This window comes from Ruegeria sp. CDSA193 (assembly GCF_059611885.1).
The window spans coordinates 112,031-166,834 of record NZ_JBXWPN010000007.1 but is presented as its reverse complement, the minus strand read 5'-3'; the positions used below and the strand labels follow the sequence as shown (position 1 = coordinate 166,834).

Below are 54,804 nucleotides of genomic sequence, written 5' to 3'. Positions count from 1 at the left end.
CCGCAGGCGAATGGTCTGACCGCTTGTGATCCCTGCGGGTATCTTGACTTCGATCCGGTCCCCATCCGGCAGGGTCAGCTTCTGGCTGGCGCCGAATACCGCATCCAGAAAGCTGATCTGAAGCGTGAAGTTCAGATTGTGGCCGGGCGCGTGAAACTCAGGCCGCCCCTGCCCACCAAATCCGCCGCGACCCCGCATGAACTCGGCAAAGATGTCCGACATGTCGTCCGGGTCCGTCGCCTGTCCGCGATAGGGGTTTCCGGCGGCTTCGGCATAATCGCGATAATATTGCTGCTGCGGGCGTTCCTGTCCCGAGGCATCAATCTCACCATTGTCATAGCGTTTGCGCGTCTCAGGATCTTTCAACAGATCATAGGCCGCGGCGGCGGCCTTGAACTTGGCTTCGGCCACGGCGTCCCCGGGTTTCAAGTCCGGGTGGCATTCCTTGGCAATACGCCGATACGCTTTTTTGATTTCAGCGTCGCTGGCATCTTTGGCCACGCCAAGTGCGGCATAGGGATCGTCGCTCATCTCACCTCTCATGGATGGGGGAAGGGCTGATCATGATGAAGGTATTTTATCACGTGATTTCAACAGGTCAAAAAGAACCGGTGGCTAAATCGGTTCGCAAGTTTCGTAATCTCTGATACTATCAGGCTGTTTCATATTATTCATTGACGGAGATCAGCCGATGACGCGCAGACTTAAATCGGTTCTGGCCTTGCTGGCGGGCAATGCCATTGGGTTAATGTTGGCCGCTTTGCTACTGACCGGTTTTGCAATCAAGCCGATTTCATTCATCGTTGTGGTGATCGTCTTCACGCTGGTGCAGGTGGTGGCCGAACCGCTGATCCTGAAGTTGGGTGAGAAAAGGGCGCCTTCGTTGAAAGGCGGGATCGCGTTGATCGTGACCTTTGTCGGCCTGCTTGTGACCGATCTGGTGACCAATGGGCTGACGGTTGGCGGAATTTCCAACCTGCTGGCTGCGACACTGCTGGTCTGGCTGGGCGCGCTGATCGCCAGCGTAGTGCTGCCGATCTACGTGTTCACCGAGCTGCGCACGCCCAAAAAGTAATTACAGTGCGTTCAGGCTGGCATCGATTGCCTGCCAAAGCTCAACCACCGGCTCGCATCCCACGGACAGACGGACAAAAGCGGGGTCAACGTCGTCGCCCCAACGGGCGCGGCGCTCGGCCGAGCTATGGACGCCGCCAAAAGACGTCGCAGGGCGCAGCATTGGACAGGTGTTGATGAAGGTTTCGGCCTTGGCCTGGGTTTCCAACGTGATCGAAAGAAGGAATCCGAACCGCGTGGTCTGAGCCTGTGCCAAGGTGTAGGATGGGTCACCTGGCAGGCCGGGATAGCGGATGTCTTTCACAGACGGATGCGCCGCCAACCGTTCTGCCAACATCTGGGCCGAGCTGCACATCCGGTCAAACCGAACATCCAGTGTTTCCAGCCCACGATGCAGCAACCAAGCCTCGTGCGGACCGGGGATCGCGCCAGAGACACGCCGCCATTCCTCGACCCGCTCCATGACATCTGTATTGCGGCTGGCCACATGGCCCATCAGCAGATCGGAATGCCCACCCATGGCCTTGGTGTCCGAGGACACGACGATATCTACGCCCATATCCAAAGGACGCTGGCCCAGTGGTGTCATGGTTGTGTTGTCAGCAATGGTGATCCCACCAGCTGCGCGCACGGACGACGCGATGGCTGGCAGGTCCATCATATCCAGACCAGGGTTCGAGGGGCTTTCGACAAAGACCACATCGATGCCGTCGAACCCGCCTTCGGAAAAGGCGGTTGTCGGGCGTTCTGTCACGATGACACCCAGACCAGACAGAAATCGGTCGGCCAGCACGCGAGTGACGTAATAGCCATCCGACGGGATCAGGATGCGCGACCGGGCTTTGACCGTGGCAAACAACGCGGCCGAGATCGCCGCCATGCCCGACGGGAAAGCCAGGCAGGGGGCGTCTTCAAGATGGGCGAGAACCTGTTCCAGATGTTCCCAGGTTGGGTTGTTGACGCGACCGTAGAAATCATGCCCGTCCGGTGCGCCGGGCAGGTGGAACATACTGCTTTGGGTCAGGGGCAGGGCCACGGGCTCGCCCTTGGTCAGTGCGTTGCCCCGCAGATGCAGCATCTCGCCGGTCTTGCGCCCCATCGTTTAGCGCCCCGGTATTTCGTCACGGGGCGGGGTGGGTTCCCATTTATCGATTATGTCGACCGCCTCTTGCGCGGTATCGACGAACCGGAACAGGTCTAGATCCTCGTCCGAGATGGTGCCGGCGTCGGCCAGCGCCTCCCAGTTGATGACCTTTTCCCAGAACGCGCGACCGAATAGCAGGAAGGGCACACGCTCCATACGGCCGGTTTGAATCAGGGTCAGGGACTCGAACAGCTCATCCATGGTGCCAAAGCCGCCGGGGAAGATGGTGATGGCGCGGGCGCGCATCAGGAAATGCATCTTGCGGATGGCGAAATAGTGGAAGTTAAAGCTGAGCTCGGGCGTAACGTACAGGTTCGGTGCCTGTTCATGCGGCAGCACAATGTTCAGGCCGATGGAACAGCCGTTCGCATCCTGCGCGCCGCGGTTGCCAGCCTCCATCACGCCGGGGCCACCGCCGGTGACGATTACATTCTCTCGCCCGCCGGTTTCGTTCGACTTCTCGGTCATCAACCGGGCAAACTCGCGCGCTTCGTCGTAATACTCCGACAGCCCGGCCAGCGTTTCCGTCCGCGCGGTGTGTTTCTGTGATGGCTCAGGGATACGCGCGCCGCCGAACATGACGATGGTCGAGGTGATCTCACGCTCGGTCATGATCATCTCGGGCTTGAGCAGTTCCAGCTGCAAGCGCACCGGGCGCAGCTCATCCCGGCACAGGAAATCCTCATCGGCAAAGGCAAGGCGATAGGCGGGTGAGCGCGTTTGCGGGGTGTCGGGTACCTCGCTTGCGGTCGAACGGTCGGTCTGCGCGTCGCGAAACGGGCTGAGGCGGTATTCTCTCATGGGGTAACGATCCCTGCTTGCGTGTTTTCCAAACAGCTATAGGGTTCGGGCGCAGAGTGCCAGTCACGGAAAGATGAGAATGAATTGGAAGAGCGAAATACTGGCGGCACAGCACCGCATAACCGGCTATGCACAAGTGACGCCAGTCACGGAAAGCCGTGCCCTGGGGCTGGATTTTCCGGTGGAAATGAAGCTGGAGCATATGCAGCACACCGGCAGTTTCAAAGCGCGCGGGGCGTTTAACACTCTGATCAGTTCGGATGTGCCCGAGGCCGGGGTTGTGGCCGCATCGGGTGGCAATCACGGCGCAGCGGCCGCCTTTGCCGCGCAGGCGCTGGGCTATCCGGCCAAGATTTTCGTGCCCGAACTGGCGGGGCCATCCAAGATCGCGCTGATCGAACAGACCGGCGCGGATTTGAGCGTGATGCCGGGTGAATATGCCAACGCCTTGACAGCCGCGCGGGCGCATGAGGAGGCCACGGGCGCGATGCAGATTCACGCCTATGACGCCCCCGCTACGGTCGCCGGGCAGGGAACCTGCTTTGCCGAATGGGAGGCACAGGGCCTGAAAGCGGATACCGTATTGATCGCGGTGGGCGGTGGCGGTCTGATCGCCGGGGCGCTGGCCTGGCTGCAAGGCACGCGCAAGGTCGTGGCGGTTGAGCCGGAAACCTCCTGCGCGCTGAATGCAGCCCTGCAGGCGGGAGAACCGGTGGATGTGTCCGTCTCGGGCATTGCGGCAAATGCGCTGGGCGCGCGGCGGATCGGCTCGATTTGTTTCGATCTGGCACAGGGCGTGCAATCAGTTCTGGTCAGTGATGAGGCCATCGCGCAGGCGCAGAAGGTCCTGTGGCGGGCGCATCGGATTCTGGTGGAACCGGCAGGCGCAACCGCCTTGGCTGCGCTGCTTTCGGGGGCTTACACGCCAGAGCCGGGCGAACGGGTGGCGGTGTTGATCTGTGGTGGAAACATCTCACCGGACCCTCTGAACGGCTGAAACCGGAACAAACAGCCGCAAAGCGCGCGCTCAGCGTCGCATTGCAGCCAGTCCGTCGCTTGCGTATAGGCAACACAAGCGTGAACAGAATCTGCAGGGAGCCGCCAAATGTCCAACGCGCAACTGGAAGCCGCCATCGAAGCCGCCTGGGAGGCGCGAGATGCCATCACCCCCGCCACCACCGGCGAGACACGCGAAGCGATCGAAGATACGCTGAATGCGCTGGACAGCGGGTCGCTGCGGGTCGCGGAAAAGCAAGACAGCGGCGACTGGCATGTGAACCAGTGGGCGAAAAAAGCGGTTCTGCTGGGCTTTCGCATCAAGGATATGGAAATCCAGACCGGCGGCGCTCAGGACGGCGGCTGGTGGGACAAGGTGGACAGCAAGTTCGCGGGTTGGGGTGAAAACCAATGGCGGGCCGCTGGCTTTCGCGCGGTGCCGAATTGCGTCGTTCGCAAATCCGCCTTTATTGCGCCCGGCGTGGTTCTGATGCCGTCATTTGTGAACCTGGGTGCCTATGTGGACGAGGGCACAATGGTTGATACTTGGGCCACCGTCGGTTCATGCGCGCAGATCGGCAAGAACGTCCATCTGTCGGGCGGTGTTGGGATCGGCGGCGTTCTGGAACCGATGCAGGCGGGTCCGACCATCATCGAAGACAACTGCTTTATCGGCGCCCGGTCCGAAGTGGTCGAAGGCTGCATCGTGCGCGAAGGCTCGGTTCTGGGCATGGGCGTGTTCATCGGCAAATCGACCAAGATCGTCGACCGCGAAACCGGCGAGGTCACCTATGGTGAAGTTCCGCCCTATTCGGTGGTTGTTGCGGGCTCGATGCCGTCCAAGAACAACATCAACCTCTACTGCGCCGTGATCGTGAAACGGGTGGATGAAAAGACCCGCTCGAAAACCGGGATCAACGAGCTGCTGCGCGACTAATACTGGGCGCGGATCAAACAAGGGGGCTGCAGCGCGATCCGCCGCGGCCCTTTTTTGTTATCGCTTACCCTTTGACCGGATAGCGGTCCGGTTCTTCGAACACATCAATGACGCGCGACCCGGCTTTGATCTTGCCGCCATGCTCCACTCCTGCGGGGATCGAATAGCTGTCACCGGGGCCATAGCTCTTGGTTTCATCGCCAATGGTCAGCTCAATCTCACCTTCGACCACAGTTCCCCATTGTGCCAGATGGGAATGAAGGGGCAGTTCGAAATCCTGAAGAAAGGTAAAAAACGCCACCAGCCCCGCGTCTGATCTGATCACGGCCGTTTGCACCACATCTTCGGGGAAGGGCACGTCGAGGCTTGGGAATCCTGTGATGAAATCCGGATAAGTCATGGCAACGTCCTTTTGTGAACTGTGTCAGGTTACTGCGGGCACTATGGCGGCACAGGCGATCCACTGCAATTCCCCGGCTGCTTGACCGCAGGCAGGTGCGCGGCTATGGCCCCTTGCATGGAAAAGCAAAAGAAACCTTCGCGTCAGCAGGTCTATACCCTGCTTGTGCAGATCGGTCGCAAGGATGGCGATGGCCTGCCCGACGGCGCAACCGGGGCGGCATTGATGTGTTTTGCCAGCGGCGTCGACGAGGCCGAGGCCGTGCGCGAAACGGTGGCGATCCTGAAACAGGCAGATACCGCGCCTTTGGATGTCACAGGCTATGGCACTTTGGCCGAACGTGAGGCGCAAGGTCACGAGATCGACCCGGATGAACGGGCCCTAATGCAGCGTGCGCTGGATGAAAATGCAGTGATCGTGGCGCAGATGACCCCGTTTTTCGGGGATGAAGAGACGGCTTAGTTCCGCGCCCCAAACCACTTGCGATAAATCTCGTCATAGGTGCCGTCTTCGCGCAGCGCCAGCAGCGCCTGGTTGACGTCTTCGACCAGGGGGGACCCGGTGGGGAAGGCAATACCGTAATTCTCGCGCAGGAATATACCGCCTGTCATCGAGGCAATCCGGCGGCCTTCATGGGCGGCGAAATAGGACAGGATCGGCGCGTCGAACACTATGGCGTCCAGTTCCTCGTTGCGAAAGGCTTCAAGCATGGGGTTGAGCCCATCATAGTTGGTAAACTCGATCTCGCGGCGGTTTAGAAAGTTAGCAGCGGTTGAATTCGAGATTGTTCCGACCTCTTTGCCGTAAAGGTCATTTATCGAATTCACGCTGCCACTGATTGCATCCACTGTCATGACCGAGGTGATCCGCGCAGTGAAGACCGAGACGATAAACAGCGAAGATACAACCAGCACTACACCCAGAATTCGACCAAATGGCGTTCGCGGCATTCGTTCCTCAAACCCGCCATTGACCACCAGATTCAAGGCCCACCAGAATGAGGGGAACCAGGCCTCGTCTAGCTTGCGGTCGAAATAGGGCTGCGAGCGGCGCTCGAACACCCACATCAGCATGCCGCCGCCAAGAAGGATAGCAAAGGCAAGCCCGATAGCAATGAACAATTCGCGCGACAGTAACGCATGTAGCAGTGACGGGCGGCGCACCGCGTCCGATGGCACCATGATCTGCAAACCAGCCTCGAAAATCGGCTGGCTGAAGTCCATCTGCGTTTCTCGCGAGGCAGTGATCGAGATATTGGCTATGGCCAGATCGGCGGATCTGCCCTGCACTGCGCCCAGCATGTCACCAAAGGCGTCGGAACGTTGGATGGAATAGTCCCAATTCAGGGATTCAGCCAACGCCTCAAGCAGGTCCATCGAGAATCCGGTTTGGGCTCCATCTTCGACAAAAGAAAACGGAGGCCGTGTCACGGTCGAAACCGTCAGCGTCTGGGCCTGGCTTTGCTGGCCGAGAACGGCGAAAGTCAGGCAGATCAATGCGAAAAGAGCACGTGTCATCGTAAAATCACCTGTTTCGCGGCCCTCTAGCGCATATTCGAACCGGCAGACAAGGCAATCGCAGCGTAAGGCCCCATGTTTTCCGGGGGTGTCAGTTCGATACAAGGTGGAAAAAGCCCGCGGTTTCTGGCCTGTTGGGGTTGGCAATCGGGCCAATTCGTTGAATCTGTGCACGAACCTGAAAGAAATTTTATGGAAAGGGCCCACCATGACAGATCCGATTGCGTTGACGGCCGACCTGATCCGTTGCCCATCGGTCACACCTGAAGAAGGTGGTGCCCTTGTCCTGCTGCAGGATGTCCTGTCACAGGCGGGGTTTGATTGTACCCGTGTTGATCGCGCCGGCATCAGCAATCTGTTTGCGCGATGGGGTGCAAAAGGTCACGCCCGAAGCTTTGGTTTCAACGGTCACACCGATGTTGTTCCAGTGGGCGACGAGGCCGCTTGGACCACACCGCCTTTCGGGGCAGAAATCCGGGAAGGGTTCATGTATGGGCGCGGGACCACTGACATGAAATCGGGTGTGGCGGCCTTTGCAGCGGCGGCAGTGGATTTTGTACGCGACACGCCACCCGACGGGGCCATCATCCTGACGATCACGGGTGACGAAGAGGCTGATGCGCTGCATGGCACCACCGCCCTGCTTGACCATATGGATCAATGCGGCGAGCGGATGAGCGTCTGCCTGGTCGGTGAACCCACCTGCCCGAACAGGATGGGTGAAATGATGAAGATTGGCCGTCGCGGCTCGATGACCGCCTGGTTTACCGTAACAGGTGTGCAGGGCCATTCGGCCTATCCGCACCGGGCAAAGAACCCACTACCCGCCATGGCCCGGCTGATGGACAGGCTGGCCAGTCACGAGTTGGACCAGGGCACCGACCATTTCGATGCCTCGACGCTGGCGGTTGTGGCGATCGACACCGGCAATTCCGCCACAAACGTCATCCCGGCACAGTGCAGCGGGGCGGTGAACATCCGGTACAACGACCTGCATTCCGGCGCCAGCCTCAGCGATTGGCTGCAAGCGCAGGCGCGCGATGTGGCCACCGCGTTTGGTGTCGAAATTGACGTGCGTATCAAGATATCGGGCGAAAGCTTTCTGACCCCTCCTGGCCCTCTGTCGGAATTGGTGGCCAAAGCGGTTGCGGCTGAAACCGGGGTCACGCCCGAGATGTCGACAACCGGGGGTACTTCGGACGCGCGTTTCGTCAAGGATCATTGTCCGGTTGTCGAATTTGGTTTGGTCGGCAAAACCATGCATCAGGTGGATGAATGCGTTGAGGTGGCGCAGATTGAACAGCTCAAGGCGGTCTATACCCGTATCCTGACCGGCTATTTTTCCTGATTCATGCAGCGCACCCTGGTGATCATGGTGAAAGAACCGCGCCCGGGCCGTGTCAAGACCCGGTTGGGGCGCGATATCGGTATAGTCGGCGCGGCGTGGTGGTTTCGCCATCAGATCCGGTCGCTGATCCGGCGTCTGCGCGATCCGCGTTGGCAGATCGTGCTGGCGGTCTCGCCGGACCGCGAAGGGCTGAACAGCCGCATCTGGCCCGCTGATCTGCCACGTGCGCCACAGGGGCCTGGGAATCTGGGCGATCGTATGGGGCGGATGCTGCGGGAAATGCCAACAGGGCCAGTCTGTCTGATCGGTGCAGATATTCCGGGGATCACACGGGGCCATATCGCGCGTGCGTTCACGGCATTGGGGCGCAATCAGATGGTGTTTGGCCCGGCTCCGGATGGCGGCTATTGGCTGGTCGGGGCGCAACGCATTGGTGCCCTGCCGCACGGCCTGTTCCAAAACGTGCGCTGGTCGACGGAACATGCGCTGGCCGACACGCTGGCCTCGATCCCCGGATGCCGGGTGGCGATGCTGGATCAGCTGCGCGATGTCGATACGGTTGCCGATCTGCGAGGCTGACCCTTTTTGGTCATGACGCCGCCGCATCTCCGTGATAGGCCGAAATCATGACTCGCATCCCTACCAAGCAAGAGGTCCTCGATTGGATCTCGGCGAACCCCACCCTGACCTCGAAACGCGACATTGCTAAAGCCTTTGGCATCAAGGGCGCGGATCGGATCGACCTGAAACGGATCCTCAAGGAACTTGAGGCCGAAGGGCATCTTGAAAAGCGCAATCGCAGCTATCGTGACCCGGATCGTTTGCCGCCTGTCAGCGTGTTGCAGGTAAAGGCGCCGAATGCCGATGGTGATCTGTTCGCGCGCCCGCTAGAATGGCATGGCGAAGGGGTCGAGCCGGTTGTTCTGATGATCACCCGCGCCAGTGACCCGGCGCTGGGTGAAGGCGACCGCATTCTGGCCCGTCTGACCGTGGTGCATGAGGAAGACCATAATTACGAGGCCCGCCTGATCCGCCGGATCGGAACCAACCCGCGCAAGATCGTCGGTATCTTCCGCAAAGGGACCGAGGGCGGACGGATCGTGCCCATCGACAAGGCCGGACAGAACGAGTGGCTGGTCAATGAAGGTGCCGTATTGGGTGCAAAAGACGGTGAGTTGGTCGAGGCCGAACAGGCCGGACCCAAAACCCGCATGGGCCTGCCACGTGCCCGCATTGTCGAACGGCTGGGCGACCCGTCGGCCCCCAAGGCCGTGTCGCTGATCGCCATTCATCAGCATGGCATTCCCGATGACTTCCCCGACACAGTGATTGCAGAGGCCGACAAGGCCAAACCCGCTGGTCTGAAAGGGCGCGAAGACCTGCGCGATATGCCGCTGCTGACCATCGACCCCTCGGATGCGCGCGATCATGATGACGCCTGTTATGCGCATGCGGATGAGGATCCGAAGAATCCCGGTGGACATGTCATCTGGGTCGCTATCGCCGATGTTGCCGCCTATGTGCAGCCCGGTACGGCGCTAGATCGCGAGGCGCGCAAGCGGGGCAACTCCAGCTACTTCCCCGACCGCGTGGTTCCGATGCTGCCGGATCGGCTGTCCGGTGATTTGTGTTCGTTGCACGAAGGCGTCCCGCGCGCGTGTATCGCCGTGCGGATGCAGATCGACGCCGAGGGCTACAAGATCGGCCACCGATTCGTGCGAGGGCTTATGCGCTCCGCCGCCTCGCTGCATTATGCCGAGGTGCAGGAGGCCATCGATGGCGCCCCCAATGACCGCACCGGGCCTCTGTTAGAGACCGTATTGAAGCCGCTCTATGCTGCTTATGCTGCACTGAAAAAGGCGCGGGGTGTGCGGCAACCGCTGGAACTGGACCTGCCGGAACGCAAGATTATCCTGAGCGATACGGGCGATGTTCAAAGCGTGGCGTTCCGCGACCGTCTGGACGCGCATAAGCTGATCGAAGAGTTCATGATCCTCGCCAATGTCGCTGCGGCTGAAACCCTGATCGCCAAGCGCCGCCCGCTGCTGTTCCGTGTCCACGAAGAACCAGCACCCGAGAAGCTGGAAAGCCTGCGGGAAACGGCTCAGGCGGCGGGGTTGAATTTGGCCAAGGGGCAGGTGTTGCAGACCCGCCACCTGAACGCACTGCTGAATGCGGCTGCGGGCACCGAGGATGCAGAGTTGATCAACCTGACCACCCTGCGGTCGATGGCGCAGGCCTATTACAACGCTGAAAATTTCGGCCATTTCGGGCTGGCGCTGCGGAATTACGCGCATTTCACCTCGCCCATCCGGCGCTATGCCGACCTGATCGTGCACCGCGCGCTGATCTCGGCCCATGGCTGGGGTGCCGATGGGCTGACCGAGGATGAGATCGCCCGGCTGGACGAAACTGCCACTCATATCTCGGATACCGAACGCCGCTCGATGATGGCGGAACGGGATACGACCGACCGGTATCTGGCGGCTTATCTGAGCGAGCGTGTTGGGACTGAGTTCTCGGGTCGGATCAGTGGTATCGCCCGGTTTGGGGCTTTCGTGAAAATGGACGAGACCGGCGCGGACGGTCTGGTACCGGTGCGATCCTTGGGGCGCGAGTTCTTCCATTTCGACCGCGAGGCCGGAACCCTGATGGGGTCGGACACCGGGCTGATCATAGCCATCGGCCAACGCGTCACCGTGCGTCTGACCGAGGCGACACCTGTGACGGGCGGGCTGGAGTTGGAGCTGTTGTCGATCGACGATCAGGCCCTGCCGACGGGGCGCGGAGGGGCATCCAAGCGCCCAACGCGACGCAAGGCAGTCAGCACCAAGCGCAAGAAGGACAAGATCAAACGCAAGGTGGAACGCAAACGCCGTCAGAAGTGAATTCGCATCTCGGGAACAAGGCGCATGTAAGTCAGCCTTTTGCGGGAAGGTGATAGGTCAACGCGCGGGCTATAAGCCAGCCATGGCGGGTGGCGTCGATCTGATCCGGATCATCAAACAGAACAGCCCGGTTGCCGTCTATCCGATCTTCGCCCGGAAAGGCCGAGGTGAAATCGCCCATCAACCGGCTTTGGCAATGCACGAACAGGGCAAAGCGGGCCGCTTTGTGCCCGCCCAATCGGATCGTGGATCCCTTGGGCGCCAGATAGGCGGGCTGCCCCCAGCGCAATGCCTCTTGCAACGGCTGCGCGCGGGGCAACGAAGTGGCGGTTTCCAGGATCAACTGACGCAGTGCAAGCGCCCCGGCACGTGTGCCTTCGGGCAGGGCTTGATAGGCCGCTGCCACTGCGGGATCGTCAAATTGTGTCATGACAGCGGTATCGCCTGCTCCATCCGGTCTATGTAGTCGCTCAACAGCTTATCCTGTTTGATCCGCCGGGTCAGTGGTGTATCGGCCGGCGTCGCGCGCATCGCGGCAAGCATGGGGGCCACGCTCATATCCACTGAGGTCGGGGTTTCTCCCATCAAATAGGTCGACTGCCATAGATAGGCCGAGATCGCCTCAAGATCGCGTTCCAGCCTGTCCTGACGTTCCGCATCTGAGAATCGAGAGACGCCCTGAAACCCCAATCCTTTAACAACGTTCTTGCGGACGGAATTGGCAACTGGTTTGCGGATCAGGGCGGGGATGCCAGTGAAAAAGGTCTTATACAGAATCGGCCAGACTTCGTCATTCGCCCAACGGTCCTGGACGATCTGAAAATACAGATGCTCTTCGGCCAAACGGATCAATGCGCGCGATTGAGCTTTTTGCAGATCGCTCAGCCCGTGATCAAAATCACTACCTTGCGTCTCAAGCCAGTCGCGGATCAGGTCGCTGTCGGGGATCAGACGCTGCGGCGTGCGCAGAACCGGCAGCTTCTGATGCGGCATCTTGCGCGGATCAAGGAGGTCAGATCGCTGCCAGCGTTGGCCCGATGTTTGCAGCATTAGTGCCGTCTTCACGCAAAACGGGCTGGCGCTGAACAGGCCAAAGGCAGAGGGGTAGGTCAAAAGGGTCAGCATCTTGGGCTCCATCATGGGTATAGGTGATGGGTATGCCGAGCTAATGACAATTTCTGTCATTAGAGATAAAGTAACCTGCATTATGACCCGCACCGCCCGTTTGTTCCAATTAATGCAATCCTTGCGCTCTGGCCCGTCGCCAAGAACGTCGATTGAGCTGGCTCAGGATCTGGGCGTTTCGCCGCGCACGATTCACCGAGACATCGATTCATTGCGCAGCCTCGGCGCCGTGATCGACGGAGAGGCGGGGTTCGGGTTCACCCTGATCGAGGACGCCACCCTGCCACCGCTTGGCTTCACCGATGATGAGCTTGAGGCCCTGGTGCTTGGCCTGCGCGAGGTACAATCCATTGGTGATCCCGGCCTCTCAGAGGCTGCCAGCGAAGTCCTACGCAAGCTGCAGGGTCGTTTGCCACCGCGCCAGTCTCAGCGCCTCAGCCATGCGGTGCTGACCGCCACACGGTTTGACCGGCCGGCGAAACCAACGGTGGATGTCGCTGAACTGCGGCGGGCCACCTGGGACGAACAGACGATCGAATTTTCCTATTGGGATGCCAAAGGCGACGAGACCCATCGCTGCGTAAATCCGTTGAGCATCGTTTACATGGACCGCGCCAGCGTGCTGATCAGCTGGTGCCTGTTGCGGCAGGATTTCCGCGTGTTTCGGTTGGATCGCATGCAAGAGATGCAGATTACCGGGGCCTCGTTCCGGCCCAATCGGGTCCCCCTGCTGCGCGAAGCTCTGAACCGGCTGCGGTCCGAGCGAGAGGCGAGAGACCGCGGCTCGGAAAGCTGAGCGCTTTGAGATTTGCCGTTTTTGCGCTATCCTGTGGTTGAGCAGTTATCAGGAAATTCGGAATGCGTAGATGCGTAAGCGGCGTTATGACCGCAGCATTATGGGCATCCATCGTACAGGCGGAGTCCATCAAAAGCCCGGAAGGGCCACAGCCGATACAATTGGCGTCGGCTGATCTTACAGTCTCAATCCGACCGGTCGTCCGACCATCGGAGGAGATGTATCGCGTGTCAGAAGAAAGAAGCGCCCGGTTTCAGGCGTGGCTTGGCGATTTTCGGACGCGGGCACAGGCCCAGGGTATCTTGCCCGGCACTCTGGATCACGCGCTCGCAGGGCTGGCCTATGACAAGGATATCATCAAGCGCGATCGCAATCAGGCAGAGTTCACCAAGCCGATCTGGGACTATCTGGATGCGGCCGTTTCTGATCGGCGCGTCGCAGACGGACGCGCGGGGTTGGAACGCTATGCCGCGGTGCTGACCCGGATTGAGGCGCAATATGGCGTCGAAAAAGAGGTCGTGACCGCGATTTGGGGGCTCGAGACGTCTTTCGGCACATTTCGGGGGTCAGATCAGACGATCCGTTCGCTTGCGACGCTGGCCTTTGATGCACGAAGGGCAGCGTTCTTTGAAACGCAACTGATTGCTGCCTTGCGGATCATTCAGGCAGGCGATGTCAGCCCCGCAACGATGGTCGGAAGTTGGGCCGGAGCAATGGGGCATACGCAATTCATGCCGACCTCGTTTCTGGATCATGCGGTGGATTTCGATGGTGACGGGCGTCGGGATATATGGACGGATGACCCGACCGATGCGCTGGCCTCGGCTGCGGCTTATCTGGCAGGGCACGGCTGGACCAAAGGACAGCCGTGGGGCGTTGAAGTACAGCTGCCCGCCGGGTTCGATTTCGCAACAGCCAGACGGGACTACACGCTGCGCCCGTCTGAATGGGCGGCGCTGGGCGTGGTTGCGTGGGATGGACAGCCCGTTGCTGATCATGGTCAGGCAGCGATCTTGTTGCCAGCGGGTGGTGAAGGCGTTGCATTGATGGTCTTCGATAATTTCCGCGTGATCGAGCAATACAACGGTGCAGATGCCTATGTGATCGGCATTGGGCATTTGTCCGACCGTCTGGCGGGCCGCGCGGCGTTTCAGGCCGAGTGGCCTCGGGGTGATCGGGTGTTGAGCTTTGCTGAGAAGAAGGAATTGCAGCTCCGGCTGACCGAAGCCGGGTTCGATACACAGGGGATCGACGGGCGCACCGGCCCGAACACCACCGAGGCGGTTCGGGCCTATCAACTGGCGCAGGGGCTTTTGCCGGACGGCTATGCCTCCGCGCCGCTGTTAGAGCGGTTGAGGTAGGGGAGGGGGCTCTGCCCCCGTCGCCTGACGGCGCCTCCCCCGAGGTATTTTCAGCCAGATGAAGCTGCGCGGGTCAGGAAGCCGCTTTCATCAGGCCCTGTGCGATGATCTCGACCTGTGCCTCGTCCAGCGATTTGAGGATGCGTACGAGCATCTCATCAATTTCCGCGGGTGTCAGAACCAGCGGAGGAGAGATGATCATCCGATCGCCCACATGGCGCATCACCAGGTTGTTGGCAAAGCACCGATCGCGACAGATATAGCCGACAGTGCCCGGATCGGACGCGAATTTGGCACGGCTGGCCTTGTCCGGTGTCAATGCGATTGACGCCATCATGCCGACAATTTTGGCTTCGCCCACTAGCGGGTGATCGGCCAGCGCCTCCCATTTTTTCTTCAGATAGGGGGCGGCTACGTCGCGGACATGCTCGACGATCTTTTCTTCTTCAAGGATGCGCAGGTTTTCCAGTGCCACGGCTGCAGCAACCGGATGGCCGGAATAGGTGTAGCCGTGATTGAACTCGGTTCCGCCAATGACCTCGGCAATCTCGTCACTCACGATGGACCCGCCAATAGGCGCATAGCCCGAGCTGAGCCCCTTTGCGATGGTCATGATATCGGGGCGAATGCCGACGGTTTGAGACCCAAACCAGTTGCCTGTGCGACCAAAACCGCAGATGACCTCATCCGCAATCAGCAGGATATCGTATTTGTCACAGATGCGCTGAATTTCAGGCCAGTAGGTATCCGGTGCAACAATCACGCCACCTGCGCCCTGTACGGGTTCGGCGATAAAGGCTGCGACGCGGTTTTCGCCAAGTTCCTCAATCGCCTCTTCCAATTCACGCGCGCGGGCCAGGCCGAATTCTTCGGGAGACATGCTACCACCTTCAGCCCACCAGTTTGGTTGGTTGATATGGTGGATATTCGGGATCGGGATTCCACCCTGCGCGTGCATCCCTGCCATGCCGCCCAACGACGCCGAGCCGACCGAAGAGCCATGATAGGCGTTATGTCGGCTGATGATGATGTTCTTGTCGGGCTGGCCTTTTTCGGCCCAATAGGTTCGAACCAGACGGATGTTTGTGTCATTCGCCTCAGACCCGCCGGCTGCAAAGAACACATGGTTCAGATCGCCTGGCGCAAGTTCCGCGATCTTCGCGGCCAGCGCGATGGCAGGGACGTGGGTCGTTTTGAAAAAGGTATTGTAATACGGCAGTTCGCGCATCTGTCGGGCTGCGACCTCGGCCAGTTCATCGCGACCATAGCCGATATTGACACACCACAGGCCCGCCATTGCATCGAGTATTTCTTCACCCTCGCTGTCCGTAAGGTAGACGCCCTTCGCACGGGTGATCACACGCGCGCCTTCTTTCCCTAGGGCGCCATTGGCCGAAAAAGGGTGCATGTGGTGGGCGGCGTCCAAGGCCTGCAGCTGGGCCGTGGGCAAATGGTTTGTGATGGTCGACATCGAAAAATCTCCTGCAAGAGCGATTGGCAGCTACAATATGATCAAATTTTTTCCTGTCAATCGAATCGGACAGATCTAAGCGTTGACTAAGGCGTCTGCCATCAGCTCCATGCCCTGTTCGATATCTTGTGCGGTTGCTTTTGCTGCCATATCCGCGTCCTGATTGCGCAACGCCGAAATGATATCCTTGTGGCGGTCCGGCAGGCTCTGAGTGCCGAATCTACCGCATACAACGCGCAAAGACGGCCCGAATCTAAGCCACAGGCGCTCGGCCAGATCATTGAGAATCGGGGCATTTGCATGGCCGTAAAGCGTTTCGTGAAACCGGTGGTTGAGGCGCAGATAGCCGCTAACGTCTCCGTCGCTGATAGTGCGATCCAGACGTTGGTCGATCTGCTCAAGATGATCAATGTCCTGAGGTGTCATATTCGCAGTTGCACGCCTCGAAAGCTCTGATTCTATTTTGATTCTTGAATAAATCATCTGTTCGACGTCGCCGTCGGTCAGAAGAGGAACACTCACTCGGCGATTGCCCTGAAACACCAGAGCACCATCGGATATCAGGCGTCTGATAGCCTCCCGCACAGGGGTCATTCCAACACCCAGCGAATCAGTGAGACCCTGGATCGTGACGGGCTGCCCCGGCACCAATTCGCCGTACATGATTTGTGATCTGAGGGTATTATAGACCTGTTCATGCGCAGGTCGTTTTTCACGCGCACCGTCAGTGCTGGATGCCTTATTTTTGATCAAATCCAAGTGGTTTGCCCTGTTTCCCGCTATGTTGACTTGTCAGGTTTCTGACCTCGTGAAACCATACGACGGATCGTGCGAAAACGCAAAACTTGATCAAATCCAAAAAAACGGGAAAATAGCGCGTACACTTGCAGGGAGAATAATATGACAATCAAAACGCTGACCATGACAGCGGTCATCGCATTGGGGACTTCGGCGGCCTTCGCTGAAGAGGTGCGTGTTTACAACTGGTCCGACTATATCGACGAAGAGCTTCTGACAAAGTTCGAGGAAGATACCGGTCTGACTCTGATTTATGATGTTTTTGACAGCAACGAGGTATTGGAGACCAAGATGCTGGCCGGTGGATCAGGCTATGACGTGGTGGTGCCTTCGGGTACTTTCCTTCAGCGTCAGATCCAGGCTGGAGCCTTTCAGGCGCTTGACGCTGCACAGCTGTCGAATTCAGGCAATCTGTGGGATGTGATTCAGGAACGTACTGCCGGGTATGACCCGGACAACGCCTATTCTATCAACTACATGTGGGGCACAACCGGGCTTGGTGTAAATGTTGGAAAAGTGCAGGAAGCGTTGGGCGAGGATGTTGCGCTGAACAGCATGGATCTGGTTCTGAAACCCGAGAATATGGAGAAACTTGCATCCTGCGGCGTTCATTTCCTGGATGCTCCGGCAGAAATCATTCCGATGGTTCTGCAATATCTGGGTGAAGACCCGGACAGCCACGACAAAGATGTTATTGGCAAGGCCGAGGCGGTTTTGACCAGCGTTCGACCACACATTCAGAAGTTCCACAGTTCGGAATATATCAACGCATTGGCCAATGGCGACATCTGTGTTGCCGTGGGATGGTCGGGTGATATCCTGCAGGCCCGCGATCGTGCGGCCGAAGCCGATAATGGTGTTGAAATTGAGTACCATCCCTTTGCTGAAGGGTCGTTGATGTGGTTCGACCAGATGGCGATTCCGGCTGATGCTCCGAACCCGGAGGGTGCGCATAAATTCCTGAATTTCATTCTGGATGCCAACAATATGGCTGCGGCCTCGAACTATGTTTACTACGCCAATGGCAACAAGGCTTCGCAAGAATTTCTTGAGGAAGACGTGATCGGTGATCCGGCCATCTATCCGGATGATGCGACCATGCAAAACCTCTATATCACGACGCCTTACCCGTCGAAGATACAGCGGGTCGTGACCCGTTTGTGGACCAAGATCAAATCGGGCACCTGATCCGGCTTGTTTCAGCAGGGCGGACCAACCGCCCTGCCATTCTTTTCAGATTGCCGAACGGGGGCCGTTTTGAATTCTACTGTTTTTGTGCCGTGGGAAGACCCACAGGCGAAACCTCTGATCCAGTTCCAGAATGTCACCAAACGGTTTGGTGAGTTCACGGCCATCGACAATCTGTCCTTGGATATATTTGAGAAAGAATTCTTTGCTCTGCTAGGGCCCTCGGGCTGCGGCAAGACCACGATGATGCGAATGTTGGCCGGGTTTGAAAAACCGACCGAAGGGCATATTCTGCTGGGCGGGCAGGATATAGATCCCATTCCGCCGAACAAACGGGCGGTGAACATGATGTTCCAATCCTACGCGCTGTTTCCGCATCTATCTATCTGGGAAAATATCGCCTTTGGTCTGCGTCGGGACAATATGCCAAAGCATGATCTTATGGATCGTGTCGAAGAGATGTTGCGCCTGACCCGGCTTGAACAATTCGCCCGTCGCAAACCGCACCAGATCTCGGGTGGTCAGCGTCAGCGCGTGGCGCTTGCACGATCCCTGGCAAAAGCGCCGAAGCTGCTGTTGCTAGACGAACCTTTGGGGGCGCTGGATAAGAAACTGCGACAGGATACGCAATTCGAGTTGATGGATATTCAGGAAAAGACCGGCACCACCTTTGTGATCGTGACCCATGATCAGGAAGAGGCGATGACCGTGGCCAGCCGGGTTGCGGTAATGGATCAGGGTAATCTGATACAAGTGGCGACACCCGACCGGATTTATGAGAATCCCAGTTCGGTCTATGTGGCCGATTTCATTGGCGACGTGAACATCATCCAGGGCCGAGCCACGGCAAGCGCTGATGAGACCTATCAGATTGACTGGGCTGAAGGTCAGGCACCTTTGACTGCGTCCTCGACCACAGAGTTTTCGAACGGCCAGCTATGTCATCTGGCGATCCGCCCCGAGAAGGTGACGATCTCGGTTGATCGTCCTGCGGATGCAATCAACGCAGTGCAGGGCAAGGTGCTTGACATTGCCTATCTGGGCAATCTGTCCACTTATCACGTCGAACTGAATAACGGCACGATTATCAAGGCGCAGACGGCAAATACCCGTCGCATTTCGCGTCGTTCCTTTACATGGGAAGACCCGGTCTGGCTGTCCTGGACAGCCACCGCCGCGGTTCTGTTGGCGGATTGATGCGCCGCGCCCTTCTGATCGCCGTCCCGTATGTCTGGCTTTTGGCGCTGTTTCTGGTGCCATTTTTCATCGTTCTGAAAATCTCGCTTTCGGACACGGAACTGGCCATCCCGCCTTACACGCCGACACTGGATTTATCTCAGGGCTGGGCCGGGCTCAGGGATTTCTTCAGCCAGCTGGATTTTGAGAATTTCGTCTGGCTAACAGAAGATGACCTGTATTGGAAAGCTTACCTGTCCAGCGTCAAAATCGCGTTGATTTCTACCATACTGACTTTGCTGGTGGGGTATCCTATCGCGTATGGCATGGCCCGCGCACCGGCTGAGTGGCGCCCGACGTTGATGATGCTGGTAATCCTGCCGTTCTGGACGTCGTTCCTGATCCGGGTCTATGCTTGGATGGGTATTCTCAGCAACGAAGGTTACCTGAACCAACTGCTGCTGTGGACGGGCATCATCTCGACCCCGCTGACCATTCTGAACACCAACACAGCTGTCTATATCGGTATCGTCTATACCTATCTGCCCTTCATGATTCTGCCGATCTATTCCGCGCTTGAACGAATGGACGAGTCGCTGATCGAGGCCGCAGAGGATTTGGGCTGTTCGCGTATTCAGGCCTTCTGGCTGATAACGATCCCCTTGTCACGCCCGGGTATCATCGCGGGTTGTTTCCTGGTGATGATTCCGGTGATCGGCGAATTTGTGATCCCATCATTGCTCGGAGGATCCGGGACATTGATGATCGGCAAAGTATTGTGGGAGGAGTTCTTCTCGAACCGCGACTGGCCGGTGGCCGGTGCCGTGGCAGTTGTGCTGTTGCTGATCCTTGTGATTCCCATCGTGCTGTTCCAGCGCAACCAGCAGAAACAGACGGAGGCTGAGCAATGAACAGGTTAAGCTGGTTCAACGTCGTCTCGTTGACGCTTGGTTTCGCGTTTCTCTATATCCCGATGCTCATTTTGATCATCTTCTCTTTTAACGAAAGCAAACTGGTCACGGTTTGGGCTGGATTTTCGACCAAATGGTATGGTGAGTTGGTCCAGAACGAAGCGTTTCTTGATGCTGCCTGGGTCACCTTGCGGGTTGCAGTATTCTCGTCGACCCTGGCTACCATTCTGGGTACGGCGGCGGCCTATGTGCTGGTACGCGGTGGGCGGTTCTTTGGCCGGACTCTGTTTTCGGGCATGATCTATGCGCCTCTTGTGATGCCCGAAGTGATCACTGGCCTGTCGCTTTTGCTGCTGTTCATCGGAATTGGACTGGACCGGGGTATTTTGACCATCGTGCTGGCACATACGACCTTTTCAATGTGCTTCGTGTCGGTTGTTGTATCCTCACGTCTGGTCACGTTTGATCAGTCTCTGGAAGAGGCAGCGTTGGATCTTGGGTGCTCACCCGCACAAGCCTTCCGTCTTGTCACCCTGCCGATCATCGCCCCGGCGGTGATTTCAGGCTGGCTATTGGCTTTTACGCTGTCGCTGGATGATCTGGTGATCGCATCATTCACATCGGGCCCGTCAGCCACGACTCTGCCGATCAAGATTTTCTCAGCTGTGCGGTTGGGCGTCAGCCCAGAAATCAATGCGCTATCCACGATCATGATTGCGGTCGTGACGGTCGGTGTCATAGCAGCATCTTTGGTCACCAAGCGCGCGATGGTCCGGCAGAAACAGGATGAGATGGCGGCAGTGCGTGCGGAATGAAACGCCTGTTCCCTGAGTTCACCTATGGATCTGGACCGCGATCAGGGTGCTGGTGGGATGAAACTATCGCAGCACCGGACTGGCCGGTGTTGCAGGATGATCTGAGCGTGGATGTCGCCATCATCGGCGGCGGGTTCACAGGTGTTACAGCCGCGCTTTTCCTGGGGCAGGCAGGCCTATCCGTCGCAGTTCTCGAGGCGGAGACGCCGGGGTGGGGTGCCTCGGGTCGCAATGGTGGGTTTTGCTGCCGAGGTGGGTCAAAGCTGAGCGATCGTGGCATGGCTCGGCGATATGGGGTCGAGGGGGCCGAAAGATTTGCCCAGGCCGAAGTGGATGCGGTCAATCTTGTCGCCGACCTGCTTGAGGCGCATCAGATCGAAGCGGACGTTCATTCCAAGGGCGAGACCGCCCTGGCCCACACCGCCCGCGCCATGGAGAAATTGCGACGCTCGGCGGATGACGGGGGCTGCTTGCATGAGGCGGCCGACCTGCCCGGGCTCGGGTTGGGTGGGGATTTTTTCGGGGGCTATAGCGTGCCGGTCGGATTTGGTCTGAACCCCCGGAAATACCTGTTCGGCATTGCAAATGCGGCCGCTTCCGTTGGGGTCCGATTTTTTCAGAAAACCATGGCCAGAGACATCACCAAAACCAGCGCGAGCTTTGATGTTCGAACCGCGTCAGGACGGATCAAAGCGTCGAATGTACTGATATGCACCAACGGATATTCCAGTGAAAACATGCCTGAATGGCTGTCTGGGCGCTATATGCCAGCGCAATCAACCGTTCTGGTGACCCGCCCATTGACCGAGGCTGAGGTGTCGGCGCAGGGCTGGACCTCGGATCAGATGTCTTACGATACACGAAATCTTCTGCACTATTTTCGTCTTATGCCGGATCGACGGTTTCTGTTTGGGATGCGCGGTGGCCTGCGCTCATCACCTAAGGCCGAGGCTGCGATCCGGCAAAAGGTGCAGCGTGATTTCAAGGCCATGTTTCCGACATGGGCCGATGTGGACGTGACCAATATGTGGTCAGGGATGGTGTGCCTTACCCAGGATCTGACGCCGTTCGCAGGGCCCGTTCCGGGTCAGAATGGGATGTTTGCCGGGCTGGCCTATCATGGAAACGGTGTCGCGATGGGTACCTATTGTGGGCGGGCGCTTAGTCGCATGGTGCTTGGACAGGATGCGGAATTGCCTGAGCCAATGGCCCGACCCCCGCGGCGTTTTCCACTTGGGTCCTGGCGGCGGGCGCTGATGCCGCCAGCCTATGCGTTAATGGCACTGGCCGACCTCTGACACTCACAAAGCGGCCAGTTCCAGCTCGAGCCCTTGTTCATAATCCGGTGCCCCATGTTCTGCGCGCCATAGGCAGTAGGCCGCCATCCTCCACCCGTACCAGCGGCGCAAAGACCGGTAGCGGTTTACGGTTTCCTGCCGGTCATAGGCCGAAAGAAAGGACTGTTGCTCGTCGACGGTCAAAACCGCACCTCTGTAAAGATATTGCATGGCGGGTGACAGGAACAGCGCAAGGTCCTCGCAAGGATCACCAACGGCTGGGCATTGCCAGTCAATCAGCGTCAGACCAGAGGATGCGACGAGGATGTTTCCCGCCACCGGGTCGCCGTGAATCAGGCAAGTGTGATCCGACCGCAAAATATGATGCTGTGGTTGCATCTTTTTCAGCTGAGCCCGTCGATCCGATGTGCACATCGCCAGAATGCTTTGACCATGTTCGGCCAGATCTGCGCTACCGTTTTTACCGGTGGGTGCGTTCTCTATGTTTAGGTTGAGCGAATGCAGGCGGTGCAGCAACCGGGCCACTGGGGCCGGGTCAGACCGCCAGGGGGTGCCCTGTGCGTGGTCGTAGAACACCCAATATCCGTTGTCATGTTGTCCCGTTGCCCGCAATCGCGGCACAACCCCAGAAGAAGCCAGTGCCCGCAGACAGGCGGCTTCCAATGCGGGATCGTTGCGAAACAATGGGTTTTCCAGGTCCGAGCGGTACAGTTTCAATACCTGATCACTGTCGTCGCCCAGCACCTTCCACACCCGGTTTGTCCTGCCACCATACAGAGTTTCGAACTGTGCCCCAGCGCTGGCAAATCCGAGCCTGACAAGTTGAGCAACAAGGTCGCGCGGTGGGGACGGTATTTGAGGCAGGGAGATCACCAATCAGTCAACGAGTCGGGCATTGCCTTGGTTTCGCCTGTCGTTAACCGTAGATCAAGCTCCTGTTCGCACCGCAGTGACTATTCCTGCTGGCACCACCTCTCCGCCAGCGAGCGTCAGCAACACTGCATCAGTGCCGACCTGCGCCTCCAGAACCTGATTATACGCTGAGGCGATGCGTTCAGACAGCAGTTCATCGCCGTCATAACTTTCCATTGTTGCGGTATAATTTCCTGCCGGTAACGGGGCGGCATCGTCATCGGTTCCGGCCCAGACAAACTCGGATTCCGTCGTAGAAACAGCGATGCGTTCAACGACCTCGTCCGAGTCGTTGCGGATCACCATAAAGGCGCTGTCCGCCCCGGGGTCGGCCTGCGCATACAGCGTTTCTGGTGAACCGTCGAAATGAAAGGCCGAGGCGGTTCGCACATCCATCCCGACCCAGCTGGCAAGCTCTTCAAGGTTGACGCTACCAAGTGAATAGGCAAGCGCAGTAAGCAGATCGTTGGTTTGAACCTGCTGTTCGACCATCGAGAATTGAGCAAGCTGTGAGGCGTATTCCGATGAGTCCAGCGGCTCCAGCGGGTCTTGGTTGCGGGCCTGGGCGGTCAGCATCAGAAGGAAGGTTTCAAAATCCGAGGCCAGGCCGGATGTTCCAGATTTCGCCGAAGACTGTGCCTGCGCGGCGGTAGAGCTTGTATTCTGTGCGGGTGTGATCATGCTCAAAGCCTCATATCAACGCGGCCACTATGGCCGATCCGGGTTAAGACCGGCTCGCTGGCCTGATCTATTTCGGTCTGGGTTGTATTCAGACCGGAATCTGCGTGTCTATCCGCGCTTTCGGACTGGCCGTCTGACGAACCACCCAGATTGAAAGACAGATCGCCAAGCCCGAGGTTTTTGAACTCAGCCTCAAGAACCGAAAGATGTCGCCTCATCATTTCCAGAGTTTCCGGCCGCTCGGCTGCGATCGTCATCTGCAACCCGTCATCCCGGCCATTCATGACGATTGAGATCTTGCCCAGCTCTTCCGGATTTAAGGTCAGTTCAATCGTGCCGGATTGTGGTCTTGCATGTATCGCAGCGGCCATCTGCCCCGCGATTGCCCGCGCCGTTTCTGCCCGTGCTGAGGTTAAAAAGTGCTGATGGCTTGCCGACGTATCCCGTGCCGTTGAAAATGGCTGGCTTTCGCGCGCGGGCAGAATCCCCTCGGCGTCGGGGTCTGATACCAAATCAACGTCCTGCACCTTGGCAGACGCCATCAGTTGCATTTGAACAAATGTCGGAACGGATTGTGTTGTCGGCGGTGAACCGGTGGCTTTGGGAGCCTGAGCCGCATCTGGTGTATCTCGCGAAACCAGCTTTGGTTCTGGCACTTCGGGTTTTCCGGGCGCAGAATCCGAGGGTATCGACGCCTTGGTCCGATAGCCCTTTGCAATAGTGGTTTGCGGCAGATTGTGTTCCGGTTTTTGCTGTGCGGTTTTCGCCTGCAACAAAGCCGAAACCTCAGATCGGGCGTGCTGCGCCGCGTTTCCAAGCGCATCCCCCCGAGGATCGGGGGTCGCATTGTTTGGCGCTGCGAGTATTACGGCCTTGTCAGGTTCGGGCAGCGATGCCGGCGTTTCCTCAGGTGCCATCTCTTCGTCCTGCGCCGGCGCGCGGGTGGGCGGGTCAGTTACAGGTTTTCCCGACAGGCTGGTGGCAAGATCAACAGAGTCTTCTTCGACCACATCCTCTTCAACCTGCACCTCGGCATTATTGGTCAGTTCGGGCACGTTCTCATTCAAGCTGTCACCTTCGGAACGCTGCAATTCCTGCTCCATTACCTCAGCAAAGGTGTCAGCCCCTTCCGAGATTGGGTGTCCCTTGGCGGCAGTTTCAGATTTTGCGGCGCTGGCGGTCGAGGGTGTGGACAATATAAGAGGGTTGGGCATTTTGCTCCGGCTCCGGTTTGCGTAACCAGGAATTTGCCCGCAGGAAGTTACGTTTATTTTAACCGCTTTCATCTTTGATCCAGAAAGTTCGATGCAATTTTTGGAGAAAGCTATGAAGCTATCTGGTATTCCAGCGGCGCCGCAGCCCTTGTCTGTTGAGCAAAAGCTGAAAGATGCTGCGGTAGAGCTTGAGGCGGCGTTCCTGTCTGAAATGCTTAAGTCCGCAGGCCTGGGCGAATCCCGAGATTCGTTCGGCGGCGGTGCGGGTGAAGACCAGTTTTCATCGTTTCTTGTTCAGCAGCAGGCACTGCAGCTTGCCAGGTCCGGCGGTGTTGGCCTGTCCGAAATCCTGTTTCAGTCCATGATGGAGAATACCAATGCCTAACAAGTCTGAACATGACCTGATCAAATCTCTTGAAGAAATTCTGGACCTTGAACGCAACGCCTTGGTGACCGGGGATCTGGATCGGTTGAATCACATGGCCCCGGAAAAGGAAAATCTGATCGGTGCGATCAATGATCTTGAGGTGATTGATAGTGATGAACTGATTGGGGTTCAAAAGAAAGTCGACCGGAATCAGGCTCTGCTGAACAGCGCGGCCGAAGGGATTCGGGCGGTTGCCGGGCGCATGGCTGAACTGCGCCGAGTGCGTCAGGAATTCAGTACTTATGGAGCGGATGGGCAACGCAGCGATTTTGCCGTTCGCAGTCACGCAAAGCTGGAAAAGCGGGCCTAGCACGAGGATTGAATCAAATCCGAACTTTCGGATTTTCGAGTCTTAGCACTCCGTTAGGAGATCGGCGTCAAAGGTGATCCTGCATCTGGAAAACTCAGGTGGCGCGAACAGCCCGTCGGCGGGTCGCAGTGATCAGAAAGACGTCAAAGCCCGCACATGTTGCGGGGTAAGCAAGGGCGAAAAAGCCCGAACGGAAAAGGAAGAAAGCTATGTCTAGCATTCTGACCAACAATGGCGCCATGGTTGCGCTGCAAACCCTGAAATCGGTCAACAAGAACCTGGCGCAGACCCAGAACGCGATTTCAACTGGTAAGGACGTTGCCACAGCCAAGGACAATTCAGCCGTCTGGGCGATTTCCAAAGTCATGGAGTCGGACGTTAAGGGGTTCAACGCCATCAAAGACAGTTTGGCACTGGGTGAATCGACCGTTGCGGTGGCCCGGAATGCGTCTGAGACAGTCACTGACTTGCTGTCCCAGATGAAAGAGAAGATCGTTGCGGCACAGGAAGACAACGTTGACCGCGGCAAAATCAATGACGACGTGACTGCTCTTAAAGATCAGATCGCATCGGTGGTTGGAGCGGCGCAGTTTAACGGGCTTAACCTGGTTGACGGTTCGGCGGGTACAGCCTCGATCCTGTCGTCTCTGGATCGTGACTCCAGTGGCAACGTAACCGCATCTTCGATTTCGGTGGCCTCGCAGAACCTGTCCACAGGTGGGTATGCCAGCAAAGGTGTTCTGGCCGGCTCGGACAACGTCACAACCGACAATGACGCCGCGGGCTTCACGATGGACAAAGCTGGTGGAACCGGCGACATCGTGGTGGACAGTTCAACGGACAACTTTGCTGCTGGTGACAAGATCTCGATCACTATAGGTGACAAGGTTGCGTCCTACACGGTGCAAGCTGCTGATCTGGACCCATCTGGAACATATGACGCCGCTTATACGGATGCCATTGTTGCCGTTGGCCTGAAAAATCAGATCGATTCCCTGGGGATCACGGGTGTCGCAATCGACTATGACTCAGCCAACCCGGGCACTTTGACATTTGTAACCGGTGCTGCGACGGCTGGTGCCGACGCTGATCGGGACGTTACTGTCTCGGCGCAGTTCACCAATGCCAATGCAGGTGGCCTGGGGGCGTTGGCTTCGATTGATGTTTCGACAGATGCTGGTGCTCAGGCGGCGCTGGGTACTATCGAGACCTTGATCGACACGTCCATTGATGCATCTGCGGCGTTCGGTTCGTCTCAGGGCCGGATCGAAACGCAGAAAGAATTCATCTCGAATCTTTCTGACTCGTTCAAGTCCGGTATCGGAGCGCTGGTTGACGCCGATATGGAAGAAACCTCGGCCCGTCTGCAGGCCCTGCAGGTACAGCAGCAACTGGCAACGCAGTCGTTGTCGATTGCCAACCAGGCGCCGCAGTCGATCCTGTCGCTGTTCCGCTAAGTTCAGGACCCTGGCCGGGGCGTGGAAACGCGCCCCGGCTTTGACCGCCGTAAGACGGCCTTTTGGAAGGATTTCAAGTGACACCGCAAACTCTTGCACAACGCGCCTATGCGCAGACCGCTGCTCCGACGCGCACACCGCGTGATACGGAATATGAGGCGATTTCCAAGATCACGCATCGGTTGAAGGCTGCGGCCGCGCGGCACAAAACCGACTTTGGAGCGTTTGTTCAGGCTTTGCATGAAAACCGGAGGCTTTGGTCTGTGTTGGCAAACGGGGTCGCCGATTCCGATAACGCCTTGCCGAATGACCTTCGCGCCCGGATTTTCTATCTTGCTGAGTTCACCGAACAGCACAGCAGCCAGATACTCAGCAATAAGGCTTCGGTAGAGCCCCTTCTGGAAATAAACATGGCCGTTCTTAAAGGCCTTCGGCAAATGGGTGCGAACTGATGGCGGGTTTGGTATTGAAGCTTGCCCCAAAAGAACGGGTGCTGATTAATGGTGTAGTTGTGGAAAACGGCGATCGTAGAAGTCGGTTTTCAATCATGACACCACAGGCAAATGTCCTGCGTTTGCGCGATGCGATACATCCTGACGAGGTGAACACACCCGTTCGCAGAGTGTGCTATGCGACGCAACTGGTTCTGTCTGGAGACATGGAAGCTGAAAGCGCCCGCCAACAACTGCTGCGTCGGGTGGAAGAGTTGAGCCAAGTGTTTACGGATGCGGACAGCCGCAGAGTTTTGGCCGAGGCAACCGAAGCCTTGTTGGCCGAGCAGTATTACAAATGCCTTAAATCCCTGCGTGCTCTGCTACCGCGAGAAGAGCGCCTCATGGCCTACCAGCAATGACCTTTCAGCCGGTCATACCCTCAGGTGGCATTGTTGGCTGGCGGTTCCTTCAACGCACCTACGAAGGCCAGTTGAACAGCTTTTCCTCTTCGTCGGTCAATGAGCGTGAGGCGACGTATTTCCGGGAAAACATCGGCAAGGTTCAGACGGCTGAAGATCTGGTTTCTGACCGCCGGTTGCTACAGGTTGCCTTGGGCGCATTTGGTCTGGAGGGCGACATTGACAACCGCTATTTCATCCAGAAAATCCTGTCAGATGGAACAAGCGCAGATGATGCATTGTCCAATCGCCTATCTGATAAAAGATACCGTGAATTCTCTGAGGCATTTGGACTGGGCCCTGGCGAAATTCGAAGAACCATTCTTTCGACATTTATGGAGGATATTGCCCGGGACAACGTGACCTCACGCTTTGAGGTCGCCGTGGGTGAACAGGACGAGACAATGCGCATATCCCTCTATGCAAAACATGCGCTGGCTGAGTTGGCATCGCAAGACAGCAGTGGTGACACGAAATGGTTCGACTTGATGGGCCTTCCGCCGTTGCGAAAGATGATGGAGATGGCACTTGGGTTGCCTTCAAGCTTTGGTCAGTTGGACATCGACAAGCAGCTTGAGGTGTTCAAGGACAGGTTGTCGAACCTGACTGGATCTGACGATTTAGCGCAGTTCGCGGATGAAGAGGCGATCGGGGATTTGACCGACAGATACCTTGCGCGCAGTCAGATCTCGCAGCTTCAAAGCACAATTTCCCCGGCCCAAACCGCGTTGCTTCTGCTGGGCGGATAGTGCTGTCCCTATCGCAAGATGCGTGAGTATCAAACGCAACTTCGCGCGACTAGCCGTTCAGAATCGCGTCCGCCGAGGTTTTGAGCGCGTATGAGCACACGGGTTGTGACACGTTGTGCAGCTTGACCTCTCCAAGTGGCAAAGCGTCTGTACAGGCCGGCACGATGTCTTTGGTAACAACGATCCTGTGATTCACGATCTTGCTGTATTCCCCAAGCCGTGCGGCGACGTTTGCCGCTTGTCCGATGACGGTGAAGTCTAACCGTTCGCGCGACCCGATATTGCCGTAAGTTACGCGCCCATAAGCGACACCAATCGAACAGTCGCAATGCATGTCCGACCCGGACTTGCGCAGCTCTCCAAGCCTTTCAACGATTCCAACTGCTGATCGCTGCGCGTTTTCGCGGGCTAAGGTAGAATCTTCGCCTGCCGGGAATACAGCAAGAACAGCATCCCCGATGAATTTTAGAACTTCACCACCGTTTTCGTCGACGATGCCCGAGACCGTTTCAAAGAAGTCATTCAGCAGGTTGATATAGGCGGCGCGGCCCAGCTTTTCTTCCAACAGGGTAGAATTGCGCAAGTCGCAGAACATGATGGCTGCATCAATCTCATCCCCGTCGCCACGACGGATTTCTCCGCCCAGGACACGCGCGCCGGTCCGCTTTCCGACATAGGTTTCCAGCAATACCTGGGCGTTTTCGCGCTGCATGAAGACTTCGTAGAACCGGGCAATCACCGAGGAGCATTCGAACACCAGCCCAAGATTGGCCGTTGTGAACCCGTCGGGGTGATCGCAAGTCAGCGTCAAGACATTGGTGCGCCCGTCGGAAAATGGCAGGGGCATCGCGACATAGTCAGTCGCCCCTTTGGCGCGCAGGTCTTCCATGATTGGAAAGCTGTGCTGAGGGTTCTCGTCATTCAGCCTTTGGCGCACGCCGCCCATACCGTTGGACACGTGGCGCAGAGGGCTGTTGATATAGGCGGGGTGGTCGTGGATTTCATAGGTGGGCACATTGGTCGAAATCTCGGCCTCACCCTTTTCCCAAATATAGTGTTTGCCCGCGATCAACGGATGTAAGGACCAGGCAAGGATACTGAGGCGCTGAATGGCAATTCCATGTTCCAGCATCTTCTCGGCCAGCGCTTTGGTGAATGCTTCGGGCGTGCTGAGATCACTGGCCCCCCGCATCAGCCAATCAATCAGCGGCCCGCTGATATTGCCGTCTTCCGGGTTGCGCAGGTTGTTTTCACCCAGCTCAACCCGCGTATATGCGGTGGGCATAAAGCCGATATGGCCCTGGATCGCGGCGCTTTCGGGCAGGGCATTCTCGTAAGCCCAGACGGAGTTGGCCAATCGTTGATCCGCCAGAACGACATCGTGGTAAGTGGCGGTGCCCTTGAACGGGCAGAATGTCTGAAGTTCGGTCTCATCGCTGAGATCGACATGTACATCCTGACGGGGGATGTAGATCATCGGCGGCAACCGAGTTTCGTACATTACCTTGGCATCAAAGCTTTCAGCCAGAAGGATCTCATCCCGGTAGATTGCGATACGGCCGACAAGTGGTTCGACCGAGATCCCATAGCCTTTGATATTTGGAGTCACGTGAACGTTCATAATCATCCTCCCTGGCACGGGTCTTTATAGGATGGGCGTTTGATCCGTGTTTTCCAAGGGGCAGAGCAGGATTTTCCCAATATCAAATCATCTGAATGACGTCTTTTTCAATCGACAACATATAGCCTTTTTTAGCGATGTTCTTGACCAGCAACTCGCTGACCATCTGATTGCCCAAAGCATCGCGCAGGCGCTTGATCCGCGTCGCGCCAGCAGCCTCGTCACAATCAGCGGTGCTTTTGCCGGAAATCATCGCCTCGATCTGAATGCCGGATAGTACCTCGTCATCCAACCGGGATTCGGCAAGAACTGACAGGGTTTCCATCGCCGACGCAGTCAGTTTGAAATCCATGTTATTGAGATAGACGGTATTCTCTTCCCGGCTGATCAAAAGTGAAGTGACCTGAATCCCAGTGCGCTCAATCTGTGCCATGCGTCGGTTCAACAGCACCAGCATGACCAGAAACACCAGCGCAGCAATCAGCATTGCAGTGGCGAAAACCAGCAAAACAAAGATAACCATGCGGTAACTGGACAATGTATCGGCAAAGGCAGTGCCGGACTGGGCCAGAATCTCGAGTAGGCGAATCTCGGTCTGCGAGGTCAGATCACTCTCGACGAACAGACGTTCGACGCGGGCATTGAACGCGTTTGCATCTGGCAATGTCCACAACAGAAAGGCGGCAGAGGCCACAAGTATGACAACGATTACCGTGATGCCCGCGCCAACCAACCTGACGCCCGAGCGCCGTGCCTCAGTAACGGAGATAGAATTTTCCGGCATTGGCCTTCCTTTTATCCAACCCTTCCGGCCCAAAAACGGACATGACGTTCAGCAGGGTCCAGCCCGAGCCGCGCAGCCGTTGCGCGACCTCTTTTTTGGCTTTTCCTTTGCCGCAGGACGAAACCTGCATGACGCCATAATGCAGGCGCAACGGATTGTCCTGCTTGGCCTTGTAATCGGCATAGCAGTCCGCTGCTGACGCCATGGAACTAAGCGATATCAGGGCCCCGATGGCCAGAGAAGAGAGGATCTGTTTCATAGGCCGCATCCTGCGCATGGCTTTGGTTGATATTCAATAACGCAAAGGGGTTTCGCGGTCTGATATCAGATAACAAAACGGCGTTATTGCTTGTCTGAAGGGGACACCCCCAATGTCGGGTTATCGAATTTACGGACTGTCATCACGTCCACCGAGTACCCGAAAGGACAGCACCATGCATAAGAAATTCATCGCTCTGATCATCGCCTCTGCAGTCGCAATCACCGGCGTTTCTGCATCCCAGGCCCGTGCCGCTGATGCAGAAGATATTCTTGGCGGGCTGGCGGCGATTGCCTTGATTGGCGCTGCCATCCATCATTTTGACAAGCAAGGCGACAGCAAAAAGGTTACCCGCAACTACAACCACGTGTATCAGGCCCCCAAACAGCACATCCAGAGGACCCCCAGGCATCGGCCGAACCATATCCGTCCCTTGCCCGAGCGCGTTGCGCGCTATAGTCTGCCGCAACGGTGCATGGAAACCTTCAAGGGCTATGGCAAAAAGCGCCCGCTTCTGGGGACGCGCTGCCTGGATAAGCACTACAAATACGCCAATAGCCTGCCCAAAAAGTGCAAGGTCGGTTTCTGGAATGGCAATAAGGTCAAGCGGGCCTATGAACCCGCGTGCCTGCGCCAACAGGGATACCGCGTCGTTTACAAGTAATACGGTTCGAGCAGGAGTGGTGCCTTAGAAGCATCACGTCGGAGAGGGCAGCGATTGCTGTCCTCTCTTTTTTCTTGCGCAATGGGGGAAAACAGGATTTTCCCAAAACATGACCACACCAGATTATGAGATTGAAAAAGCCGCTCTTGCGCAGGGATATCTGCGGATTGCCGGTGTCGATGAGGTTGGCCGAGGTCCGCTGGCCGGTCCTGTTGTGGCGGCGGCGGTGGTCCTGAACCCCGCGGAAATTCCCCAAGGTCTGAACGATTCAAAGAAACTCTCGGCCAAGCGCCGGGCCGCATTGGATACTGCCCTGCGTGGCTGCGCCGAATTCGCGGTGGCCGAGGCTTCGGTGGCCGAGATTGATGAGCACAACATCTTGCGTGCCTCGCATCTGGCAATGGAGCGCGCGGTGGCGGCGCTGGATCCCCCCCCTGATTATCTGTTGATCGACGGAAATATGATTCCGCGCGGACTGGCCATTCCGGCACAGGCAGTGGTCAAAGGCGATGCCCATTCCGTGTCGATCGCCGCAGCTTCGATCCTTGCCAAAAACTGGCGCGATCAACTGATGGTGGATTTGGCGCAACAGCATCCGGGATACGGCTGGGAGACAAATGCCGGTTATCCGTCAAAACAACACAAGGATGCGCTGCGAAATCTTGGTGTGACCCCTCACCATAGAGTTTCGTTCAAGCCCGTCCACAATATGTTGTATCAAGAGTAAATCGTAAGCCGCTGATTCAAAAAAGAAATTGACGGCGAATCGTCTTTGACTCATCCTTGTCTCAACCAAATGAGCGCATAAGCGCCGTGGAACTTGAGGCAGCGATATGACAACGACCACCAAAAAGGGCGCGACAGCGCTCCCTGTAAACACGATTCTATCCGGGGACTGCATCGAAGTGATGAACAGTCTGCCCGAGGCATCGGTTGACCTGATTTTTGCCGATCCCCCATATAACCTGCAGTTGAAAGGGCAACTGCACCGCCCCGATAACAGCCAAGTGGATGCAGTCGATGATCACTGGGACCAGTTTTCCAGCTTTGGCGTCTACGACCAGTTCACGCGGGAATGGCTGAAGGCGGCCCATCGTCTGCTGAAGCCCAATGGCGCGATCTGGGTGATTGGATCGTATCACAACATTTTCCGCGTTGGGTCTGCGTTGCAGGATGCTGGGTATTGGATCCTCAACGATGTAGTTTGGCGCAAATCGAACCCGATGCCGAATTTCCGTGGCAAGCGGTTCACCAATGCGCATGAGACAATGATCTGGGCCTCCAAGCGTGAAGGGGCGAAATACACCTTCAACTATGAGGCACTGAAAGCGTTGAACGAAGGCGTCCAGATGCGCAGCGACTGGGTGCTGCCGATCTGCACTGGCCATGAACGGCTCAAGGATGAAAACGGCGACAAGGCGCATCCGACGCAGAAACCGGAATCATTGCTGCACCGCGTGCTGGTTGGATCAACCAATCCGGGTGACGTTATTCTGGACCCGTTCTTTGGCACCGGGACTACGGGGGCCGTGGCCAAGATGCTGGGTCGCGAATTCATCGGGATCGAGCGCGAAGAAAGTTATCGCAAAGTGGCCGAAAAGCGCATCGCGAAAGTGCGTAAATTCGACCGCGAAGCGCTGGAGGTCAGCGCCAGCAAACGCGCCGAGCCACGCGTGCCCTTTGGCCAGTTGGTCGAACGAGGCATGCTACGCCCGGGCGAGGAACTCTATTCCATGAACCAGCGTCACAAGGCCAAGGTCCGCGCCGATGGGACACTGGTGGGGCAAAATATCAAGGGTTCGATCCATCAGGTTGGCGCCCATCTCGAGAATGCGCCCTCCTGCAACGGCTGGACCTACTGGTGCTTCAAGCGCGACGGCAAAACCGTGCCGATCGACGTCTTGCGTCAGCAGATCCGGTCCGAGATGCACAACTGATAGACCAATACCGCCGGTGCCTGTGGCCTGACACAAGGCACTAAGCCTTGCCCCGCCGATCAACGGCGGGGTCTTTTGTTTCTTTCCCTGATGAGTTCCGATATGAGCCTAATGAAGCAATCGGCGCAGTGTAGGAGCTTTCGCAATGTCGGACACAGCAGCCAGCGAACCTCGGGCTAGGCGGTTCTTTTTCACCCGTCCGAACGAAGTAGAAATCGAGAATAAATACACCGAAGCTGCGCTGGAACGGCACAAGCGCGAGGGGCTGGAGCTTGCTGTCCGGGCCCGCTGGATCGCAATGGGTCTGACTGGCCTTTTGCTGATCTACCTGAACCCGCATTGGGAGGTCCTTTGGTATCATTTCATCCTTTTGCTGATTTGCGCAAATGGTTGGATGATCCGACGGGCAGGCCGTGTGGGGCAATCTCGGACAGAGTTGCTACTAATCTTTGTTGACCTTTTGATTATGACTTTGGGGATGATCATTCCCAACCCGTTCAGCGATGATGTGCGCCCGTTGGCGATGCAATTCCGGTTTGACAACTTTCAGTATTTCTTCGTCATTCTTGCAGCAGGAACCATGGCCTATTCCTGGCGCACGGTGATTGCCATAGGCACATGGACTGCAATAATCTGGACTACCGGATGGGTGATCGCCTGGTGGGTTGCGTTTCCGATTCCCGGCATAAGTGAGAAAGTGGCCGAGGCCTTGCAGGGGTATCCGGATGTAGCCGAGATGTTGGATCCAAATAGTTTCAGATCTTCGATCCGAATCCAGCAAGTGATTGTGTTCTTGATGGTGGCGGTGACGCTGGGCGTGTCGATGCGGCGGCTCAATCATCTGCTGATGACCAATGCTGGGTTGGAACGGGAACGAGCGAACCTGTCGCGATATTTCTCACCAAATGTGGTGGAGGAACTGAGCCAAAATGATGATCCGCTCAAACAGGTGCGAAAAGAGAATGTCGCAGTGCTCTTCATCGATATTGTGGGGTTCACCAAATATGCGGCGGGTCGTGATCCTTATGACGTGATCGAGGTGCTGCGTGGATTTCACGCCAGGATGGAGGCCGAAGTGTTCCGCCATCATGGGACATTGGACAAGTACTTGGGCGATGGTCTTATGGCAACTTTCGGGACCCCGGTGACGACACCGTTGGATGCGACCAACGCGGTATCCTGCGCGCGCGGCATGGTGACTGTGATTGACCGGTGGAACATAGAACGTAGACGTGCCGGAGAGCCCGAGATTCATGTTGGCATCGGTGTCCATTATGGCTCGGTTGTTCTGGGGGATATTGGCGCCAACCGTCTGGAATTTGCTGTGATCGGTGATGCGGTAAATGTCGCTGCGAAACTTGAGGCAATGACCCGCGAGCTGCAGGCCCGGATCGTGCTGAGTGATGCGGTGCGCCTGCAGCTTGAGCAGGAAGGGAGCAGTGCCTCCGAACTGACAGCCGAATTTACCGAAAACAAGGGCCACCCTGTGCGCGGTGTTGAATACCCGATGGATATCTGGGTGATGTAGCTCAAGGCTCTCTCGTCGATGGATCACGCATCAAAGACGCAGGGCCAGTCGTTGGGCCGGGCAGCGCGCCGAGGCGCGCTGCGGTCAGGACCCTGGCATCGGGTTTTGTGACTTGTTGTAGGGTTGCCAGTCTGTGACTTCGGGGTAGTACCGGCGGCGCCAATCCCGCACACGGGGGTTCATGACACGCCGCCAGAGCGGTGGGATCATCGCGGCGATCGTCATCACTGGGTATCCGTAGGGCAGTTGCGGTGCGGTGTTCTGATCGTGATGTTGAAGCAGTGGAAATCGACGGTTGGGTTTGTAGTGATGGTCCGAGTGGCGCTGTAGATTGATCAGCAGCCAGTTCGACGCTTTTTGCGACGCGTTCCACGAATGACAGGGCAGGACGTGTTCGTACTTCCCCTGGCCCAGATATTTTCGGGTCAGCCCGTAATGTTCGACATAGTTCACCAGTTCAAGCTGCCAGATGGCGACGCCGGCCTGAATCAGAAACAGGACAAGGCCGGACCATCCGCCAATCAAACCTGCCAACGCCAGCAAGCCGCCCTGTAATATCCAATAACGCCAGAACGGGTTTGTGCGGTCCGTCCAGGGGCGGTCCTTGCGCGCCAGTTTCTCGCGCTCGGCATGAAAGGCGGAGGCCAGGCATTGCCACAGAACACGAGGATAGAAGCGATGAAAGCCTTCGTTGTACCGTGCTGTTACCGGATCGCGCGGGGTTCCGACATAGCGGTGGTGAACCAGCAAATGTTCGGACCGGAAGTGCGAGTACAAGACCATGGCCAGTAGGATGTCGCCAAGCCCGCGCTCCAGCCGGCCCTTCTGGTGCATCAGTTCGTGGCTGTAGTTGATTCCAATCGTTCCCGAGATCACACCCATGCCAAAGAACAGGCCGATTTTTTCTGGTGAAGACAGGTGAGAGCTGTGCGTCACATACCAAAGCAGCCCGTAAAGGGTCAGGAACTGTACCGGAACCCAGGCTTTGGTCAGCAGGATATACCAGCGCAACATGCTGTCCGGCGTCTCTGGGTCCGCATTTTCGAGGTCGAGCCCGGTGAGCTGATCCAGCGCGGCAAATATCCACCATGTTGAAAGCGGCACCAGCAAGACCCACCAGCCACCCACAAAGGCCGTGGCCCAAATCAATGGAATCAGCAAAAACGAGACCCAGAATGGAAGGGTGGATTGCCAGCGAGTCAATGTTTCAGATGCGGTCATCAGAGGCTCCGGTCGACGCAGGACAGACTATCCGTAGATCGTGTTTCAGCATAATGTGTTACTGGTTGCGCCAGAGGTCAAATGCCTTGCGCATGACCGTCGGAAGATCGCTGGGCCGAAAGGCATGTTTATCAAGCAAGATCATGTCCTCCGGTGCCGCACCGGGCGGTAAAGAGGTTGCCCAAACCTGCAGGATCAGGTGGAAATGCGTGAACGTGTGGCGCACTTCGCCCGGTAGAACGCGCCAGTCCGCCGCAAACGGCGCGGTGTCAGACGGCGCATCGGACCATTCGGATCCCGGCCATCCCAGCATACCGCCCAAAAGCCCTTTGTCTGGGCGGCGTTCAAGCAACATCGCCCCGTCCGCTGTCTGGGTGATGTAGACATGGCCATAACGTGTGGGTTTTGGCTTTTTCGGTGTTTTGCGGGGCAGATCGGCCTGGGTACCCGCAGCGTGGGAGCGGCAACGCGTGCGCATTGGACATATCCCGCATGCCGGGGATCTTGGGGTGCAGACAGTCGCACCCAGATCCATCACGGCCTGTGCATAGTCGCCCGGACGCACCGCTGGGGTCAATGCAGCTGCACGTTGCTTGAGTTGTGGTTTTGACCCCGGCAGCGGATCGTGAATGTCGTATAGGCGGGCTATGACACGTTCGACATTGCCGTCCAACACGGTTTCCGGACGATCAAAGGCAATGGCTGCAATCGCGGCGGCTGTATACGGGCCTATGCCCGGCAGGTTCAGCAGCTCATCGTGTGAGTCGGGAAAACAGCCATCATGGCTTTCAACCACAACGCGCGCGCATTTCAGCAGATTGCGGGCGCGGGCATAATATCCCAGACCGGCCCATTCCCCCATGACCTGCTCGTCAGGCGCTGCGGCCAGTGATTCAACTGTCGGCCACCGAGATGTGAACCGCAGGAAATAGTCGCGCACCGCTGCCACAGTTGTCTGCTGTAGCATGACTTCGGACAGCCAAACCCGATAGGGGTCAGGACGCATTCCGGAAGACCTATCGGCAGGACCGATGCGCCATGGCATTTCACGGGCATTGCGGTCGTACCAGGCCAGCAACTCATCGCTGAAGTCAATTTCGTGGGTGTCACGCAAGTTTTACATATCTCCTTGTCGGGTTTCGCTGGCGCCCGGTGTTCTGCCCTTTACAATAGAGAGACAGGAGTTGGAAACCAGATGCAGCCCAGACGTTCTTCGACACGCGGCTTTAAACGTACTGCGACATTGCTGAACGGCCAGATCAGGCGCGCCGGGGAAAGCCGGGGATTCGCCGTTTCACGCCTGTTGACCCATTGGGCCGAGATCGTCGGACAGGATGTGGCCTCGATCGCGCGGCCGGTTAACGTAGGCTATGGCAAGGGCGGTATGGGGGCCACGCTGACGGTGCTGACCACCGGCCCGCAGGCGCCGATGCTGGAAATGCAGAAGGAACAGCTGCGCGGTAAGGTGAATGCGGTCTATGGCTATAATGCGATTAGTCGGGTGCGCATCACCCAGACGGCTCCTACAGGATTTGCCGAGGGGCAGGCCAGCTTCGACCACAAGCCGAAACAGGCGAAACCCACAATCGAACCAGAAATTGCAGCCGAGGCAGACCGGGCTGCGCAGGGCGTCCATGATGGCGATCTGCGTACAGCCCTTGAACGTCTGGGCCGTAACGTTTTATCCAAGCAAAAACGCTGAGAAAGGGCTGATTCATGAGCCGTATTGCAATCGGAATCTGCGCGGCTGTCGCCATAGCCGCAGGTGGCTATTGGCTGTCGCTGTCAAATTCCTCTCCGTCCAACCCGCTGGTCAGCAGCGCCGAGGCACAACAGGCCGATCTGGACACTTCGACCATCATCGAAATGGTGCAAGGGTCCGCGGACGCGCCCGTCGAGATCATCGAATATGCGTCCTATACCTGTCCGCATTGCGCGAGTTTTCATCAGGGGCCGCTGAAGAAAATCAAAAAAGACTACATCGACACCGGCAAGGTCAAGTTTACCTACCGCGAAGTGTATTTTGACAAATACGGACTTTGGGCCTCAATGGTCGCGCGCTGCGGCGGCCCCGAGAAGTTCTTCGGCATCTCCGACTTGATCTACAAGGATCAGGCTGAATGGACCCGTGCCGGTGGACCTGCGGAGATCGTGGATGAACTGCGCAAGATCGGACGTTTAGCTGGGATCACCAATGACCAGCTTGATGCTTGCCTTCAGGACGGAAATCGTGCGCAGACCTTGGTGGCCTGGTATCAGGAGAACGCAGAACGCGACGACATCAGAGCAACCCCATCCTTTATTGTGAACGGCAAGAAGGTCGACAATCAGTCTTACGAAGAATTCAAAAAGCTGATCGACGCCGAACTGGGCAGCTAAATCCAAATACGACCGGCCTGTCAGGGCCGGTCGCCTTCAGGGCGAAGGCGCGACCTGCAGTAGCAACTGTTTGACCCGGTCGCCCTCGTCCATATTCAGCCGGACTGGTAGGGTGATGACTTTGCTGCGAAAGGCGGCTGGCAGGCGGACCGCATCTTTTTCCGTCGTGACCATCTGAGCGCCCAGCAGGCGCGCTTCATTCTCTAGCCGTGTCATCAGGGCCGGTGTCAGGGGCTGGTGATCGTCCAGCGCCTCGGCCCGCAGCAGGGTGGTGCCCTGTTGGCGCAATGTGGCAAAGAACTTTTCCGGATGACCAATTCCTGCAAAGGCGAGAACCGGCGTGCCCGTCCAATCCATTCCGGTCTGCAGCGGTTCGACCGCACCGGTCGCATGTGGAACCGTCAGATTTCCCCCCCAGCGGGCGGCGAACTGTGTCTGCGCGTCTGAGCCGCCCAGCGACAACACCAGATCGGCCCGTTGCAATCCGACATCAACAGGCTCGCGTAATGGACCCGCAGGCAGGCACAATCCGTTGCCGAAACCACGTACGGCATCCACTACGATGACCGAAAAATCTTTGGCAACCGAAGGGTTCTGAAACCCGTCATCCAACAGGATTACCGTTGCCCCGGCCTGGGCAGCGGCTTTTGCGCCCGCGGCGCGGTCCTTGGCCACCCAGACATCCGCAAATGCGGCCAGCAGCAGCGGTTCATCCCCGACTTCTGCCGCCGTATGTTTGCCAGGATCGACGCGCACAGGTCCTGTCAGTGCGCCGCCGTGGCCTCGGGTGACAACATGGGTCTGATGCCACGCGTCCCGCAGCTGTTCGATCATCCAGATCACGGTTGGTGTTTTGCCGGTCCCGCCTGCATTCAGGTTTCCAATGCAGATAACGGGGACGCCTGGGTTGAAACCTGTTTCCGAGGCCAACCTGCGGGCTGTCGCCGCCGCATAAACCCGTCCCAACGGGGACAGCAGCCGGGCCCTGAGGTCCAACTGATCCGGAGCGGTGTTCCAAAAGTCAGGTGCCCGCATCGTCGGTGCTCCGTTCGTCCAGATAGTCCTGTACCAGTTCGATCAGCTGATCTGATTGCGGCGCGCCGTCGGTCACGATCTGCCAGCCTGCCAAAGCCATATCCGCCGCGCGGTCAGGCGCAAGTAGCTCTACCACGGCATCCCCAAGTTCGGTTGCGGTTCGGACCGTTAAAGCGGCGCCTGCCTGGTCCAGCTGATCGTAGGCTGTCTGATGCTGGTCAACATGTGGGCCATGTATGACAGCCGATCCCAGGGCGGTCGCACCAAACGGATCCTGTCCCCCGTCGCCCCGTTCGAGCGAGTTGCCGATAAAGGACACTGCCGAAACACGGTACCACAAGCCCAAAACCTCTGGGTCCGAGGACAAGACGACCTGTGTGGTATCTTCAATCATGCCGCCATCGTCCCAGTTGATGCAGCGCAAGTCCATGGCTTCGAGCCGCCGGTGCAGTGGGGCGGCTTCCTGTATGTCGGCGACATGCAGGATTAAGGTCAACCGGGGCAGCATCCGCATGGCCTGACGGTGGGCGCTGAGGACCGAGATGAACTCTTTATCCTTCACCCAGGCCGCGAGCCATATGGGTCTGCTTGAAAAGGCGTGATTGGTTTCGATCAGTTCGTCTTCGGGCCACGGAGAAGGGTTCGGACTTATCAGCAGAGGAGGCGCCTCGCTGACCTTGGTGAAGGCGATTCCCAATTTGCGGATCTGCCGGGCCGTTTCGTTGCTGGTAGCCAGAATTCGTTGAAAGCAATCGAGAGTGTACCGGCTGATATCGGGCAGCCACCGGGTCCCACGCGCGGTGTTCAGGTCGATTTCAGCTTCGATCAGGATCAACGGCACTTCGCGCTCGTGGGCACGGGTAATCACATTGGGCATCAGCCCGCCGCCAACCCAAATGCCAATATTCGGGCGCCAATGGTCCAGAAACACCCGCGCGGCGCCGGTTTGTTCCGAAGGTAGGTTCACAAGTATGTATTTCGAGCAGTCCCACTGACTCAGGTCCGCTTCGGGTGGGGCCGACAGGACAACCGACAGGCCCGGGCGCGACTGCAGCAGCCTGTGGCAGAAATCCATCATCGCGCGAAGGCGACCCGGATTGGCGATGTGAATCCAGATCAGATCTCCTGATGGTCGGGGCACATAGGGTTGGTCCCCGTTGCCGGGTACGCCCCACGAAAGCACGCGATAGGCCGCCAGACTAAGGGATCGCGGTTTGCTCATGGCGCAATGCCCGCACTGTCTGGGTCAATCTGATCCGCCAGTTGCCGGTGCAATGGCGGGTTTGCCGCGATGACACCATTCAGGCGCGGATGTGGGTTGTTAAAGCGCAGTGGGGCGCCAAGCCGGTCCGTACATATGCCACCTGCCTCTTGGACGATCAAATCCCCTGCGGCGATGTCCCATTCCCAGCTGGGGCGCAGTGTCAACATTCCGTCAAAGCGACCTTGCCCGACCAATGCCAACCGATAGGCAAGCGACGGGCGATAGTTTCGACGGAATTGAGGAACCCGGCCCTCACACCAGTGCCGGCTGTCCAGATTGGGTTTTGCGGCCAGGATCTCGGCCGTCGTGATGTCTTGGGTGTCCGATACGACAATCGGCGCGCCGTTTAGTGTGGCCCCTTGGCCGTTGGCCGCCGCATACAACAGGTCACGCAAGGGCAGGTAAATAACCGCCGCCGTCACCTGACCATGTTCCGCCACAGCCAGGGAATGCGCCCAGGTCGAGGAACCTTCGGTGAAGCTGCGGGTGCCGTCGATCGGGTCAATGATAAAAACCCGGTCCCGGGACAGGCGATGCTGGGTGTCCTCGGTCTCTTCGCTGAGCCAGCCGTAACCCGGTCGCGCAGAGGGCAAGCGCTGTTCGAGCATCGCGTTCACGGCCAGATCAGCCTCGGTTACCGGGCCTGCACCATCGGGCTTATCCCAGCGTTGTGCTTTTGCCCCGGAATACCGTGTTGCGATCTTTCCAGACTCGCGCGCGGCGTCAATCAGCAGGGGCAGGTCAGTTGCCGGCAAGTGTCATTCCCTCGATCAGCAACGATGGGACCACACGCGACAAATAGGGGCGGGCGTCATTCGCCGGAATAATCCGCAGAAGCATATCGCGCAGATTTCCGGCGATGGTGCATTCGTTGACCGGATGGGTGATCTCTCCGTTTTCGACCCAAAAGCCCGAAGCCCCACGAGAGTAATCCCCTGTATTGGGGTTGATGGTCGATCCGATCATCGACGTCACCAACAATCCGGTGCCCATATCGCGCAGCAGCTCTGCGCGGCTGTGCTCGCCCTGTGTCAGGCTCAGGTTCCAGTTGCTGGGCGACGGAGGCCCGGACACGCCACGCGTAGCATTTCCTGTCGAGGCCATCTTGAGCTTGCGTGCGCTGGACAGGTCCAATGTCCAGCCCGTCAATACACCGTTTTCGATGATCGCCCGGCGTTGTGTGGGCAGGCCTTCGGCATCAAAGGGGCGCGACCCGGACATGCGCGGGCGATGTGGGTCTTCGATCAGCGAAAGATATTCCGGCAGAACCTGCTGTCCTAGGCTATCCGACAACCAGGACGAGCCGCGCGCGATGGATGTGCCGTTGCTGGCGCCCAGAAGATGCCCGATCAGCGACGAGGAAATCCGTTCATCGAACAGAACCGGATAGACGCCTGTTGCAGGCTGGCGCGCGCCGACCTGTGCCACTGCACGTTCGCCTGCGGTCCGGCCAATCTCGTCCGGGCTGCGCAAATCGCTTTGGAAGGTGCGGCTGTCGCCGTCGTAATCCCGCTCCATCCCGGTGCCCTGGCCCGAGATTGCCACGCAGGAGGTCGACCGGCTGCTGCGCTCATACCCGCCGGAAAAGCCGTTGGTGGCGGCCAGATGCACGCGGTGGGTGCCATAGGCGGCTGCGGCATCCGACACTTGTGTGACACCGTCGACCGTAAGCGCCGCGGATTCCGCCGCCAGAGCGTCCTGCAAAAGGTCTTCGGCCGTGGGTTCCGGCGCGGGATCGCGCAGTTCTAGCGCCTGAATATCCCAATCCCGGATCAGCTGAGCCTCATCCGCCAGACCGGTAAACGGGTCTTCGGGCGCTTCGCGAGCCATGGCAACGGCGCGTTCGGCCATGGCCGTCAGGGTTTCGGGGCGGCTGTCGGAACTTGAGACGATGGCCTGACGCTTGCCCAGAAACACCCGCAGTCCCAGATCGGTGCCCTCGGACCGCTCGGCGGCCTCAAGCGCGCCAGAGCGTACCTCTACCGAGACCGAAGACCCGTCCAGCACGATGGCATCCGCGGCCTCAGCCCCGGCCTTACGTGCCGCATCCAGCAGGTGTTGGCTGATCTCTTCGGGTGTGCGCATCATGTGGCCTCCGGTCTTGTTTCTTTGGACCTATCGTCCGCCCGTCCGTCCCGCAAGACCTGCGGTCATTTTCGGGGGTTTGCAGAAAGGCCAGAAAGGCGAATTTCGCATGTGGCTGCAATAATTCCGCTGTTTTGTCCTTAGCCGTAGGTTAGTAGTTGATCCAAGTGGATGAGAATGAGACGACTGGGCAGGAAGAACGGGCAGGCCACAACATGCAGAACAATCTATCGCTGCGCGGGGTTACGATCCCCGATGATCCGCAGATCATTACGTCTAAGGTCAAGCGTTCAATCCTGGCCGAGCGTTACGAAAAAGACGAAGTGACCGGTCTGCCGAAATTCATCGACGCGAAGGATCGCGTGGTAGAGCTGGGCGCTGGGATCGGCTTCATCTCATCCTATCTGGTGACGCAGCTTGGTGTACGCCACGCAATGTGCATCGAGGCGAACCCGACGCTGTGTGAATTCATCGGCCGTGTCCACAAGGCAAATGACATTGCGAATGTCGAGGTGGTGAACGCGGTTGCTCTCGGCGATACACGGGTTCCCGGAACCGCCCGATTTTACATACGTGAACCGTTCTGGTCCTCATCTCTGGACCCTGATCCGGACTATGTCAGAGAGGTCAGCGTGCCGGAACGTCCTCTGTCAGAAATTCTGCGGGACTTTGAAGCCAACGTGCTGATCGTCGATATCGAAGGAGGCGAGAAGTTTCTGTTCGACGGGGTCGATCTTGTGAATGTCCAGAAAGTCTATCTTGAGGTCCACACCCGTAAGATCGGATTGCACGGGATCAAGGCTTGTTTCGATCATCTTTCGGCACTTGGGTTTGCCTACGATCAACGTGTCAGCAGCGGTGGGTCGGTGCTGTTCCGGCGTGTTCGCCGGCGCTCGTCGTAAAAGGGAAGGCAGCCGGGCCGCCTTCCCTGTTTCTTCTATTTGATGCGCTGTCCATTGGCCAGAATTTGACCATCTTCCTTGAACTCGATTGTCGAATTCAGCGTGTCGGGCTCTTCCCCTGGCACTGCCATGAGACCCATCATCATTCGCGCGCCCATTGCGTCTTGCTCGGCAATCAGACCCATACCGATCAGAGTGTCGATCAGGGCATTCGCACCAACCAGTTGCAGGTTCGCAACGCCAGCGGGGGTCGGCAGACCGCCCAGTTCCTCAGTGTTGGAATTGTCGAAGGTGAAGTCGCCATCGCCGGACAGTTCCGCACCGACCATAGAGACCAGCAACTCGTTGATCGTCAGAGAGTGCAATTCACCCGGCGCTTCGTCCGCAAACTCAAGCGCCTCTACGGCCTCGGGGTCAAAGAAGTTGGTCAGCACTTTGGCCGTACCGGAAAGATCCAGCGCAATCGTGGCCGGATCGCGTGGCAGGGCGGCTGCGGGGTCAAAAATGCTCCACAGAACGTCTGACATAGTGAAGTCCGTCAAGTTTATCGCCAGCCCAAAGGGTTGAATCTCTTCGGATTCCTGTACCGGGAATTCGAACTTGAAACCGCCACTTTCCATGGCAATTTCGATTGGAAAGGGCAGTTCCGCAGTGGTTACAGCAATTTTGGCGCTGTTTTGTTCGACGTCATAAGCAATTCGGTTCGCGTCGATGCTGCCGGAAAGCCGTCCGCCTTCGGATTCGCTGGCCATCGAAAAGTCTTCGCCTTCGCTGCTGCCCGCCATCGAAGACTGGCCCGATCCGTAAGTAAAGAGACCCGAGAAGGCAAAACCAGCGTCATAGAATGCCTGCGGGTCAGAGATATCGAAATCCGAAGGGATGATGCTGGTGCCGTCGAAGGCCAGATCGCCAAGCGTGCCGTCGAATTTCCCGGCGTCTTCGCTTTCGGGATCCTGAAATGCCAAGCTGTAGGTCATCTCTGATGCGGTAAAGCTTTGGTCGATATCGCGGTTTTCGCCGATCTTCATTTGCGAGCTGCCGCTCACATCCGCCATTTCAAGGTAGCCACCAACCACTTCGGGCGGCAACGTTTCACCGTCGACTTCGATGTTACCCAGTTTGATTCCAAGGCTGTCTGCAGAGTAATCGTAAGTCACATCATCCGGATCGCCAGAGACGGTCATAACAAGCCCGCTGTGGAGGTATTCGATATCGACTGTAAATGACTCGTCCTGACCATCGACATTGCCGGTGACGGTCATGGGGAAACTTTCCGGGACACCAATATTGACGCTCCCGTCGCCATTGTCGGTGAGGGTCATTTCAGGCATGGCCATGCTGAACGATCCCTCTTCTTCCGGGAGGTCCATCGACATCGTCAGGTTTTCGATGGTGATACCATTGCCGGTATCTGTCTGGTCACCTGATACAGTATAGCCCATCTGCGCCAGATAGGACTGCCAGTCATCCCAGACTTCTTGTGGAGTAACGTCGGCAAGCGCCCCCTGCGAAATGACAGTGTAGGCCAGAACTGCGCCGCAGGTGCGGCGGAGAAAAACGGACATCATAGAACCCTTCTTGATCAAATTTGCGCGCATGGTGATGCCGGTGGCGGCGGGCGTCAAGGGGGAAGGGCTGGACCCATTCCCCGTTCGCAGGATAGAGGTTCATTAATTCTCAGGACAATGGAGGTACTGGAACCTTATGCAGGGGAAAACCGTACTGATCACTGGGGCCAGTCGCGGCATCGGGGCCGAGGCAGGGCGCGTATTTGCCGCAGCAGGGGCTAATGTCGTGCTAGTGGCGCGTAATCGGGATCAAATTCAGATATTGGCGTCGTCGCTTGGTGAAAACGCCATTGCACTGGCCTGCGACGTCTGTGACTTCGCCCAGGTCGAGCTGGCCGTGGCAGAGTGTGTAAACAAGTTTGGCGGACTGGATGTTCTGATCGGCAATGCGGGTGTCATAGACCCGATCTTCCATTTATCCAGCGCTGATGTTGCCTCATGGGGCAAGGCGATCGACATCAACCTCAAGGGTGTATTTCACGGAATGCGTGCCGCGCTGCCGGTTATGCGCGCTGCGGGTGGGGGGACTGTCCTGACGGTCTCTTCCGGTGCGGCGTCGAACCCAGTCGAGGCCTGGAGCCATTATTGCGCCTCGAAGGCCGGTGCCAAGATGCTGACGGAATGTCTGCATCTTGAGGAATCCTCAAATGGGATCCGCGCCATGGGCCTGTCGCCCGGCACGGTTGCAACCGATATGCAGCGGGTCATCAAGGCCAGCGGGATCAACGCCGTCAGCCAGTTGGATTGGACCGATCATATCCCCGCCGATTGGCCGGCGCGGGCGCTGTTGTGGATGTGTTCGTCAGACGCGGATGAGTTTCTAGGCACCGAAATTTCGCTGCGGCGTGAGGATATTCGGCAAAGGGTTGGATTGACGTGATTGAATTGAACAAAGCAGACGGGCTGTGGACAGTCACGCTCAACAACCCCGACAAGGCAAATGCGCTGACCGGTGCGATGCTGACCGAGCTGTGCGAGATTGCCGAGGCCGCGACCGACGCAAGTGCGCTGATCCTGACCGGGGCTGGCAAAGTGTTCAGCGCCGGCGCCGATCTGGAAGAGGCGCGTGCCGGCCTGGCGACCTCGGATCTGTGGGAGCGGTTGTCGGCTGCTATCGCCGCGTTACCCTGCCTGACGGTTGCCGCACTGAACGGAACGCTGGCTGGTGGAGCCAATGGCATGGTTCTGGCCTGCGATATCCGCATCGCCGTACCGGAAGCCAAGTTCTTTTATCCGGTGATGAAGCTGGGTTTTCTGCCACAACCCTCTGATCCCGCACGCATGGCGGCCCTGATCGGTCCGGCTCGGACAAAGATGATCTTGATGGCCGGGCAAAAGATCACTGCGGATGAGGCTTATGCCTTTGGGCTGGTCGATCGCGTGGTTGCACCTGAAGACCTGATGCAGACCTCCCTTGATCTGGTGGCTGACAGTGTCGCCGCCAATCCTGAAATTGCGACCGGTATTGCGCGGTTATGTTCATGAGGTTGTCTGCCCTGCGTCTGCGCGTGGCTGACACGGATCGTCTTGCCGAGTTTTACGGGGATGCAATGGGTATGACTGCACGCCGGCAGGGCGCAAGCCTGCGATTGGGATATGCCGGGCAGGATGCCGATCTGCTTTTGATGCCGGGCGGCGGCGGGTACACACATGATCGGGGCCAGAGATATTGGAAGATCGGCATCACCCTGCCGGATGTTGATCTGGCTGCCGCTTATTTGCGCGAAAAAGGCATCGAGGTTTCAGAGCCGGACCAGTTTCTGGATATCGGCTATATGTGCCACCTGACTGATCCCGAGGGTTTCGTGATCGAACTGCTGCAACACGATTTCCGTGGCAATCGCCCGGACGGTATCGCCGATCCCAAGGCCCCTTTCGCGGATGCGCGTATTGGACAAATCACCCTGCGCACCGGGAATATCGCGGTCGAGGATGCCTTTTGTCGTGCACAGGGGATGCAGCTGCTATCTGTGCAGGATGTGGCACAATATGGGTTCGATCTGCACTTTTATGCTTTCACCGACGAGGTTCCCCCTAATGCCGACCTGTGGTCTGTTGAGAACCGCGAATGGCTTTGGAAACGCCCCTATACCACGCTCGAGTTTCAGCACAGCGCAGGTGCTACGTTTGCTCGGGCCCCCGATTTTCGGGGGCTTGAGATGCAGGGCCTGGCCCAGCCCGCCCATGATGCCTTTGGCGACCCGGTCCTGCCGGGTTGATTACCGGCCACGTCGTTTTCCCGGCACTTTGGATCGAAACTCGGCGGGGCGTTTGCGCACCCAGTCCAGGAATCTCTCAAGACGAGGGTGGGCGCGCAAGGCTTCGACCGTGTTGAAATCCCGCGCCAGTTCCGCTTCGGTCAGGGTGGCGTGGATCTCTTTGTGGCAGATCACATGCAGAAAAACCGTGGGGCCGCCCTTGCCCCCTTTCAGTTTTGGGATCAGATGGTGCTGGCTGCCGTTCCCATCGGGGATCGGCCGGTCGCAGAGGGGGCAGATCGGGTCGCGGTCGGTCATATCAGCGTAACGTCGCGCCGTAGGGCGCGAAAGGCAAGAGGACAGCAATGGCACAAGCCGTCGTGATCGGAGGCGGGCCAGCGGGCCTGATGGCGGCGGGTGAACTGGCCGCCGCAGGTCATGATGTGCTGGTGGCCGAGGCCAAACCCTCGGTCGCCCGAAAGCTTTTGATGGCGGGCAAGTCCGGCCTGAACCTGACCAAGGATGAATCGCTGGAAACATTCCTGTTGTCTTATGGCCCCGGTGCTGAGTGGCTGCGCCCCATGCTGGCGGAGTTTGATGCCACCGCCGTTCAGGACTGGGCGCGCGATCTGGGGCAAGAGGTGTTTACAGGCTCAACCGGGCGGGTGTTTCCAAAGGCAATGAAGGCCTCACCACTGTTGCGGGCTTGGCTGGGGCGGCTTGATGCGGCTGGTGTGCAAATCAAAACCCGATGGCGGTGGACCGGATGGAACGGCGATGCTCTGGAATTCGATACTCCGAAAGGTCACCGGCAGATTGAGGCTGACACGACGATTCTGGCCATGGGCGGCGCAAGCTGGGCGCGGTTGGGATCGGATGGCGCCTGGGCCCGGCTGCTGCAAGAGGCGGGTGTCGACCTGTCGCCATTTGCCCCGGCGAACTCGGCCCTGTCAGTGGATTGGAGCGCACATATGCAGCCGCATTTCGGCGCTGCGATCAAATCCGTTGGGTGGACTGCCGGGGGTGTGATCAGTCGCGGCGAGGCGACGATTTCATCCAAAGGCCTTGAAGGCGGAGGGCTCTATTCCCTGACGCCCGCTTTGCGAGAAGGTGCGCCATTGAGTGTTGATCTGGTTCCCGATCTGGATGTAACTACCTTGCAGCAGAAAATTGCAGCCAAGAAATCCAAGACGACGCAGTCGCAATGGATGAAGAAATCTCTGCATCTGTCTCCGCAAAAGATCGCTCTGTATCACGAGATGAACAGGGGAAGCGGTCTGAGTGTCGAAACGTTGAAATCTCTGCCCCTCAGCCACGCGGGGTTGCGGCCAATGGATGAGGCAATCTCAACCGTTGGAGGTGTTCGGCAAGGCGCTTTGGACGAAGGGTTGATGCTGAAATCCAGGCCCGGAATGTTTTGTGCCGGCGAGATGCTGGATTGGGAAGCTCCGACTGGTGGGTATCTGCTAACTGCCTGTCTGGCGACAGGGCGATGGGCCGGGAGATCAGCTGCAAACTGGCTGGCGCGGACCGCTTAACGCGACTTTGCCAGCATCGCCAGACGGATCATGGCACGTTCGACCAAAGCCATGGCTGGGGCCGTTTGCCCAGCTGACCGCAATGACAGATCCGTATCAGTCAGAACGGTCAAAGCGGTCTGCAGTTTGGGTGCCCCCCATCCCTGTGCTTGCCGCAGAATACGATCACGCCGCTTTCCATAGACGGGTGGGCGCAACTTGCCGACGCCCTGTGCCGCACCACCGGGATCGGCGGCACAGGCGTAAAGCGTTCGAAAGTGTCGGGTTGCTCCGATACACAGGCTGACCGCATTTGTACCTTGCGATTGCAGCCGTCGTATCAGCGGGCTAATCTCTCCGGCTCTGCCTTCGGCGACCACGTTCAGGACATCGTCCAGAGCGGCCTCGGTCGAGCTGGGTGCACAGGCCTCGATATCTTCGAGAGCCAATTCAGTATCGTCTCCGCGCTTGTAAAGAGACAATTTTTCAATGGTTTGCGTAAAGTCCCCGGGGCTGATGGCCGTGGCAAGTTCGGTGATGGCCGACATTGCATCCGGTGGAATGTTATTGACTCCGGCCTGTGCCAGAACCCGTTCAACCTCGGCCCTAGAGGGCGGATCGTCATAGATCCCAACGGCATAGGCTGCGGGATGCAACTCGAATGCCTTACGGATCTTTGAGCTGGGTTTGAGCTGCCCGGCAGTCACGATGATCTGAGCGTCGCCCGTTGCCCAATCCTCGAATGCGGTAATGATGGCTGGGGCGGCGACATCAGTTGCATCTTCGACGAAAACTGCACGTGGGCCGGGGAAGAACCCGACAGCCTTGACCGCGTCCAGCAACAGTGCCGGTTCCCCGCGCAGATCACCACCTGGCATTCGGGTCAGGCGCATTTCCTCTTCGGCGCCTTCTCCCAGCAGGGCTGACAAGACCTGTTGCCGTTTCAAGGCCACACGCATCGCATCGGATCCGTAAATCAACAACCCTGCCTTGCCCGCGTCCGGTTTGGCGAAATACCCCTCAGCCTCGCGCGGGCTGAGCTTCATTGGGTCAGGCCCGGTGCTGCATAAAGGCGGTTCACGATTTGATCGGACAGGATGATCATCAGCCGCTCGGTCGCGTCACGTTCGTCTGCAAGCGTCGAGACGGTTGAGCCTGCAGCGGAATAGCCCACGAAATCATGGACATTTCCTGATACCAGAATCCGCCCGGTTTCAGCGGACCTGAGGGAAAATTCCGCGCGCCCTTCGATTGTATACCGGTTCGTCTCGTTGGTAGTCGTGATCGCTGCAGATTGCGTGGCCGTAGCAACCTTAACATCCAGATCATACAGCTTTTGTGCGCTCGCATCCCGGCCCAGCCGCTGTTCCAAATTCTGGACAAGCAAATAGCTTTCCACGGAATTTGGCTCAGTTACAGCAACTTTACCATGCAATGCTTCACCTGTTCCGCCCGGCGCGTAAACGGGTTGGAACCCGCATGCGGCCGCCAGCAAGCAAGCAGCCAGCGGCATCAACAAAAGGCTTCTGCGATTAAACAACGACATTCACGATCCGACCTGGAACAACGATCACTTTCTTCGGCGCGGCACCGTCCAGTGCCTTTTGCACAGCTTCGGTGCTGAGCGCGATTTTTTCAACCTCTGCCTTGTCCATATCTTTTGGAACGCTGATTTCCGCGCGGCGTTTGCCGTTGATCTGGATCGGCAGGGTTACAGTGTCATCGACCAGCATAGCTTCGTCCGCGACAGGCCAGGGGGCTGTTGCGATCAAACCTTCGCCGCCCTGATGCGCCCAGATATCTTCGGCCAGATGTGGTGTCATCGGCGACATCAACTGTGCCAGCGTCTTTATCGCCTGCTTTTGGGCCGCTGCACCCGCTTTGGATTTTGCCAACGTATTGGTAAACGCATAGAGCTTTGCAATGGCGGCATTAAAGCCGAAGCTTTCAACACCAAGCGTCACATCATGGATGGCTTTGTGCATCTCGCGCAGCAGGTCTTGATCCCCGTCGCCTTTTGCCTCGGGGTCCATCGCGCCGATCTTGTCGCAGAGGTTCCAGACACGGTTCAGGTGCTTGAATGCAGCCTCTGCGCCTGATGCTGTCCACTCCACATCTCGCTCGGGCGGTGAATCGGATAACACGAACCAGCGCGCGGTATCCGCGCCGAAGGCCGAGATAATGCTGACCGGGTCGACCACGTTTTTCTTGGATTTCGACATCTTGGCCGAGGGGATGATTTCGACCTCCGTGCCATCGGCGAGTTTGCCGTCGGTCACATCCTCGGGCAGGTGATAGACCGGACGGCCATTGGCGTCGCGGGTTTGATAAATCTCGTGCGTGACCATGCCTTGGGTAAACAAGGCATCAAAGGGCTCGATGGCCTTTTTCGGCAAATGGCCAGTGATCTGCATCGCCCGCGCAAAGAAGCGGGAATAGAGCAAGTGCAGGATAGCGTGTTCGATGCCGCCGATATATTGATCGACATTCATCCAGTATTCAGCCTCGGCCAGATCGGTCGGGGTTTCCGCGTGCGGAGCCGTAAAGCGGGCGAAATACCACGACGAATCGACGAACGTATCCATCGTGTCGGTTTCTCGCTTGGATGGCGCACCGCAAGACGGGCAGGCGCAGTCGCGCCAGGTCGGGTGGCGGTCCAGAGGATTGCCCGGTTTGTCAAAAGTGACATCGTCGGGCAGGCGGATCGGCAAGTTTTCTTTCTTTTCGGGCACCACGCCGCAGGATTCGCAATGCACCACGGGAATCGGGCACCCCCAATAGCGCTGACGCGACAGACCCCAATCGCGCAGACGGTATTTGGTAACGCCTTCGCCCCAGCCCGCTTTTTCGGCGAAATCGACGGTGGTGTTGATTGCGTCATCACCCGTGGCGTCGGTCAGCCCGGCAAAATGGTTTACCCAGCGGACTTTTTCGGTTTTCGGCGGAACGAATGCGGTTTTGTCGACCGGCGTGTCATTATCAAGCGCAAAGAACGTGTCGACGACGGGCAAACCGTACTTACGGCAGAAATCCAGGTCGCGCTGGTCGTGGGCCGGGCAGGCAAAGATGGCGCCGGTGCCGTAATCCATCAGGATGAAATTGGCGATCCAGACCGGCAGCTCCCAATTCGGATCCAGCGGGTGTTTGACCTTGATACCAGTGTCATAGCCCAGCTTTTCGGCGGTCTCTATGGCCTCTTCCGTGGTGCCGCCCTTGCGGCATTCGGCAACGAACTCAGCAACTTCGGGGTTTTCGGCCTCAAGTTGCTTGGCAATCGGATGGTCCGGCGAGATGCCGACGAAAGACGCCCCCATCAGCGTATCGGGGCGCGTTGTATAGACGGTGATTGGCTCACCACTATCGACGCGTTCAAAGCCAAACTGCAATCCACGCGACTTGCCGATCCAGTTTTCCTGCATCAGGCGCACTTTTGCCGGCCAGTTCTCCAGCGTGTCCAGCGCATCCAGCAATTCCTCAGAGTAATCGCTGATCTTGAAGAACCATTGCGTCAGCTCGCGCCGTTCAACCAATGCGCCCGAGCGCCAGCCGCGCCCGCCTTCGACTTGTTCATTGGCCAGTACGGTCATATCGACCGGATCCCAGTTCACCACGGCGTTCTTGCGGTAAACCAGACCGGCCTTGAGCATATCCAGAAACAGCGCCTGCTGCTGGCCGTAATATTCCGGGTCGCAGGTGGCAAATTCGCGCGACCAGTCGATGGACAGGCCCAGAGGCTTCATCTGGCTGCGCATGTCGGCGATGTTGCCATAGGTCCAGTCTTTCGGGTGACCGCCAATAGCCATCGCAGCGTTTTCTGCAGGCATCCCGAACGCGTCCCATCCCATCGGGTGCAGCACGTTATGGCCGGTCGCAAGCTTGTGGCGCGCGATTACGTCGCCCATCGTATAGTTGCGCACATGTCCCATATGGATGCGGCCAGACGGGTAGGGGAACATTTCAAGCACATAGTATTTCGGCTTGTCCGCCTTGTGGTTGGCGGTGAAGATTCCGGCCTTGTCCCAGGCCTCTTGCCATTTTGCTTCGATTTCGGTGGCCGAATAGCGCGACATCGTGCGGTCCTTCGTAATGAAAACGCCGGGCATGAACCCGGCGTGGTAATATTGTGATTTGAAGCGGGTTGCTAGAGCTTGTTGTCCGCAATGCGCAGCTGACGGGCGCGGGACAGGATTGCATCTTCGATTGCGCGTGTGGTTGCCGCGCTGACTGGGGCACCCCCGCTGGTCTGCAGTGCAACCGACAAGGATCGTGCCGCCAGGGCGGGATCGCTGATGTGAACCGTGGCTCTGTATTGCCGCCCACCACCAGGAGGCGTGCCGTAACCTGTTACGATTACACCGGTAAAGGGATCGACTTCCTGCACAGGCAGAAAGTTAAGGACATCCAGCGAGGCAGCCCACAGATAGCGGTTCACATTGGTAACCTGCTCGGCGTCTGCGGTGTTGAATACATCCCAGATCGTTGAGCGATTCGGATCGTTCAGCTCACGCTCGTCCGAGCGACCGCCATCCACATTGAGTGGCGTTGCACTGGGTTCTGCGTTGCGATTCTGTCCGCAAGCCGACACCGCGGCTGTCACTATGATCAAACCGAAAATTGTCTGCAGGCGCATGTTGGACAGGTTCCGTTTCGTTGGTTTTAGGTTATTCACGTTACTCCTAGACAAGGTCTGGTTCGTCAACAAGCTTAATCTTGTCACATCCAGAGCAGGCTTCGGGGTTGATTCAGTGGGCAAATCAGACTGTGGCATCCTTGCACCAATTCTAGGCCAATGCGCGTCAGTTTTTATGCCAAGCTTGCGTGACAGGGGCAAAAAGGGCGAAACGGTTCCCGTGCTGAGACATGTGCCTAAGCACGTGTCGAGTTAAAAAACTTTTGAAACCGAGGGAAACAAGATGAAAAAAGTTCTCTTCGCATCGACCGCACTGATTGCAACCGCAAGTGTTGCAGCGGCCGAAGTTAAGTTCAGCGGCTACGGCCGTTTTGGTATTGGTTATCAGGAGGACCGCACAGCGGCCACCACCACCACCACTACCACCACCACTACTGCAAGTAGTGCAACTGTTCAGAACGTTAACGTGTTCGCGAACGACACTGACGACGCAATCCTGGTCTCGCGCTTCCGCTTGAACATCGAC

Annotated in this window: 59 protein-coding genes (2 of these 59 only partly in view); 32 read left to right on the top strand and 27 right to left on the bottom strand. The window is 57.8% G+C overall.

The features are described from left to right. Positions 1-531 carry the 5' portion of a DnaJ C-terminal domain-containing protein gene (locus AC2FLG_RS15240; protein WP_496706861.1) on the bottom strand. Its footprint begins 390 nt before the window's first position, so only the first 531 of its 921 coding nucleotides appear in the window; its start codon is at positions 529-531; the stop codon falls past the left edge of the window. Between the two features lie 160 nt (positions 532-691). Here AC2FLG_RS15240 and AC2FLG_RS15235 point away from each other — a divergent pair, with 160 nt between their 5' ends. Beyond that, positions 692-1,075, top strand: a complete 384-nt coding sequence (locus AC2FLG_RS15235; protein ID WP_142637207.1) for a hypothetical protein — start codon at positions 692-694, stop codon at positions 1,073-1,075. Here AC2FLG_RS15235 and AC2FLG_RS15230 read toward each other — a convergent pair whose 3' ends face one another. Then, on the bottom strand, positions 1,076-2,173 hold the full coding sequence (locus tag AC2FLG_RS15230; protein WP_496706860.1) for a cystathionine gamma-lyase: 1,098 nt from the start codon (positions 2,171-2,173) through the stop codon (positions 1,076-1,078). It abuts the gene before it with no gap. A gap of 3 nt (positions 2,174-2,176) precedes the next feature. After that, positions 2,177-3,019 carry an LOG family protein gene (locus tag AC2FLG_RS15225; protein WP_496702768.1) on the bottom strand — a complete coding sequence of 281 codons (843 nt, stop codon included), beginning with the start codon at positions 3,017-3,019 and terminating at the stop codon, positions 2,177-2,179. A gap of 79 nt (positions 3,020-3,098) precedes the next feature. Here AC2FLG_RS15225 and AC2FLG_RS15220 point away from each other — a divergent pair, with 79 nt between their 5' ends. Together AC2FLG_RS15220 and dapD are read left to right on the top strand one after the other, a co-directional pair. Continuing rightward, complete coding sequence (locus AC2FLG_RS15220) at positions 3,099-4,016, top strand: threonine/serine dehydratase (RefSeq protein ID WP_496702766.1); 918 nt, start codon at positions 3,099-3,101, stop codon at positions 4,014-4,016. 108 nt (positions 4,017-4,124) lie between these two features. Then, the gene (gene dapD / locus AC2FLG_RS15215; RefSeq protein ID WP_271949578.1) at positions 4,125-4,952 is read left to right on the top strand and encodes a 2,3,4,5-tetrahydropyridine-2,6-dicarboxylate N-succinyltransferase; all 828 of its coding nucleotides are present in this window, start codon (positions 4,125-4,127) and stop codon (positions 4,950-4,952) included. A gap of 64 nt (positions 4,953-5,016) precedes the next feature. Here the strand turns inward: dapD and AC2FLG_RS15210 are convergent, their stop codons facing one another. Then, positions 5,017-5,352, bottom strand: coding sequence for a cupin domain-containing protein (locus tag AC2FLG_RS15210; RefSeq protein WP_142637196.1), 336 nt, complete (start codon positions 5,350-5,352; stop codon positions 5,017-5,019). A 117-nt stretch (positions 5,353-5,469) separates the two neighbouring features. Here AC2FLG_RS15210 and AC2FLG_RS15205 point away from each other — a divergent pair, with 117 nt between their 5' ends. Beyond that, a complete protein-coding gene (locus AC2FLG_RS15205) occupies positions 5,470-5,814 on the top strand; it encodes a DUF8846 family protein (RefSeq protein ID WP_039539567.1) in 345 nt (114 codons plus the stop codon). Here AC2FLG_RS15205 and AC2FLG_RS15200 read toward each other — a convergent pair. After that, positions 5,811-6,869 carry a transporter substrate-binding domain-containing protein gene (locus tag AC2FLG_RS15200; protein ID WP_496706858.1) on the bottom strand — a complete coding sequence of 353 codons (1,059 nt, stop codon included), beginning with the start codon at positions 6,867-6,869 and terminating at the stop codon, positions 5,811-5,813. The two genes, AC2FLG_RS15205 and AC2FLG_RS15200, sit on opposite strands and share 4 nt — an antisense overlap. A 208-nt stretch (positions 6,870-7,077) precedes the next feature. Here AC2FLG_RS15200 and dapE point away from each other — a divergent pair, with 208 nt between their 5' ends. From dapE to rnr, 3 genes are read left to right on the top strand one after another with little or no spacing between them, the layout of a single operon-like run. Beyond that, on the top strand, positions 7,078-8,217 hold the full coding sequence (dapE, locus tag AC2FLG_RS15195; protein ID WP_496706856.1) for a succinyl-diaminopimelate desuccinylase: 1,140 nt from the start codon (positions 7,078-7,080) through the stop codon (positions 8,215-8,217). Positions 8,218-8,220: 3 nt separating this feature from the next. After that, on the top strand, positions 8,221-8,796 hold the full coding sequence (locus AC2FLG_RS15190) for a TIGR04282 family arsenosugar biosynthesis glycosyltransferase (protein ID WP_496706855.1): 576 nt from the start codon (positions 8,221-8,223) through the stop codon (positions 8,794-8,796). A gap of 47 nt (positions 8,797-8,843) precedes the next feature. Beyond that, positions 8,844-11,105: a ribonuclease R gene (rnr, locus tag AC2FLG_RS15185; RefSeq protein ID WP_496706853.1), complete on the top strand. Its 2,262-nt coding sequence runs from the start codon at positions 8,844-8,846 to the stop codon at positions 11,103-11,105. 31 nt (positions 11,106-11,136) lie between these two features. Here rnr and AC2FLG_RS15180 read toward each other — a convergent pair whose 3' ends face one another. Both AC2FLG_RS15180 and AC2FLG_RS15175 read right to left on the bottom strand, forming a co-directional pair. Next, positions 11,137-11,535, bottom strand: a complete 399-nt coding sequence (locus AC2FLG_RS15180; RefSeq protein WP_496706851.1) for a DUF1801 domain-containing protein — start codon at positions 11,533-11,535, stop codon at positions 11,137-11,139. Further along, on the bottom strand, positions 11,532-12,245 hold the full coding sequence (locus AC2FLG_RS15175; protein ID WP_496706849.1) for a glutathione S-transferase family protein: 714 nt from the start codon (positions 12,243-12,245) through the stop codon (positions 11,532-11,534). The genes AC2FLG_RS15180 and AC2FLG_RS15175 overlap by 4 nt, the downstream gene beginning before the upstream one ends. Positions 12,246-12,312: 67 nt before the next feature. On the opposite strand from AC2FLG_RS15175, the gene AC2FLG_RS15170 reads away from it, so the two are divergent. Next, the gene (locus AC2FLG_RS15170; RefSeq protein ID WP_496706847.1) at positions 12,313-13,026 is read left to right on the top strand and encodes a helix-turn-helix transcriptional regulator; all 714 of its coding nucleotides are present in this window, start codon (positions 12,313-12,315) and stop codon (positions 13,024-13,026) included. Positions 13,027-13,088: 62 nt separating this feature from the next. Then, positions 13,089-14,387: a lytic murein transglycosylase gene (locus AC2FLG_RS15165; RefSeq protein WP_496706846.1), complete on the top strand. Its 1,299-nt coding sequence runs from the start codon at positions 13,089-13,091 to the stop codon at positions 14,385-14,387. Positions 14,388-14,460: 73 nt separating this feature from the next. Here the strand turns inward: AC2FLG_RS15165 and AC2FLG_RS15160 are convergent, their stop codons facing one another. Both AC2FLG_RS15160 and AC2FLG_RS15155 read right to left on the bottom strand, forming a co-directional pair. Then, the gene (locus tag AC2FLG_RS15160) at positions 14,461-15,858 is read right to left on the bottom strand and encodes an aspartate aminotransferase family protein (protein WP_496703273.1); all 1,398 of its coding nucleotides are present in this window, start codon (positions 15,856-15,858) and stop codon (positions 14,461-14,463) included. A gap of 75 nt (positions 15,859-15,933) precedes the next feature. Next, the gene (locus AC2FLG_RS15155; RefSeq protein ID WP_496706844.1) at positions 15,934-16,617 is read right to left on the bottom strand and encodes a GntR family transcriptional regulator; all 684 of its coding nucleotides are present in this window, start codon (positions 16,615-16,617) and stop codon (positions 15,934-15,936) included. A gap of 141 nt (positions 16,618-16,758) precedes the next feature. Between AC2FLG_RS15155 and AC2FLG_RS15150 the strand changes: the two genes are divergently transcribed. The 5 genes from AC2FLG_RS15150 (at position 16,759) to AC2FLG_RS15130 (ending at position 22,044) form a co-directional block, all read left to right on the top strand. Further along, positions 16,759-17,844: a polyamine ABC transporter substrate-binding protein gene (locus AC2FLG_RS15150; protein ID WP_142637176.1), complete on the top strand. Its 1,086-nt coding sequence runs from the start codon at positions 16,759-16,761 to the stop codon at positions 17,842-17,844. 69 nt (positions 17,845-17,913) lie between these two features. Continuing rightward, positions 17,914-19,041: an ABC transporter ATP-binding protein gene (locus AC2FLG_RS15145; RefSeq protein ID WP_142637173.1), complete on the top strand. Its 1,128-nt coding sequence runs from the start codon at positions 17,914-17,916 to the stop codon at positions 19,039-19,041. Further along, complete coding sequence (locus tag AC2FLG_RS15140; protein WP_142637171.1) at positions 19,041-19,931, top strand: ABC transporter permease subunit; 891 nt, start codon at positions 19,041-19,043, stop codon at positions 19,929-19,931. The genes AC2FLG_RS15145 and AC2FLG_RS15140 overlap by 1 nt, the downstream gene beginning before the upstream one ends. Next, the gene (locus tag AC2FLG_RS15135) at positions 19,928-20,746 is read left to right on the top strand and encodes an ABC transporter permease (protein ID WP_142637169.1); all 819 of its coding nucleotides are present in this window, start codon (positions 19,928-19,930) and stop codon (positions 20,744-20,746) included. The genes AC2FLG_RS15140 and AC2FLG_RS15135 overlap by 4 nt, the downstream gene beginning before the upstream one ends. Then, a complete protein-coding gene (locus AC2FLG_RS15130) occupies positions 20,743-22,044 on the top strand; it encodes an NAD(P)/FAD-dependent oxidoreductase (RefSeq protein WP_496706843.1) in 1,302 nt (433 codons plus the stop codon). The genes AC2FLG_RS15135 and AC2FLG_RS15130 overlap by 4 nt, the downstream gene beginning before the upstream one ends. Before the next feature lie 3 nt (positions 22,045-22,047). Here the strand turns inward: AC2FLG_RS15130 and AC2FLG_RS15125 are convergent, their stop codons facing one another. The 3 genes from AC2FLG_RS15125 to AC2FLG_RS15115 are packed head-to-tail and all read right to left on the bottom strand — an operon-like array spanning position 22,048 to position 24,851. Continuing rightward, positions 22,048-22,917, bottom strand: a complete 870-nt coding sequence (locus tag AC2FLG_RS15125; protein ID WP_496706842.1) for a phosphotransferase — start codon at positions 22,915-22,917, stop codon at positions 22,048-22,050. Between the two features lie 54 nt (positions 22,918-22,971). Next, positions 22,972-23,637, bottom strand: coding sequence for a flagellar hook capping FlgD N-terminal domain-containing protein (locus AC2FLG_RS15120; protein WP_496706841.1), 666 nt, complete (start codon positions 23,635-23,637; stop codon positions 22,972-22,974). 2 nt (positions 23,638-23,639) lie between these two features. Further along, a complete protein-coding gene (locus tag AC2FLG_RS15115) occupies positions 23,640-24,851 on the bottom strand; it encodes a flagellar hook-length control protein FliK (RefSeq protein WP_496706839.1) in 1,212 nt (403 codons plus the stop codon). A 112-nt stretch (positions 24,852-24,963) separates the two neighbouring features. Here AC2FLG_RS15115 and AC2FLG_RS15110 point away from each other — a divergent pair, with 112 nt between their 5' ends. The 6 genes from AC2FLG_RS15110 (at position 24,964) to AC2FLG_RS15085 (ending at position 28,686) form a co-directional block, all read left to right on the top strand. Further along, on the top strand, positions 24,964-25,236 hold the full coding sequence (locus AC2FLG_RS15110; protein ID WP_142637161.1) for a rod-binding protein: 273 nt from the start codon (positions 24,964-24,966) through the stop codon (positions 25,234-25,236). Further along, complete coding sequence (locus AC2FLG_RS15105; RefSeq protein WP_496706836.1) at positions 25,229-25,588, top strand: flagellar biosynthesis protein FlgN; 360 nt, start codon at positions 25,229-25,231, stop codon at positions 25,586-25,588. The genes AC2FLG_RS15110 and AC2FLG_RS15105 overlap by 8 nt, the downstream gene beginning before the upstream one ends. A 209-nt stretch (positions 25,589-25,797) precedes the next feature. After that, positions 25,798-27,045, top strand: coding sequence for a flagellin N-terminal helical domain-containing protein (locus tag AC2FLG_RS15100; protein WP_496692542.1), 1,248 nt, complete (start codon positions 25,798-25,800; stop codon positions 27,043-27,045). A gap of 77 nt (positions 27,046-27,122) precedes the next feature. Continuing rightward, complete coding sequence (gene flaF / locus AC2FLG_RS15095; RefSeq protein ID WP_271949611.1) at positions 27,123-27,497, top strand: flagellar biosynthesis regulator FlaF; 375 nt, start codon at positions 27,123-27,125, stop codon at positions 27,495-27,497. Beyond that, on the top strand, positions 27,497-27,898 hold the full coding sequence (gene flbT / locus AC2FLG_RS15090; protein ID WP_271949613.1) for a flagellar biosynthesis repressor FlbT: 402 nt from the start codon (positions 27,497-27,499) through the stop codon (positions 27,896-27,898). Before flaF ends, flbT begins: the two co-directional genes overlap by 1 nt. Beyond that, a complete protein-coding gene (locus tag AC2FLG_RS15085) occupies positions 27,895-28,686 on the top strand; it encodes a DUF1217 domain-containing protein (RefSeq protein ID WP_496692541.1) in 792 nt (263 codons plus the stop codon). The genes flbT and AC2FLG_RS15085 overlap by 4 nt, the downstream gene beginning before the upstream one ends. 49 nt (positions 28,687-28,735) lie before the next feature. Here the strand turns inward: AC2FLG_RS15085 and AC2FLG_RS15080 are convergent, their stop codons facing one another. The 3 genes from AC2FLG_RS15080 to AC2FLG_RS15070 all read right to left on the bottom strand — a co-directional run bounded on the left by AC2FLG_RS15080 (position 28,736) and on the right by AC2FLG_RS15070 (position 31,350). Further along, entirely contained in the window at positions 28,736-30,307 is a 1,572-nt protein-coding gene (locus AC2FLG_RS15080) for a DUF427 domain-containing protein (RefSeq protein ID WP_496706835.1), read from the bottom strand. An 82-nt stretch (positions 30,308-30,389) separates the two neighbouring features. Continuing rightward, positions 30,390-31,091 (bottom strand): winged helix-turn-helix domain-containing protein, encoded by a 702-nt coding sequence (locus AC2FLG_RS15075; RefSeq protein WP_496689945.1) that lies wholly within the window; start codon positions 31,089-31,091, stop codon positions 30,390-30,392. Beyond that, complete coding sequence (locus tag AC2FLG_RS15070) at positions 31,063-31,350, bottom strand: hypothetical protein (protein WP_496689944.1); 288 nt, start codon at positions 31,348-31,350, stop codon at positions 31,063-31,065. Before AC2FLG_RS15070 ends, AC2FLG_RS15075 begins: the two co-directional genes overlap by 29 nt. Positions 31,351-31,525: 175 nt before the next feature. Between AC2FLG_RS15070 and AC2FLG_RS15065 the strand changes: the two genes are divergently transcribed. The 4 genes from AC2FLG_RS15065 to AC2FLG_RS15050 all read left to right on the top strand — a co-directional run bounded on the left by AC2FLG_RS15065 (position 31,526) and on the right by AC2FLG_RS15050 (position 35,479). Continuing rightward, a complete protein-coding gene (locus AC2FLG_RS15065) occupies positions 31,526-32,014 on the top strand; it encodes a hypothetical protein (protein WP_496689943.1) in 489 nt (162 codons plus the stop codon). Between the two features lie 109 nt (positions 32,015-32,123). Then, positions 32,124-32,741, top strand: coding sequence for a ribonuclease HII (rnhB, locus tag AC2FLG_RS15060; protein WP_496692538.1), 618 nt, complete (start codon positions 32,124-32,126; stop codon positions 32,739-32,741). A 106-nt stretch (positions 32,742-32,847) separates the two neighbouring features. After that, complete coding sequence (locus tag AC2FLG_RS15055; RefSeq protein ID WP_142637139.1) at positions 32,848-33,951, top strand: site-specific DNA-methyltransferase; 1,104 nt, start codon at positions 32,848-32,850, stop codon at positions 33,949-33,951. A gap of 145 nt (positions 33,952-34,096) precedes the next feature. Further along, positions 34,097-35,479 (top strand): adenylate/guanylate cyclase domain-containing protein, encoded by a 1,383-nt coding sequence (locus AC2FLG_RS15050; RefSeq protein WP_496703285.1) that lies wholly within the window; start codon positions 34,097-34,099, stop codon positions 35,477-35,479. Positions 35,480-35,563: 84 nt separating this feature from the next. On the opposite strand, the gene AC2FLG_RS15045 is transcribed toward AC2FLG_RS15050, so the two are convergent. After that, positions 35,564-36,700, bottom strand: a complete 1,137-nt coding sequence (locus tag AC2FLG_RS15045; RefSeq protein ID WP_496706834.1) for an alkane 1-monooxygenase — start codon at positions 36,698-36,700, stop codon at positions 35,564-35,566. A 58-nt stretch (positions 36,701-36,758) separates the two neighbouring features. Then, positions 36,759-37,814 carry an A/G-specific adenine glycosylase gene (gene mutY, locus AC2FLG_RS15040; RefSeq protein ID WP_496677842.1) on the bottom strand — a complete coding sequence of 352 codons (1,056 nt, stop codon included), beginning with the start codon at positions 37,812-37,814 and terminating at the stop codon, positions 36,759-36,761. An 81-nt stretch (positions 37,815-37,895) separates the two neighbouring features. Here mutY and AC2FLG_RS15035 point away from each other — a divergent pair, with 81 nt between their 5' ends. Both AC2FLG_RS15035 and AC2FLG_RS15030 read left to right on the top strand, forming a co-directional pair. Continuing rightward, on the top strand, positions 37,896-38,402 hold the full coding sequence (locus AC2FLG_RS15035; protein WP_496689939.1) for a DUF721 domain-containing protein: 507 nt from the start codon (positions 37,896-37,898) through the stop codon (positions 38,400-38,402). Between the two features lie 14 nt (positions 38,403-38,416). Next, complete coding sequence (locus AC2FLG_RS15030) at positions 38,417-39,079, top strand: DsbA family protein (RefSeq protein WP_496677840.1); 663 nt, start codon at positions 38,417-38,419, stop codon at positions 39,077-39,079. A 36-nt stretch (positions 39,080-39,115) separates the two neighbouring features. On the opposite strand, the gene lpxK is transcribed toward AC2FLG_RS15030, so the two are convergent. From lpxK to AC2FLG_RS15010, 4 genes are read right to left on the bottom strand one after another with little or no spacing between them, the layout of a single operon-like run. After that, entirely contained in the window at positions 39,116-40,114 is a 999-nt protein-coding gene (lpxK, locus tag AC2FLG_RS15025; protein WP_496692533.1) for a tetraacyldisaccharide 4'-kinase, read from the bottom strand. Further along, entirely contained in the window at positions 40,101-41,336 is a 1,236-nt protein-coding gene (locus AC2FLG_RS15020; protein ID WP_496692532.1) for a 3-deoxy-D-manno-octulosonic acid transferase, read from the bottom strand. Before AC2FLG_RS15020 ends, lpxK begins: the two co-directional genes overlap by 14 nt. After that, complete coding sequence (locus AC2FLG_RS15015) at positions 41,333-42,133, bottom strand: inositol monophosphatase family protein (protein WP_496706833.1); 801 nt, start codon at positions 42,131-42,133, stop codon at positions 41,333-41,335. The genes AC2FLG_RS15020 and AC2FLG_RS15015 overlap by 4 nt, the downstream gene beginning before the upstream one ends. Further along, positions 42,120-43,466, bottom strand: a complete 1,347-nt coding sequence (locus AC2FLG_RS15010) for a TldD/PmbA family protein (protein ID WP_496706831.1) — start codon at positions 43,464-43,466, stop codon at positions 42,120-42,122. Before AC2FLG_RS15010 ends, AC2FLG_RS15015 begins: the two co-directional genes overlap by 14 nt. A 164-nt stretch (positions 43,467-43,630) precedes the next feature. Between AC2FLG_RS15010 and AC2FLG_RS15005 the strand changes: the two genes are divergently transcribed. Further along, entirely contained in the window at positions 43,631-44,365 is a 735-nt protein-coding gene (locus AC2FLG_RS15005; RefSeq protein ID WP_496706829.1) for an FkbM family methyltransferase, read from the top strand. 35 nt (positions 44,366-44,400) lie between these two features. Here AC2FLG_RS15005 and AC2FLG_RS15000 read toward each other — a convergent pair whose 3' ends face one another. Then, a complete protein-coding gene (locus AC2FLG_RS15000; protein ID WP_496706827.1) occupies positions 44,401-45,930 on the bottom strand; it encodes a DUF2125 domain-containing protein in 1,530 nt (509 codons plus the stop codon). Between the two features lie 139 nt (positions 45,931-46,069). On the opposite strand from AC2FLG_RS15000, the gene AC2FLG_RS14995 reads away from it, so the two are divergent. From AC2FLG_RS14995 to AC2FLG_RS14985, 3 genes are read left to right on the top strand one after another with little or no spacing between them, the layout of a single operon-like run. Further along, entirely contained in the window at positions 46,070-46,813 is a 744-nt protein-coding gene (locus AC2FLG_RS14995; protein ID WP_496706825.1) for an SDR family oxidoreductase, read from the top strand. Beyond that, complete coding sequence (locus AC2FLG_RS14990; RefSeq protein WP_142637113.1) at positions 46,810-47,418, top strand: enoyl-CoA hydratase/isomerase family protein; 609 nt, start codon at positions 46,810-46,812, stop codon at positions 47,416-47,418. The genes AC2FLG_RS14995 and AC2FLG_RS14990 overlap by 4 nt, the downstream gene beginning before the upstream one ends. Continuing rightward, on the top strand, positions 47,415-48,152 hold the full coding sequence (locus AC2FLG_RS14985) for a VOC family protein (protein WP_496706824.1): 738 nt from the start codon (positions 47,415-47,417) through the stop codon (positions 48,150-48,152). The genes AC2FLG_RS14990 and AC2FLG_RS14985 overlap by 4 nt, the downstream gene beginning before the upstream one ends. Here the strand turns inward: AC2FLG_RS14985 and AC2FLG_RS14980 are convergent, their stop codons facing one another. Continuing rightward, complete coding sequence (locus AC2FLG_RS14980) at positions 48,153-48,449, bottom strand: HNH endonuclease (RefSeq protein ID WP_496706821.1); 297 nt, start codon at positions 48,447-48,449, stop codon at positions 48,153-48,155. A 47-nt stretch (positions 48,450-48,496) separates the two neighbouring features. On the opposite strand from AC2FLG_RS14980, the gene AC2FLG_RS14975 reads away from it, so the two are divergent. Then, positions 48,497-49,669, top strand: a complete 1,173-nt coding sequence (locus AC2FLG_RS14975) for a TIGR03862 family flavoprotein (protein WP_496706818.1) — start codon at positions 48,497-48,499, stop codon at positions 49,667-49,669. On the opposite strand, the gene holA is transcribed toward AC2FLG_RS14975, so the two are convergent. From holA to AC2FLG_RS14955, 4 genes are all read right to left on the bottom strand, one after another. Then, positions 49,666-50,694, bottom strand: a complete 1,029-nt coding sequence (gene holA / locus AC2FLG_RS14970) for a DNA polymerase III subunit delta (RefSeq protein WP_496702708.1) — start codon at positions 50,692-50,694, stop codon at positions 49,666-49,668. The genes AC2FLG_RS14975 and holA overlap by 4 nt on opposite strands. Further along, complete coding sequence (gene lptE / locus AC2FLG_RS14965) at positions 50,691-51,194, bottom strand: LPS assembly lipoprotein LptE (RefSeq protein WP_142637105.1); 504 nt, start codon at positions 51,192-51,194, stop codon at positions 50,691-50,693. Before lptE ends, holA begins: the two co-directional genes overlap by 4 nt. After that, positions 51,181-53,718 (bottom strand): leucine--tRNA ligase, encoded by a 2,538-nt coding sequence (gene leuS, locus AC2FLG_RS14960; RefSeq protein WP_496706816.1) that lies wholly within the window; start codon positions 53,716-53,718, stop codon positions 51,181-51,183. Before leuS ends, lptE begins: the two co-directional genes overlap by 14 nt. Before the next feature lie 71 nt (positions 53,719-53,789). Beyond that, positions 53,790-54,278 carry a DUF3576 domain-containing protein gene (locus AC2FLG_RS14955; RefSeq protein WP_142637277.1) on the bottom strand — a complete coding sequence of 163 codons (489 nt, stop codon included), beginning with the start codon at positions 54,276-54,278 and terminating at the stop codon, positions 53,790-53,792. Between the two features lie 283 nt (positions 54,279-54,561). Here AC2FLG_RS14955 and AC2FLG_RS14950 point away from each other — a divergent pair, with 283 nt between their 5' ends. Continuing rightward, positions 54,562-54,804: the 5' end (the start) of a porin gene (locus AC2FLG_RS14950; RefSeq protein WP_496692521.1), read on the top strand. The gene runs 795 nt beyond the window's last position; the window shows 243 of its 1,038 coding nt (coding positions 1-243); the start codon lies at positions 54,562-54,564; its stop codon lies beyond the right edge, outside the window.

Coding starts and splice junctions, on each gene's coding strand:
- AC2FLG_RS15235 (WP_142637207.1), top strand. CDS start 692: ATGACGCGCAGACTTAAATCGGTTCTGGCCTTGCTGGCGGGCAATGCC.
- AC2FLG_RS15230 (WP_496706860.1), bottom strand. CDS start 2,173: ATGGGGCGCAAGACCGGCGAGATGCTGCATCTGCGGGGCAACGCACTG.
- AC2FLG_RS15225 (WP_496702768.1), bottom strand. CDS start 3,019: ATGAGAGAATACCGCCTCAGCCCGTTTCGCGACGCGCAGACCGACCGT.
- AC2FLG_RS15220 (WP_496702766.1), top strand. CDS start 3,099: ATGAATTGGAAGAGCGAAATACTGGCGGCACAGCACCGCATAACCGGC.
- dapD (WP_271949578.1), top strand. CDS start 4,125: ATGTCCAACGCGCAACTGGAAGCCGCCATCGAAGCCGCCTGGGAGGCG.
- AC2FLG_RS15210 (WP_142637196.1), bottom strand. CDS start 5,352: ATGACTTATCCGGATTTCATCACAGGATTCCCAAGCCTCGACGTGCCC.
- AC2FLG_RS15205 (WP_039539567.1), top strand. CDS start 5,470: ATGGAAAAGCAAAAGAAACCTTCGCGTCAGCAGGTCTATACCCTGCTT.
- AC2FLG_RS15200 (WP_496706858.1), bottom strand. CDS start 6,869: ATGACACGTGCTCTTTTCGCATTGATCTGCCTGACTTTCGCCGTTCTC.
- dapE (WP_496706856.1), top strand. CDS start 7,078: ATGACAGATCCGATTGCGTTGACGGCCGACCTGATCCGTTGCCCATCG.
- AC2FLG_RS15190 (WP_496706855.1), top strand. CDS start 8,221: ATGCAGCGCACCCTGGTGATCATGGTGAAAGAACCGCGCCCGGGCCGT.
- rnr (WP_496706853.1), top strand. CDS start 8,844: ATGACTCGCATCCCTACCAAGCAAGAGGTCCTCGATTGGATCTCGGCG.
- AC2FLG_RS15180 (WP_496706851.1), bottom strand. CDS start 11,535: ATGACACAATTTGACGATCCCGCAGTGGCAGCGGCCTATCAAGCCCTG.
- AC2FLG_RS15175 (WP_496706849.1), bottom strand. CDS start 12,245: ATGATGGAGCCCAAGATGCTGACCCTTTTGACCTACCCCTCTGCCTTT.
- AC2FLG_RS15170 (WP_496706847.1), top strand. CDS start 12,313: ATGACCCGCACCGCCCGTTTGTTCCAATTAATGCAATCCTTGCGCTCT.
- AC2FLG_RS15165 (WP_496706846.1), top strand. CDS start 13,089: ATGCGTAGATGCGTAAGCGGCGTTATGACCGCAGCATTATGGGCATCC.
- AC2FLG_RS15160 (WP_496703273.1), bottom strand. CDS start 15,858: ATGTCGACCATCACAAACCATTTGCCCACGGCCCAGCTGCAGGCCTTG.
- AC2FLG_RS15150 (WP_142637176.1), top strand. CDS start 16,759: ATGACAATCAAAACGCTGACCATGACAGCGGTCATCGCATTGGGGACT.
- AC2FLG_RS15140 (WP_142637171.1), top strand. CDS start 19,041: ATGCGCCGCGCCCTTCTGATCGCCGTCCCGTATGTCTGGCTTTTGGCG.
- AC2FLG_RS15135 (WP_142637169.1), top strand. CDS start 19,928: ATGAACAGGTTAAGCTGGTTCAACGTCGTCTCGTTGACGCTTGGTTTC.
- AC2FLG_RS15130 (WP_496706843.1), top strand. CDS start 20,743: ATGAAACGCCTGTTCCCTGAGTTCACCTATGGATCTGGACCGCGATCA.
- AC2FLG_RS15120 (WP_496706841.1), bottom strand. CDS start 23,637: ATGATCACACCCGCACAGAATACAAGCTCTACCGCCGCGCAGGCACAG.
- AC2FLG_RS15115 (WP_496706839.1), bottom strand. CDS start 24,851: ATGCCCAACCCTCTTATATTGTCCACACCCTCGACCGCCAGCGCCGCA.
- AC2FLG_RS15110 (WP_142637161.1), top strand. CDS start 24,964: ATGAAGCTATCTGGTATTCCAGCGGCGCCGCAGCCCTTGTCTGTTGAG.
- AC2FLG_RS15105 (WP_496706836.1), top strand. CDS start 25,229: ATGCCTAACAAGTCTGAACATGACCTGATCAAATCTCTTGAAGAAATT.
- AC2FLG_RS15100 (WP_496692542.1), top strand. CDS start 25,798: ATGTCTAGCATTCTGACCAACAATGGCGCCATGGTTGCGCTGCAAACC.
- flbT (WP_271949613.1), top strand. CDS start 27,497: ATGGCGGGTTTGGTATTGAAGCTTGCCCCAAAAGAACGGGTGCTGATT.
- AC2FLG_RS15085 (WP_496692541.1), top strand. CDS start 27,895: ATGACCTTTCAGCCGGTCATACCCTCAGGTGGCATTGTTGGCTGGCGG.
- AC2FLG_RS15080 (WP_496706835.1), bottom strand. CDS start 30,307: ATGAACGTTCACGTGACTCCAAATATCAAAGGCTATGGGATCTCGGTC.
- AC2FLG_RS15075 (WP_496689945.1), bottom strand. CDS start 31,091: ATGCCGGAAAATTCTATCTCCGTTACTGAGGCACGGCGCTCGGGCGTC.
- AC2FLG_RS15070 (WP_496689944.1), bottom strand. CDS start 31,350: ATGAAACAGATCCTCTCTTCTCTGGCCATCGGGGCCCTGATATCGCTT.
- AC2FLG_RS15065 (WP_496689943.1), top strand. CDS start 31,526: ATGCATAAGAAATTCATCGCTCTGATCATCGCCTCTGCAGTCGCAATC.
- rnhB (WP_496692538.1), top strand. CDS start 32,124: ATGACCACACCAGATTATGAGATTGAAAAAGCCGCTCTTGCGCAGGGA.
- AC2FLG_RS15055 (WP_142637139.1), top strand. CDS start 32,848: ATGACAACGACCACCAAAAAGGGCGCGACAGCGCTCCCTGTAAACACG.
- AC2FLG_RS15050 (WP_496703285.1), top strand. CDS start 34,097: ATGTCGGACACAGCAGCCAGCGAACCTCGGGCTAGGCGGTTCTTTTTC.
- AC2FLG_RS15045 (WP_496706834.1), bottom strand. CDS start 36,700: ATGACCGCATCTGAAACATTGACTCGCTGGCAATCCACCCTTCCATTC.
- AC2FLG_RS15035 (WP_496689939.1), top strand. CDS start 37,896: ATGCAGCCCAGACGTTCTTCGACACGCGGCTTTAAACGTACTGCGACA.
- AC2FLG_RS15030 (WP_496677840.1), top strand. CDS start 38,417: ATGAGCCGTATTGCAATCGGAATCTGCGCGGCTGTCGCCATAGCCGCA.
- lpxK (WP_496692533.1), bottom strand. CDS start 40,114: ATGCGGGCACCTGACTTTTGGAACACCGCTCCGGATCAGTTGGACCTC.
- AC2FLG_RS15020 (WP_496692532.1), bottom strand. CDS start 41,336: ATGAGCAAACCGCGATCCCTTAGTCTGGCGGCCTATCGCGTGCTTTCG.
- AC2FLG_RS15010 (WP_496706831.1), bottom strand. CDS start 43,466: ATGATGCGCACACCCGAAGAGATCAGCCAACACCTGCTGGATGCGGCA.
- AC2FLG_RS15000 (WP_496706827.1), bottom strand. CDS start 45,930: ATGTCCGTTTTTCTCCGCCGCACCTGCGGCGCAGTTCTGGCCTACACT.
- AC2FLG_RS14995 (WP_496706825.1), top strand. CDS start 46,070: ATGCAGGGGAAAACCGTACTGATCACTGGGGCCAGTCGCGGCATCGGG.
- AC2FLG_RS14985 (WP_496706824.1), top strand. CDS start 47,415: ATGAGGTTGTCTGCCCTGCGTCTGCGCGTGGCTGACACGGATCGTCTT.
- AC2FLG_RS14980 (WP_496706821.1), bottom strand. CDS start 48,449: ATGACCGACCGCGACCCGATCTGCCCCCTCTGCGACCGGCCGATCCCC.
- AC2FLG_RS14975 (WP_496706818.1), top strand. CDS start 48,497: ATGGCACAAGCCGTCGTGATCGGAGGCGGGCCAGCGGGCCTGATGGCG.
- holA (WP_496702708.1), bottom strand. CDS start 50,694: ATGAAGCTCAGCCCGCGCGAGGCTGAGGGGTATTTCGCCAAACCGGAC.
- lptE (WP_142637105.1), bottom strand. CDS start 51,194: ATGTCGTTGTTTAATCGCAGAAGCCTTTTGTTGATGCCGCTGGCTGCT.
- leuS (WP_496706816.1), bottom strand. CDS start 53,718: ATGTCGCGCTATTCGGCCACCGAAATCGAAGCAAAATGGCAAGAGGCC.
- AC2FLG_RS14955 (WP_142637277.1), bottom strand. CDS start 54,278: ATGCGCCTGCAGACAATTTTCGGTTTGATCATAGTGACAGCCGCGGTG.